A 56,368-nucleotide genomic window follows, 5' to 3' on the forward strand; every position below is an offset into this window, starting at 1 on the left:
TAACGCCCAGTTGCGCGGCCTTGTCGCCTTGGAGATCCGCGGGAACCTGGGCGCGCAGACCAACAGCCCGGGCAAGCTCTACCGCAACGAGGTCAACGCGCTGCTCCGGTCCTTCGGGCTGAGCGCACCGCGGGATTGACGCGCGGTCGCCGGCCGTGCCGTTCGGGCTCGGGGCGCGCGGCCCCGGCCTGCGGGCCGGAACGAATCGCTGGACTTTTCGGTCGATTCCCCGAATGCTGTTCCTGCGCCGGAGAATCGGCGGGGGAACTTCCAGGTAGCACCGAAGGAGCAGGTTCACGATGCGTCGTCACCGGCCCAGGGCCACAGCACTCGCACTCGGCTTCGCCGTCGCGGCGACACTCGGCGTTTCCGGGTGCAGCAAGACCGAACGGTGGTGCGAACTCGATCGCGGCGATGTGCTCGTCGAGAACTACCACTGTGAACAGAACGAGGCGGGCTACGAGTGGGAGCCCGACCACGACAAGCCGAAGACGAAGAAGAAGCCGAACAAGACGACCAAGAAGCACTGACAGGCCGGTTCGGTCCGGGGATCGCGGTGCGGTCCCCGGGATCGGAGCAGAGCGGACGGGCCTCAGTGCCACGCTCGCAACGAACGCTCCACGTGCTCCCGGTCGACGGGTTCCGACTGGCCCCACACGCCGCGCGCCCACTCGAGTTTGCCCACCAGGCTGTCGACCAGCGCCCGTTCGGCATCGGGTCCGCGTTGTCCCCCGGCGATGAGCTTGGCGTAGCGGACGGCGTCGACGACGACCGACTTGACCCGTTCGTGGTCCAGGTAGGTCTGCAGGTCGCGTTCCCAGTGCCCGGTGGCGGCCTCGGGTTCGGCGATGGTCCACGCGGCCAGGAAGGCGTCGCGCTCGGCGGGAAAGTAGCCCATCTTGTGTAGGTGGGAGGCGACGTCGTAGAGCGGGTCACCGAACAGCGCCAGTTCCCAATCGATGAATACCACCCGCTGGTCGCGCAGGATCATGTTCTTCCTGTGCACGTCGGAATGGATCAGGCGGAACGGTCTCGCCTCCAATGAGTTCCATGCGTCGAGCACTTCGACGAAGGGGTGCTCGGGCACGCCCAGCTCTCGGTAGAGCCGGCCGAACGCGGCGATGCTGTCGCGGTGGACCCGCTGCGACACCTCGGACAGGCGACGGGCGAACGCGCTCGGATCCTCGACGCGCGGGCCGGGCGGCAGTGCGTCGAGCGGCACCTGTCGCAGATCGGCGAAGAGGGTCGCGACATCGCCCGGGACATGCGCGGGCACGGCGACGCCGCGTGGCGCGATGTCGTCGAGCAGTTCGCCGTCGATGAAGTCGTGGATTTGATAGAGCGGCGATGCCGATTCCCACCGCAGGCGTGGTGCGGCATCGACGGAGGCTTCGATGGCGCGCAGCACGGCGGCTTCGGGCCACTGCCGCAGATCCATCATGTCCGCGCCGGGGACGGGGATCCGGACGTTGATCGGGCCGACGGCGCTGTCGACCCGGACGTTGTGGTTGTAATAGCCCGCTGCCCGGTCCGTTCGCAGGGTCGCTGCGCGGTAGAACTCGTCGGGATCTATTGCCAGGATGCGGGCGATCAGCCGTTGCGCGGACAGATCCAGATCGGATCCGGGCGAGGGGGGTTGGATGCGGGTGAGCGCTCGCAGGGCGGCCGAGGAGACATCCGGCTCGGACCATCCGTAGAGCGCGAGCACCGCCCGTGCGACCAGGATCAGCGCCGGGTAGACCTCGGTGGCTTCGAGTTCGGCGATCGCCCAGCGCACACACCGGATGGCGTCGGGTCTGTGACCACGGCGCGCGCAGACAGCCGCGCGGAACAGTTCGGCGCGGGCCCGTCCGGATCGGTAACCCGCCTGCTCCAGGTGCTCGCAGGCGTCGGTGAACGCGGTGTCGGCGGCGTCGAGTTCGGAAAGGGCGAGGCGAGCCAGCCCCAGGGCGGTGTAGGCCTTTCCCAGCTCGTGGAGTGCGCCGAGTTCGCGCTGTCGACGGATCGCTTCGCCGGCCGCGGTGATGGCCTGTGCCGGATCGGTCAGCGCGAGCAGTTCGGCGCGATTGGTCGCGATATTCGCCTGTCCGACAGCGCTTCCGGCCGCTCGGTAGTGCTCGTCGGCTTCGATGAGGAAGCGCGCGGCGGACTCGGTGTCGAAGGCGAAGCGGTAGGACAGGTGGCGTAGACGGGCGACATCGCCGAGGAATTCGCGGTCGTCGCCTGCCGCCGCGACCAGCTCGTCGCAGAGCTGGAGTGCTTGCGCGAACCGGCCCTGGCACATGTGCAGATCGGCTGCCCAGTGCCCGGCCTCCAGCCGCGCGCGGCCCGATCCGCTGTTCCACACCGCGGTGTAGATGGTCAGCGCCGCATCGGTTTCGCCGAGAATGCGGCGCGCGTTGGCGGCGGCGACCGCCAGGCGGTCCACGATCGGGCCAGGGCGGTTCAGGTCCATGCCGCGGGTCAGGAGATCCGCTTGCTTGGCGTCGCCCAGCAGCAGCGCGGCTTCTGCTTCCAGACACTTCGCCAGTTCCGACAGCTCGGCCATACCCGCTACGTTCTCACGCGGATCGCGGATCAGGTGGTCCAGATCGCTGATCACCCCTTCGATTCCCTGGTAGCCGCCCGCCGCCTCGATGCGGTCGACGTACTGGAGCAGGTCCACCGCGGACAGTGAGCCTGCCCTGACCCCGTGATAACCGGCTTCCCGTAGTGCCCCGACCCGCCCGTCATCGCCTTGCGCGCGTTGTGCCCACAGCTGGTGCAGGACATCGTGGAGTTCTGTTCGAACGTCCGAGCCGAGTCTGTGCTGCAGCGCCGCGACCATGAGCTGATGCAGTTGGTAGCGGTCGCCGGAGGCCGAGTCCACGAACGAGTAACCGATGAGGGAGGTCCAGACGGTCGAGTTGTCCGGGAGTGAGAACCGGCGGGCGATCGTTCCGAAGATGTCCCGATCGAATGTTCTGGGCACACTGAGAAGTTCGAGGACGCGGATCTCCTCGCGCGAGACATAGCGCAGGAAGCGATCCAGGATCGCTTCGGGGGAAACCAGTTCATCGGTGACAGCGGCGCCCTGGTGAGCACGGGCGTCGATCGCGAGATGGAGATAGAACGGGACTCCGCCGCTGGAGAGGGCGATGGCTTCCCGTTCGGCGTCGTCCCGGACACCGCAGGCGTCGAGTAGTTCGTATCGTGCCTGCATGGGCAGGTCGTCGACGGCCACCTCCCGCACTCGGTCGGCCCATTCCGGGTCGTGCCTGGCCCAACCGAGCGGCTCGCGGCTGGCGACGACCACCAGGCCGGTGTCGAGCTGGGCGATGACGTCGCGTAGCCACAGATCGGCGGCGGCCTCGCGGCCCTCCCGGTCGGCGCCACCCATCATGGCTTCGTAGGCATCGACGAAGACGAGATAGGAGCGCTCGCCCGTACCCGCCTTCAGGTCCTCGGCAAAGAGATAGGACACGGCTGCTTCGAGCGTGCCCAAGCTCATCTGGTCGAGCTCCCGCAGGATCGGATCGTGCCGGATGCGGCGGGTGCGGATCGCCCACCTGGTTCCGGATTCGAGCAGCTTGGCGGCGGTCCCGAAGACCGGGATCCCGGTCGAGTCGTTGAGGATCTCGGTCAGGATCTCGCTGTGCTCGGTCAAAGTGAACCCATCGGCCGACAACCGCAGGTGGGGGTGCAGCCGCTGCCACAGCACCGCGCAGGCGATGTCGAAGCGATGGAATTTGACCCTCTGTGTACCGAACTGGATGCGCAGCACCGCCAGCGCGGCTGCCGCCTGCCGCTGGCTGGGGACCTGCAGATCCAGCAGGGCGCTCGGCCGTTCCTGAGCGCTGCGTGACCGCAACTCGGCCAGCAGTCGCGACTTGCCGATGCCGCCTATGCCGCTGACCGACAGCACTCTCGGCCGCTCGCCGGACTCACGTAGCAACTCGTCGAAGGTCGAGAGCACCGACTCCCGGTTCACGAACGGACGTCGGGTGGCGCCGGGTTGGAAGCGCGCGGTCAGCACCATGGATCCCCCTCCACGCGGCATGTCCGGTGAGCATGCCGGTGGAGTCGATCGTAGGTGAATATCGTTGCGGTACGCCGGTTATCGCAGGGCGTGGACGCCGACTGCTCGGCGTCGTCGAGGAGTTGCCTTGTCCGCGGGTGGGGGTCAGGTGGGGCGGACTCCGGTGGCGCGCATGACGTTCACGCACAGGCGCGCGCACTCGTCCGCCAGTTCCGGTGCGGTCATCTCGATCGTTCCGGCGAGCCAGCCTTCGACGAGCTGATCGACGCCGCCGGTCATGTACATGGCCGCGCGGCGCAATGCGTCGTGGTCCCAGTCGGATTCGAGGACGTCGGGGGCGTTGGCGACGACGAGGTCGGCGATGATCGCGAGGACGTCGTGGCGGCGTTGGGCCAGGGCGGGCACGTCGCCGGGGTCGCTGGAGACGATGCGGTGTAGGTGCGGGTCGCCTGCGAGGGTGTCGAGGAAGGCTTCCAGGGCCGCTCGGAGTTTGTCTTCGACTCCGCCCTCGGCGCTCACGCCTGCCCGGACGAGGACGGCCAGCAGGTGGTCGCGGACGTCGTCGGCGACGGCGACGAGGAGTTCGTCGCGATTGGCGAAGTGTTCGTAGAAATAGCGGTCGGTGAGGCCTGCGGTCTTGCACACGCCGCGCACGGTCACCGCCGCCATGCCCGTCCGGCCCCAGGTGGTGCGGGCGGCGGCGAGCAGGCGCGCGCGTCGGTCGGCCCGTCGGTCTTCCGCACTGACGCCGCCGTAGCTGCGGGGCGCCGAGGTGGTCATTGACAGCACTCTAGTCGGCCCGCAGAATTGCGGACGTGCGTCATCAGATGACGGCCGTCATCAGATACCGGCGCCGAAGGAGGCCGCTGTCATGCCGCTCGATCACGTCGCGACGGTGAGCGACTATCGCAAGGCCACGGCGCCCTTGCTCGACGAGCACGACTACACGGTCGGACAGATCGACGGCCGGTGGCCGAAAGATCTGCGGGGCACGCTGTATCGGATCGGCCCTGGCAAACATCAGGTCGGGCGGTCGTTGCTGCACAACGTGTTCGACGGCGACGGGATGGTCTCGCAGTTCGTGCTCGACGGGACAACGGTGCGGTTCCGGAATCGGTATGTGCGCACGGAGCACTTCCTGCACGGCCGGAACTCCGATCGCGTCCGGTATCGCGGGGTGGGGACGCAGATTCCCGGTGGTCCGCTCGCCAATATCGGCCGGTTGCCGAAGAACGTGGCCAATACGAACATCGTGAACTACGCGGGCGGGCTGCTGGCGCTGTGGGAGATCGGCAATCCGCACCGCCTCGACCTCGACACCCTGGAAACGCTGGGGCCCACCGACTTCGGCGGCAGGCTCGGATTCCTCGGCGCCTTCTCGGCACACCCGAAGTGGGATCCGGTCACCGGCGAGTTGTTCAACTTCGGCTTGGATCTGCTGCCGACCCCGCGGATCAGGACTTTCCGGATCGATCGATCGAAACGATTGCGGCGACTGGCCACGGTGCCGATGCTCGACCTGCCGTGGAACCACGATTTCGCCCTGACCAGCCGATACATGGTGTTCGTGCTCGATCCGATCCTGCCGAACATCACGAAGCTGGCGCTGGCGGCGGGATCGTTCATCGACGCGCTGGAGTTCCGGAAGGAGAAGGGCACGCGATTCCTGCTGGTGCCGAGAAAGGGAGGCAGGCCGCGCGTCATCGAGCACGAGGCGTTGCTGCACATGCACCTCACCAATGCCTACGACGACGGCCAGGACGTGGTGATCGAGATGATCCGGCTCGACACCGAATGGGACCGTGTGAAGCACATGACCGGATTGGTCAATCGCGCCTCGCCCGAGACCGCGCAGTCTCCCGAATCCCGGCTCATGCAATATCGGGTCACCGCGGGAAACCGGGTGCTCGAGCGCGAATTGTCCGATCGTTCGGGAGAGTTCCCGCAATACGACTGGCGGCGTTCCACCCGCCGCCACCGCTACAGCTACTTCGCGGGCGCGGGCGGGCCGGCCGGGCTCTACAACGCGGTCGTCAAGGTCGATCATGAGACGGGCGTGACGAGCGGGTGCGATCTGGGCGCGAGCTCGGTCGGGGAGCCGTTGTTCGTGCCGCGCGCCCGCGACGCGCAGGAGGACGACGGGTGGCTGCTCGCGCTCGACCACGACCTCACCGAGAATCGTTCCCGACTGGTCGTGCTCGATGCCCGTGATCCCGAGCGGGGGCCGTTGGCGAGTGCCTGGCTCGAGCACCACATTCCCTGGGGATTCCACGGGACCTTCACCCGTCGCGTCGCCGAGCCGGGGCCGGCGCGGTAGCGGACGGGCGCGAGGGGTGTGGCTGCTCACACCGGTGTCGGTTCCGCCGGTGATCGGGTATCCGCCCATGCGTGCGTTCAGAGGAGTTGCTCATGCCCGAGACCATCGATCGTCCTGTGGCAGGATCCGGAGATCCGGCGGTGCGCCTGCGCAGGCGGCTGGAACGGCTGATCGGGATCGCGGCCTCGGAGGGGAACGCGCTGACCGCGCTGCGTAATGGCGACGAGATCTTCCCGGCCATGCTGGAGAGCATCGCGGGCGCCGAGCACACCGTCGACATGATGACGTTCGTCTACTGGCAGGGCGATATCGCGCGGCAGTTCGCGTTCGCGCTGGCCGAGCGGGCAAGGGCGGGCGTGCGGGTGCGGCTGCTGCTGGACGGGTTCGGCAGCAGGCTGATCGAGAAGGATCTGCTGGCGCTGATGGACGAGTCGGGGGTGCGGATCGCCTGGTTCCGCAAGCCCGCCTACATCTCCCCGTTCAAGCAGAACCATCGCTGCCATCGGAAGGTGCTGGTGGTGGACGAGGAGGTCGCCTACACCGGCGGGGTCGGCATCGCGGAGGAATGGTGCGGTGACGCGCGCAACGAGAACGAGTGGCGCGACACCCACGTGCAGGTGCGCGGCCCCGCGGTGGACGGCATCGCGGCGGCGTTCGCGCAGGGCTGGGCGGAGTGCCACGACGAACTGATCGACGAGCGGGATCGGTTCATCGAGCACACTCAGCAGGGCGAGGCCGTGGTTCAAGTGGTGCGCGGCTCGGCCAGCGTCGGCTGGCAGGACATGCAGACTCTGCTGCGTGTGGTGATCGAGTCGGCGGAGCAGCGGCTGCGGCTGGCGACCGCCTATTTCGCGCCGGACGCGTTCTTCATCGACCTGCTGTGCGCGGCCGCGCGGCGCGGGGTGGAGGTGGAGATCCTGCTGCCGGGGCCGCACACCGATCAGCGGGTCTGCCAGCTCGCCGGGCAGCATTTCTACGAGGATCTGCTGGCCTGCGGCGTGCGCATCTATCAGTACCAGCCGACCATGATGCACGCGAAGATCATCACCGTGGACGGGGTCGCGGCGCTGGTCGGTTCGACGAATTTCAATCGTCGCTCGCTCGACCACGACGAAGAGGTCATGCTGGCCGTGCTCGACGGGAAATTCACCGCGACCCTCGACGGGCATTTCGACGCCGACATCGAGTCGTCGGTGCTCCTCGAGGCGGGCCGCTGGAAGCGGCGTTCGGCATTGCAGCGCACCAAGGAACTCGCGGTGCAGCCCATCCGGCGCTTCCTCTGAAACGGCCCCGATCGGCGCGACCACCGCACGGCGGACCGGCACAACGCCGATCGACCACCACAATCGAGCCCACCGGCCGCGCATGAATCCCGCCGCGCCGGATATGCCTGCTGGATCAGAAGAATCCGATCACCGCAGGAGGCGTAATGGCGAAGATCCTGTTCTTGATGTCGGCGGCCGATCACTGGACGCTCGCGGACGGCACGAAGCATCCGACCGGTTATTGGGCCGAGGAATTCGCCTCGCCCTACGAAGTGTTCACCGCGGCCGGGCACGAGGTCGAGGTTGCGACGCCGGGTGCGGTGGCGCCGACCGTGGACGAGGGCAGTTTGTCCGACGAGGCGAACGGCGGTCCGGACGCCGTGCGCCGGATTCGCGAAGTACTGGACTCGGCGGAGCCGCTGCGGCGTCCGCGCGCGGTCGCCGAGGTCGATCCCACCGAGTACGCCGCGGTATTCGTTCCCGGCGGTCACGGGCCGATGGAGGACCTGGCCGTCGACGCGGATTCCGGTCGGCTGCTCGACGCCGCGCTGGCCGCCGGCGTGCCGCTCGGCGTGGTGTGTCACGGTCCTGCCGCGCTGCTCTCCACAGGTGGCGACGACGGCGAGTCGCCGTTCCGGGGTTACCGCGTGACCGCATTCTCGAATGCCGAAGAGGCGCAGGCGGGATTGGCCGACAGGGCGCCGTGGCTACTCGCCGACCGGCTCACGGAGATGGGCCTGGACTATCACGAAGGTGCGCCGTGGGAGGCGCATATCGAGGTCGACCGGACCGTGTACACGGGGCAGAATCCGGCTTCCGCGCGCCCGCTGGCGGAGAAAATGCTCGCTGCCGTCGGGTGAATCCGGCCGGCTCGACCGCTGTCGCCGATTTCGGCGGCGGCGGTCTTTTTCTGCGTTTGGTAACGCGGCGCGCAGCGAATTCCCAGCTCGCACAGTACTTCCGGCATGGTCGTTATCGAACGGAGATTCCTTCGTCATATTCCTGCCCGGAAGTGTTCATCGCGCGGTCGGCCGCCCATTCACTTCGTGGACAGTGGCGGCGGCGAAACTCTGGGGCAGCCTCGCCGAGGGGATTCGACTGCCCTCTGTGACAGGGGCTGACCGCTTGAACTGATGAGGGGAAGTATGAGCAACAACCGCACCAGTGGGTTGCGCGGTGGGCGCGTCGTCGGCATCGGCGCCGCCGCCACCATCGCCGTCGGCCTGTTCTCGGCCGGCGCTGCCAACGCCGATACGTTCGTGCCGCTGCCCGACGGCCAGAAGCTCGGACCCGGCGTCACCATCACCCGCACCGGTGAGCACGCTGTCGTCTCGCCGTCGCTGGCCGCCAACGGAGCGGGCCGCGTGGCCTGGGTATCGGGCAACGCCACCGCCGACGTGACCGTCACCCCCGAGGGCGAGGCAGGCCCGAACAACGGTCCGGCCGGCGGCGCGGGCACCAACAACTCGTCCACGCACGGCATTTCGCAGCTGAACACCGGCTACATCGTCGGCTGCCAGGTCGCCATCGGCGACGACGCGATCTCGGCCGGACTGTCCGGCGGCATCGATCTCGAGGGCGGCTCCCTCGGTGGCTCGATCGGCCTGGAGCTGGGCCCCGGCGAGGTGAAGTTCATCCAGATCGACCACAAGAACATCCCGGAGCCGGGCGTCTACTCGGTGGAGTACCAGGACTACGAGATCCAGATCCAGGGTTGTGCGGGCTACGCCCAGGCGCGTTCCTACACCGTGGTCGAGATCATCGGCGACCACTACTCGAAGACCACCCTCTACGGGGCGCCGTTCAGCATCGGCTGATCCGGGTCCGCGGCACACATCAGCCGCTGCACACATCAGTCACAGCTGCTGCACGCAACCGGCACAGCTGAGGAAGAACTCGATCCCGGAGGGGATGCACCAACCATGAAGATCCGTAAGAACTCCATGCGGGCAGCAGGCGTCGTCGCCGCGGCGTCCGTTGCGTTCGGCATGCTGTCCGCGGGTGCGGCCAACGCCGACACCTTCGTTCCGCTGCCCGGCGGCGAGATCACCAAGACCCTGTCCGACGGCACTGTCGTGACCGTCCGCCTCGTCGGCGAGTCGGCCACCATCAGCCCGTCGCTGGGCTCCACCCCGGTCCATCGCAACGCGTGGGTCTCCGGCAGCGCGCAGGTCGAGCTGTCCGGCGGCGACAAGATCGGCGGCAGCATCTACCCCGGTTATGTGGTGGGCTGCCAGGTCAACATCGACGGCGGCGGCGTCGAGGGCGGCGTCGAGGGCGGCGTCGATTGGGAGGACGGCGCGGGCAGCCTCGGCGCCGAGTCCGGCGGCGAGCTGACCCTCGGTCCCGGCCAGGCCAAGTCCTTCTACATCCTCGACATCGAGGAAGCCGACGACTTCGGCAACGAGGACCACGCCAAGCGCAACAAGTTCAAGGGCAACAGCGGCTCGGTCACCTGGGCCGACTCCACCATCGGCCTGTCCGGCTGCGGTGGCTACGCCCAGGCGCGCGCCTTCGTGCGGGTCAAGGTCGAGACCGACCACGTGACCTCCTCGGTCACGTTGTGGGGCCGGCCGTTCAGCATCGGCTGACCGATACGCTGAGCGAAATCACTTCTCCGGCAGCGGGTTCGGCGATCACGCCGGACCCGCTGCCGGGTGTCGCGGGCACGCGCGTAGCCGGGCGTTCGCCGGTGGGTGAGACTGGAGCGGTGACCACCCCGCCCGAGCGCCAGCAGCCGCCTGCTCTCAGTGCCTCCATCGTCGCGCTCACCCTCGCCCGCCGCGTCGAGAACGAACTCAATGCCGCCCTGGCCGAGCTCGATCTCACCGTGCGCAGACTCGGGCTGCTCGGCCACATCGACCAGATGCCGGGGGTGTCGTTCAGCGAGCTGGCCCGGATGGCGGGGGTGAGCGTGCAGAGCGTGCACGCGACGATGAAGTCGCTGACCGCCGCGGGGCTGGTGCGCGACAGCACCGCCAAGCCGGGCGCCGCCTCGACGATCGAGCTGACCCCGCGGGGACGCGGGCTGCTCGCCGAGGCGGAGCGCGTGCTCGCCGAGGTCGACGACCGGCTGTTCGGGACGAAGTCGAACGCGGCGGGCCGCAAGCTCGGCGCCGCGCTGCGCAGGTCCTTCGATCCGGGCGGAATCGGATGATGCGGACACCCGGGAGCGCCATGTGCCGGGGCACCGGTTCACCGGGTAGCGGGTGCGGCGTGCTGTTCCCGCGATTACGCTGACCGCGGTCACGGCCGCTCACTCCGCGCGGACGTGCCGGGAAGCGTAATCCGATGGCGGGAGTTGCTGCGGTGGTCACTGCGTTGGTCAAGGGACAGAACGGCCCGCTGGCAGCCGACGGGGTGGTGGTGTCGGTGCGCACCGATGCGGCCGTGGATGTCTCGGCGTTGCTGGTGACCGAAGCGGGGACGGTGCGCACCGACGCCGACTTCGTCTTCTTCAACCAGCCTGTCGCCCCGGGCGTCCGGCTCGGCGCGCAAACCCCCGCCGCCCTGGAGATCCGGACCGCGCAGCTGCCCGCCGGTATCGACGCGGTGCGCGCGGTGCTGACTCTCGACGACGCGGGCACGCGCTTCGGTGACTTCGCGCCGCCGGTGGTGACCGTCTCGGATGTCTCCGGCGCGGCGCTGTTCGAGTACCGGATCGACGGTCTCGCCGGGGAATCGGTGGTGATCGCCCTCGAGGTGTATCGGCGCGGCGCGGACTGGAAGGTGCGCGCGGTGGGGCAGGGCTATGCGGGCGGATTCGCCGACCTGGTGACCGATCACGGGGTGAGCGTCGACGACGAGCCGGCAGCGCAGGCCGGCCCGGTCGCGGAGGAACTGCCGGTGCGGACCGTGCCGGACGAGGCGAAGCTGTCCTTCGCCAAGCGGGCCACCCTCGATCTGCGCAAGCGGGAGGTCGCCAAGGTCCTGTTGACGAAACAGGCCGTGGGCGTGCGGGCGCGGGTGGTGCTGGTGATCGACAAGACCGGCAGCATGGCGAAGATGTACGACCGTGGGGTGGTGCACCGGGTGGTCGACCGGATGATCCCGATCGCCACCCAGCTCGACGACGACGGCGCACTCGAGCCGTACCTCTACGCCGTCGACTACCTGAGGTTGCCCGACATCACTGTGGCCGAATCGGATCGGTGGTCGCAGACCTACCTGCACCTGTCCGGCCATCACGGCGGCCACGACTACGCGCAGATCGGCGGGCGCAATGTCGAACTGCCGGTCATGCGTGCGGTCGTCGACTCCCTGCGGCCGGATCAGCGGCCGACGCTGGTGCTGTTCTTCACCGACGGCGGCTTCTCCAAGAAGCGTGAGATCGCGGCGCTGATCAGGGAAGCGTCGGCGCTGCCCGCGTTCTGGCAGTTCATCGGGCTCGGACAGGCCAACTACGGACTGTTGCGCGAACTCGACGATCTCGACGGGCGCGTGGTCGACAACGCCGGATTCTTCTCGCTCGACGACATCGACGAGGTCGACGACGCGCAGCTGTATGCGCGACTGCTGGGCGAGTTCCCGGAATGGTTGCGAGCGGCGAAGGCGGCGGGGATCGTGCGCTGAGACCGGGCCGGCCGGGCGGTGACCCGGCCGGCGTTCGCGGCTCAGCCGATGACGGCGTTCATGATGGTGCCCGCGCTGGTGGCGACGGCACCACCGATCATGGCGCCGGCCACCATCTTCGGCGACTCCAGGCCGCCGCCGGACCACTTCTCCCAGGCGAACCGGCCACCCGCGTAGATGATGGCGCAGATGCCTGCGAGGAGGACGAACCAGGTGAGATACCGCACGAGCTGCAGGATCTTGTCGGACATGGGCGGGGCCTCAGGCGTCGGGTTACCGATCTGAGCCAGGGTGTCGAATGCTGATGCGGTGTCGAGTACTGCGGCCAGAATCATCGTCGTGCTACTCATTCCGGGTTCGGGACAAGGAGAATCGCTCTACGAATGGTATCCGGTAAACCGGTGTGGCGCAGTCACCTCCCCGTACGCGCCGCCGTCCTTGCGGGATGGTCGCCGGGTCGCGATCATTGTGGAGGCGCCGGGCCGCAAAGCCGTTGCGCCGGAATCGGTACTGCTGCAACGCGAGGTGTGAACAGTGAGCGTCATCCTGATGGCTGTGGGGGACACGGTGTCGACGTTGGCGCAGGTCGGCAACCCGACACCGGAGGCGCCTCCGCTCTCGGACAAGATCATGTTGTTCGTCCGCTACGCGACCTGGTTCGCGATCCTGTCCGGCATCCTCAGCATCATCTACGCGGGCGGGCGCTTCGCCTGGGAGAAGTGGTCGGGCAGCGGCATGGAGTCACCGAAGATGGTGGCCGGCGCCATGATCGGCGGCGCCGTGGCCACCAGTGCGGGCACGATCATGAACGCGGTGATCGGGGCCTGATCGGCTGATCCGCCCCACGCGGGCGCGCGATGGGCTTGAATCGACGGCTATGAGGGAGTCGAAGCCGCGCGGCCGCGCGCCCGTGGTGGCCGACGCCGACATCCGCGAGCAGGCGCGCGCCCTGCTCGCCGAGCGCGGGCCCGACGCGGTCAGCCTGCGCGCCATCGCCCGCGCGCTCGGCATCACCGCGCCCGCGCTGTATCGGTACTACGACTCACGCGACGATCTGCTGGCCGCCCTGCGTTCGGAGTGCTGCGACGAGCTGGCGGCGGAGTTGTCCGCGCAGATCGACGCGCTGACCGAGGACAACGGGCTCGTCCAGTTCTTCGCCATCTGCCGGGGTTTCCGGCGCTGGGCGCTGGCCAACACCCAGGAGTTCACCCTGGTGTTCGCCTCGCCCGGCGCGGTCTCGGGGTCGGTGTCGCAGCGGTTCACCGAGCCGTTCGGCCGGATCTTCCTCGCCGCCGCGGGAAGGCTGCTGACCTCCTACGAGATCACCACGCCGGCGACCGATGTCATCCCGCCCGCCCTGCGCGAAGACCTGTTGGACTTCCGTACCGAACTGCTGGCGGCGCTGTCGGAGTCGGGCCAGAAGTTTCCGGCCGAGAAGCTCGATCTCGGCGTGACCTACCTGATGACCCAGATCTGGGCGCGGCTGTACGGGCACGTCACCCTCGAGGTGTTCGGCAACTATCCGCTGCCGCTGTCGGAACCGGAGGTCATGTTCGACGCGGTGCTGGCCGACCTGGCCCGGTCGTGGGGGCTGACCTAGCGCGGCCCGCTCAGATCCGAGCTCCCTTGCGGCGGTTGCAGGCCCGGCACAGGATCTGCAGATTCGTCGCGCTGGTCGCGCCGCCCCGGCTCAACGGGATGATGTGGTCGAACTCCAGGTAGTGCCCGCTGCCGCATTCCACGCACCGGCCGCCGTCGCGCTGCCAGACCTCGGCCTTCACCTCCTGGGAGATGCTGCGCGAATCCAGCTGCCCCGGTGTGAGCACCAGGCGCTTGGCCACCCGTAGGGCGCCTTCCAGCGCGGCGGTCACATAATCGGGATCGTCGACCTCGAAGGTGGCGCCGCCGCGCGCCGAAGTCGCCGCGACCTGCACCGCGCCCGTGCTGTTGCGCACCGAAACCACTCGCGACCAGGGCAATTCGACTCCGGCGCCCGCGCCGACGAAGCGCAGCTTCTTGTTGCTGGCGATCAACCGGCCGTCGGTGCGCTTGGGGCCGCGCGCGAGCGCCCTGACCTGGGTGGCGGGCAGGTCGAGGTGCACCTTCTCCTCGGAATCCAGATGCAGGTCGGGCGTGCGGATCACCGGCAGATCGCCTTCGCGCAGCCGGCACAGCAGCCTGCCCCGATGCACCCGCCTGCGCAGGTCCTCCACCAGCGGTCCGCCCAGGCGCAGCTCCACCAGAGCGTGCTCGAACAGATCGAACTCGTCCTGCCGGATCTCACCGTCGGCGAAGGCGAAGGTGACCATGCGCTCCACATAGCTGAGCCCCAGATCACGCAGGGCGGCGCGGCCGCGGCTCTCGTCGATGCGCTGGTAGCGCAGTGACGCCCAGAGGTGCTCCCACGGTTCGCCGATCGGGCCGGAGGTGGTGAGCACCCGCCAGGCGCTGCTGTGCCAGTGGGTGAGGAACTCCTCGATCTCGACTTCACAGGCCACGCACGGCGACAAGCCGCCGAAGAACTTGCGGCGGCGGGGTGAGCCGCAGCGCGGGCAGTCGCGGGGGTCGTCGTGGCTGCGCAGGTAGCTGTCGGAGGTCCAGCGGGCGCCGTCCCACCAGCGCATGCGTGCGGGCTCGGTGGGGTCGGGGTGCCAGTCGGCGCGGGCCGGGGCCGGCGGGGGCGGCGGGGGAGCCGGATCGGCGCGGTGGCGGGTCAGATCGACCGGGCGCGGCGCCGGGCCGGGGAATGCGGCGGGGATGGCGTCGATACGGGCCAGCGGGAGGGTGTCGGCGCGGCCGGACGACGAGACGGCGGGCAGCGCCGGGTCGGTGGGCGGATCGTCGGAGTACGGCGCGGGGTCCGGTGTCCGGTGCGACGCCGCGGGGTGGTCGGAGAGCGGACCGCCGTGGGGCGGACGGGTAGGTGACGGGTCGCCGGACCGGCCGGACAGCGGCAGGCGGCGGGTGGGGAACGGCGCTCCGGTCGGGCGGTGCAGCGTGGGCGCTCGGTCGGCGTGCGGGGGGTACGGCTCGGCCTCGGACACGGCATCGTGCGCGTCGGGGATACAGGACTCGATCGCGCCGGAGGGGTGTTCGGCTGTTGTCGGCGCGTGCGTGCCTTCGCCGGTGAAGGCGTGTTCGCGAGCCTCTTCGAAGGGCGAGTTCGACGCCGGATCCCCGGCCGGTGCGGCGGCACGGAGGGCGCGGCCGCGCGCGAAGGGATCGGTCGTGCGGGTGGTTCTGACACGGCGGTCCGGATCGTCGACGGCCACGCCGAATTCGGTGACGAGACCGGATAGACCGGTGTGCCAGCCCTGGCCGACCGCGCGGAAGCGCCAGGCGCCGTCGCGGCGGTAGAACTCGCCGAACATCATGGCCGTGACGCGCTCGTGGTCGTCGATCGCGAAGCGGGCGATCGGGCCGTCGGCGGCGTGGACGGTGACGGTGAGCCCGTCGATGTCGGCGAAGCTGCCCTCGTCGAGGGAACCGCCGATCACGATCCGGTCGACATCGCGTTCGGTGCGCGGCAGGGAGACACTGAGGCGGGCGGTGCCGGGCGCGGGTTCCTGGTCCAGGGTCACCGCCTGGGAGATGTGCCGTGGTGCGTTGTAGAAGACCAGATCACGATCGGTGCGGACCGTGCCGGACTCGTCCAGCAACAGCGCGTGCGCGTCGACGGCATGCTCGGTCTGCCATGAAACGGCCACGGCTAGAAGAGATGTCGGTACCGGTGCGTTCGCGCCCTTGCTGAGTTCCATCGTGCTGGCATCCTCCCACGCCCCTCCGACACGCCGAGCGCGCCGGTCTCGCGGGGGCGGCGGACCGGCGACACAGACCGGTCGGACGAGGAAATCCGGCGGGTATCGGCCGAGGTCGGGCACAGTGGAGGTCATGACGAGCCCGAAGGGGAAGGGCCACCGGGACAAGCCCGAGGGCGGCCCGGCGAAGCCGGGTGTGCCGCGGGTGCCCGGCCCGGCCGAGGTCATCGCGGCTGCGCAGGCCGCCGCCGCGGCGGCGCAGGCGGCGGCCGGGCAGGCGCTGGAATCCGCGCAGGCCACCGCCGGGCACGCCTTCGACGCGGCGGTGCGGCTGCCGCCCGCCTCGGCGCAGCTGGTCGCCCAGCTGCCGGACCTGGTGGAGAACCTGTCCCAGGCGATCGACCGGCTCAACGCCGCCATCGACCGGCTCGATCGCACGCTGGCGCTGGCCGATCCCGCCTTCGCCGCCTACGACCGGCTGCTACCGCGGCTGGAAGCGATGGTCGCCATGGGTGAGGACGTGCTGGGAGCGCTCGCGCGACTGCCCGGCGTCTCCTCGGTGCTCGGCCGGGTCACCGGCGCACGGCGCGGTGCGGACGAGGAGCGGGACGCTCCGCCGAAGCGCCGGCGCTGACCTTCTCGCGCGCGGCGGCCGCACGGAAGGTGGCGGCCGCTTTGAGCAGCATTTCGTGATACTCACCGGCCGGATCGGAGTCCAGCACGATCGCCCCGCCGGCGCCGATCCGCCAGCGCCTGTCGTGGCGGACGGCGGTGCGGATGACGATATTGAGATCGGCGCCGCCGCCCAGACCGAGGAAGCCGATCGCGCCGGAGTAGACGCCGCGCGCCTCGGTTTCCAACTCGTCGATGATCTCCATGGTGCGCACTTTCGGCGCGCCGGTCATGGAGCCGCCGGGGAAACAGGCTCGCACGCAATCGATCACGTCGACGTCCTCGCGCAGAGTCCCGCGCACGGTCGAAACCAGTTGGTGCAGAGTGGAATAGGTCTCGACGGCCATCAGCTCCGGCACGTGCACGCTGCCGATCCGGCAGACGCGGCCCAGATCGTTGCGCAGCAGGTCCACGATCATCAGGTTCTCGGCGCGGGTCTTGGGGTCCGCGGCCAGTTCCCGCTGTAGCCGGGCGTCCTCGGCGGGAGTCGCGCCGCGCGGGGCGGTGCCTTTGATCGGCTTGCTCTCCACCGTGCGGTCCCGGCCGACCTTCAGGAAGCGTTCGGGGGAGGAGCAGGCGATCTCGAGCTCGTCGAACCGCAGGTAGGCGGCGTAAGGGGCGGGGTTGCAGCGGCGCAGGATGCGGTAGAAGTCCAGACCGGCGAGGTCGGCGTCGACGGTGATCGCGTCGGTCAGGCAGATCTCGTAGGACTCGCCCGCGCGCAGGCGCTCGAGGCAGGTGGCGATGTCGGCGAGATAGCGCTCGCGGCCGCGGGTGAGCAGTCCGGCGACGGCGTCGAGGTCGGCGTCGATGGCCAGTTCGGGTGGATTCGCCCAGGAGGGAAGGGTTTCCAGCACCGCACGGGTCTCCTCCAGCCAGGTCCGCGCGTGCGCGCTGCTCGCGTCCGGGTCGGCGGGATCGCTGAGGGCCAGCAGATGGGTGCGGCCCGTCACGTGATCGACGGCGACGAGCCGATCGGCGAAGATCCACTGCGCGTCCGGGGTGGCGGCGCGATGTGCCGCGCTCGCGCCGCAGTCGGCTTTGACCTCGTAGCCCAGATAGCCGACATAGCCGCAGCCGAAATCGAACGGCAGATCCGGGAGTTCGACCCGGCGCCGACGCAGTTGCGACGACAGGTAGGTCAGGACATCGCCGGGCACGCTGCGTTGTCCGCCGTCGGCCGTCCGGACCGTCACGGCCTCGTCGCCGACGCGGTAGTGCACCACCTCGGCCAGCGGTCCGCTCGCGTCGCCGAGGAAGGAGAAGCGGTCGAGTCCTGGCTCGATGTGTTCGCTGTCGAGCCAGAACGCGGTCGGGGAATGGGCCTGCAGGCGCACGAAGGCGGCCTCGGTGTCGACGGCGCGGTCGATGACTTCGTGGTGGACCTGCCAGGAGATGCCGTCCGCCGGCGGACCCGACAGGCACGCCGTGGCGGCAGGTCGCGCCGTGGCGGCAGGTCGCGCCGTGGCGGCAGGTTTCGCCGCAGTGCTACGGGGCGATGTGGTGAACGACGGCAGGGGGGCTGCGGGCGATCCGGTGCGTCGTGAGACAGTGAGCGCCGCGAAGTTCCGTAGCAGCGCCGCGCCGTACTCGCTCTCGATGGACTCGGGGTGGAACTGCACGCCCCACTGCGGCCGATCCCGGTGTCGCACACCCATGATCACCCCGTCCGGGGTCTGCGCGGTGATCTCCAGGCCGGCGGGCAGCGGGCGCAGCGCGGCCAGCGAGTGGTAGCGCACGGCGGTGAAATCCTGCGGCAGATCCGCGAACAGATCGCGCCCGTCGTGGCCGATCCGGTCGAGGTATCCGTGCCGGGGTGCCGGTGCGCGCTCGACCCGCCCGCCGGCGGCGATCACGATGCCTTGATGTCCCAGGCAGACGCCGAGCAGCGGCAGGGTCGCGGTCGCGATCACCGCCGCCGAGATGCCGATATCGCGGGGGCGGTCGGGACGGCCGGGGCCGGGGGAGATGACGATGTTGTCGTAGTCGTCCAGGCGCAGCTCGGCCGGATCGGTGTACTCGTCGTTGCGCACGACCGTGGGTTCGGAGCCGTTCACCTCGCTGATCAGCTGGTACAGGTTGTAGGTGAACGAATCGTAGTTATCGATCAACAACGTGCGCATGGTGTGCGCTACCCTACGCCCGGCCACCCACCGGCAACTGTTGTCGGATGCCTTCAGTTCCTCGCCGGCGGTGGTGCACAATGTCAGTCATGTCTGTAGCGCAGCCGGTCGAGGTGGATCGTGACGTCGTCGATTTCGCGATCGTCGGGAAGTGGATGGAGGAGCAGGGGCTTCCCGGTGGTGAATTCGAGGAGGTGAACCCGCTGGGCGGTGGAACGCAGAACATCATGCTGCGTTTCGTCCGCGGCGGCCGGACCTATGTGCTGCGGCGCGGGCCCAAGCACCTGCGGCCCAAGAGCAACGAGGTGATCAAGCGCGAGGCCCGCCTGCTCGGCGCCCTCAACGACACCGATGTCAAAGCGCCCCGGGTGATCGCCGCCGCTCCGGATGAGTCCGTCCTCGGCGTCTACTTCTACTTGATGGAGCCCATCGAGGGCTTCAACCCACAGACCGAACTGCCCGCCCTGCACGCGGGTGACGCCGAGATCCGCCGGGGCATGGGGCTGTCGGCGGTCGAGGCCATCGCCCGTCTCGGCTCGCTGGACTACAAGGAGATCGGCCTCGAGGGCTACGGCAAGCCCGAGGGCTTCCTGGAGCGCCAGGTGCCGCGCTGGATGGCCGAATTGGAGTCCTACTCCAGCAACGACGGCTACCCCGGCCCGCAGATTCCCGGCATCGAGAAGGTCGGCGCATGGCTCGAGCGCAACCGGCCCGCCGAGTGGACTCCGGGCATCCTGCACGGTGACTGCCACCTGGCCAACATCATGTTCAGCTACGACGGTCCGCAGGTCGCCGCCCTGGTCGACTGGGAGATGTCGACCATCGGCGACCCCCTGCTCGACCTGGGCTGGCAGATCGCCACCCGCCCCGAGCCGGGCACCACCGGCGCGGCCCTGATCGGCAAGCTCGGCGCGGCGGGTGGACTGCCCACCGCCGAGGAGATGGTCGAGCACTACGGCAAGTTCTCCACCCGCGACCTGAGCGCGGTCGACTGGTACACCGTGCTGGCCTGCTTCAAGCTCGGCATCGTGCTCGAGGGCACCCACGCGCGCGCGTTCGCGGGCAAGGCGCCCAAGGAGACCGGCGACTTCCTGCACGCGATCACCCTCGAGTTGTTCGAGCGCGCACAGCGGCTGATGGCCTGAGTCTCGCGCGCCTGGAATCAGGCGGGAACTCGACGAAGTCCGGCCGAATATGGATGGTGACCCATATCCGGCCGGACTAGTTTCGACACATGGCGATCGTTCCCGATCTGAAGGACTGGACCTGGGTGCTCGAGCGCACCTGCCCGGACTGCGGCTACGACGCCGCGACCGTCGACTACGACGCGGTGCCCGGCGCGGCGCTGGCGAGCGCGGATCGACTGCGCGCGGCGCTGACGCGGCCCGACGCGCGGCAGCGGCCGCGGCCGGGCGTGTGGTCGCCGACGGAATACGCGGCGCATGTGCGCGATGTGTGCCGGATCTTCGTGTTCCGTGTCGCGGTGATCACTCGCCGTCCGGCCGCCGATCCCGGCATCACCGCCTTCGATCCCGGCACCGGTCTCGCGGATCCGCCGCGGCGCGGCGACGATCCGGCGGAGGTGCCGACCTTCGCCAACTGGGACCAGGACGCGACGGCGGTCGCCGATCGTTACGACGAACAGGACTCCGCCGTGGTCGCGGAGGAACTCACCGCCGCGGCCGCGGCCGCCGCCGAGGCGTTCGGTTCCGTACCGCCGGCCGAGCGCGGCCTGCGTGCCCGGCGCGACCTTCACGGTCGACTCCCTGGCGCGCTACTTCCTGCACGATCTCGTGCACCACGTGCACGACGTCCAGGGCTGAGCGGCGGTCGACTTCTGGAACGTGTTCGGCTTCAGTTCTTACCCTTGGCAGTGAATTTTACGCTTGGTACTAGAACACGTTCCACTTATCTCGTACTGTGGGTGCTGTCACATTGAAGCACTGTGCACGCGAGAGGTCGACTGGAATGAAGACGAAGGGCGCGATCCTGTGGGGGATCGACCAGCCGTGGTCGGTGGAAGAGATCGAGGTCGGCGACCCGGTGGCCGGCGAGGTGCAGATCCGGATGGAAACCGCCGGTATGTGCCATTCCGATCACCACATCGTCACCGGCGCCACGCCCATGCCGGGCTACCCGGTGATGGGCGGTCACGAAGGTGCCGGCGTCATCACCAAGCTCGGCCCGAACGTGCCGTCCGACCTGCAGGTCGGCGACCACGTGATCCTGTCGTTCATCCCCGCCTGCGGCCGCTGTCCGGCCTGTGTGTCGGGTCAGATGGCCCTGTGCGACCTCGGCGCGGGTCTGCTGATGGGACAGGCGATCAGCGACGGCACCTACCGCATCCAGGCGCGCGGGCAGAACGTCATCCCGATGTGCCTGCTCGGCACCTTCGCCCCGTACATGACGGTGCATCACACCTCGGTCGTGAAGATCGATCCCAGCATTCCGTTCGAGGTCGCCTGCCTCGTCGGCTGCGGCGTGCCGACCGGTTTCGGCTCGGCCACCCATGTCGCCAACACCATGCCCGGTGACACCGTGGTCGTCGCGGGCATCGGCGGCGTCGGCATGAGCGCGCTGCAGGGCGCGGTGCTCTCCGGCGCGTCCAAGGTCGTCGCGATCGACCCGGTGCCGTGGAAGCTGGAGCAGGCGCAGAAGTTCGGCGCCACCCACACCTACGCCAGCATGGCCGAGGCCATCGTGCCGCTCATGGAGGCCACCGAGGGCCGCATGGCCGAGAAGGTCATCCTCACCATGGGCGAGATGCACGGCGACTACGTCGAAGAGGGCCTGATCCTCACCGGCAAGGGCGGCACCCTCGTGGTCACCTCGATGGGCCGCATGGACGCCGGCGATGTCAAGATGAACACCTTTCTGCTGTCGATGCTGCAGAAGACCGTGAAGGGCTGCATCTTCGGCGGCGGCAACGCGCGCCAGGACGCCCCGCATCTGCTCTCGCTGTACAAGTCCGGGCAGCTGAATCTGGACGACATGGTCACCCGCAGCTACTCGCTGGAGGAGATCAACCAGGGCTATCAGGACATGCTCGACGGCAAGAACCTGCGCGGCATCATCCGCTACACCGAGAACGACTGGTAGATCGCGTGGTCGGGCCCGCCCCTCCGCCGGGTGGGCCCGCGCCCTTGGGTTCGCCGGGTGTTGTCTCGTAGGCTCGCGGGGTGCGTGCACTCGAGCAGATCGACGACTGGCCGGTCCGGCACGCCGCGGCGGGCGTGGTGTCCGGCGCGGCAACGACTTCCCACGGCGACACCGACCACGTGTTCGCGCTGGCCTCGGTGACCAAACCTCTGGTCGCCTATGCCGCCCTCGTCGCGGTGGAGGAGGGCGCGATCGAATTGGATCAGCCCGCGGGCCCGCCCGGCGCCACCGTGCGCCACCTGCTCGCCCATGCCTCCGGTCTGGCCTTCGATACCACCGAGGTGATGGCCGAACCCGGTGCCCGCCGCATCTACTCGAGCTCCGGCTTCGAGGTGCTCGCGGATTTCGTGGCCGAGCAGTCCGGTATCGCGTTCGACGAGTACCTGCGCGAATCCGTATTCGTACCACTGGGTATGGAAGCGTCGGCGCTCACCGGCCCGGCGGGGCACGCCTGCCACTCCACTCTGAACGATCTCCTGCGCTTCGCCGCCGAATTGCTGAATCCCCGGTTGATCTCGCCGCAGACGCTCGCCGAGGCGACCACCGTGCAGTTCCCCGGCCTCAACGGCGTGCTGCCGGGATACGGCTCGAAGCGCCCCAACGACTGGGGGCTCGGCTTCGAGATCCGCGACGGCAAGTCGCCGCACTGGACCGGAACCACCAACTCCCCGCGAACTTTCGGCCACTTCGGGCAATCCGGAACTTTTCTGTGGGTCGATCCGCAGCAGGGTCTGGCGTGTTGCGCGCTCGCCGACGAGAATTTCGGCGACTGGGCGCGTGCGGCCTGGCCGGTCCTCAGTGACGCGGTGATCGCCGAAAGCCAGGACTGTACCGGCGAGAGGTAACTGCCGGGCAACACACGAACCGAGTAACACTCGTAACTCGCAACACTCGAGTACACTCGGGCAACGCCAGCAGCGGACAGGTCGTTGGGGAAGACGTCCATCGTCCGAGCTGGAGGTGTCAGTGGTGCGCGCATCGAGTCAGTTCGCGGACGCGACGGCGGGTGTGGTCTGGATCCACTCAGCCCCCGCCGCGCTGTGTCCGCACGTCGAGTGGGCACTCACCTCGGCACTCAGCTCGCCCGCCAAGCTCAGGTGGACCACCCAGCCCGTCGATGGTCAGCTCCGCGCCTCCAGCGACTGGATCGGTCCGGTCGGCACGGCGGGCAGGATCGCCCAATCCCTGCGTTCCTGGCCGGTTCTGCGGTTCGAAGTCACCGAGGACCCCAGCGACGGCGTCGACGGGGAGCGCTACAGCTTCTCGCCCGCGCTCGGCTTGTGGCGAGGTGCGGTCAGTGCCAACGGTGATGTGATGGTGGGGGAGAACCGCCTGCGGTCGATGCTCGAGACGGCTCGCAGTGCGGGCAAGCACTCGGGCTACGACCTGGCCGGTGAGATCGACCGGGCGATGGGGACCCCGTGGGATGACGATCTGGAGGCCTTCCGCAGCGGTGACGAGGGCGTCGGCGCGGATGTCATGTGGTTGCGCCGTGACGTCGGCTAGCGGGTGTCGGGCGATCGCCGTGCGAGGGGCGAGGACAATGCGTCGCCGTGAATTCCGCGCCGATGTAAACGCCGGTGTCGCGCCGCGAGATACAGACCAAGGCGGCCGGTGATCCGGGACCGGGGTTCCCTCGGGCGATGCGTTCCGGCGCGGACCGCCGAACACAGGCACACACGAATCCGAAAGGTCGTCATGAGTTTCGACACCGCCAACGGCACCAGGGGCGCTCGTCAGCCCGACACCGGACTGTTCATGCGGACGCTGAACAAGATCGCCACGAGCCGGATCAAGAAGAACGGCAAGTTCTTCGGCGGTATGGACGCTCTGCTGCTCACCACGGTCGGCCGCAAGACCGGCGTCGAACGCACCTCGCCGCTCGGTTACCTGAAGAAGCCGGACGGGACCTACCTGGTCGTCGCCTCCGCGGCAGGGGCCCCGAAGAACCCGGCCTGGTACTACAATCTCGCCGCCGCTCCCGACAAGGCCCGTATCCAGATCGCCGATCGGATCATCGAGGTGACCGCCGAACAACTCCAGGGCGAAGAGCGCGAGAGCACCTGGCGCGAGATCGTGGCCCTCGCGCCGAAGATGGGCGAGTACCAGTCCAAGACCGATCGTCAGCTCCCGGTCATCCGCCTCACCCCGCGCGCCGGGCGAGCGTAGTCCGGAGGCGTCGGCTGCCTCGGGCGTCGGCACGGGGCAGCGGCGGTGCGCACCACGGCCGGCTTCGACAAGTAGTCGTAGGGCTCAGAGGTACGCTGAACTTGCGACAGGCTTGTCGGCGGATCCCTGGACACGATCCGCGCACTCGCATCGGTGGCCGGGTAGGGCCCGGCCGCGTATTTGCCGACATGAGCATGGCTGGGAAATTCGAGCGCCGACGACAGCGCCGACTCTCGACTGCCCGGCCTGGCTGAATCGACCAGTGTGGGCTCCGGCTCGGGCGGGGTCGGAACGAGCAAGGACACCGTTTGCCAGTCGGGTAGTCACGGGACGGCACAATGGATGACACGTCAGTGGGTGGCGGGGACGCCACTTTGCCGGCGGAGGCGTTCGGACGCTATCGGCTTCTGTCGCTGCTCGGCCAGGGCGGCATGGGCCAGGTGTGGCGGGCGCATGATTCGCTGACCAACCGGGTGGTGGCGCTCAAGGTGTTGCCCGAGCGCTTCGCCGATGACGAGCAGCTGCGCGAGCGGTTTCGCCGGGAGTGCCTGGCGGTGGCCCAGTTGACCGAGCCGCATGTGATCCCCATCCACGACTTCGGCGACATCGACGGCCGGCTGTATCTGAATATGCGCTTGATCGAGGGCACCGACCTGCGCAAGGTGATCGCGCGAGAAGGGGCCCTGTCGCCGCAGCGGGCAGTGGCGATCATCGCGCAGGTCGCAGGCGCGCTGCAGGCGGCCCATGACACCGGGCTGGTCCATCGCGATGTCAAACCCACCAACATCCTGCTGGGGGCCGATGAGTTCGCCTCCCTGATCGATTTCGGGATCGCCCACGCCACCGACGACCGTACGCTGACCATGATCGGCGAGACCATCGGCACCGTCGCCTACATGGCGCCGGAGGCCATCAACTCGGAGCTCAAGGCTGATGCCCGAGTGGATGTGTACGCGTTGACGTGCGTGCTGTACGAGTGCCTGACCGGCCGGCCGCCGTTTTCGAGCGCAGCGGGGATGCAGGGTGTGATCGCCCATCACCTGCACACCCCGGCGCCGCGTCCGAGCGCCGCTACACCCGATGTACCGGCTGCGTTCGACGCGGTCATCGCCAAGGGAATGGCCAAAAACCCTGACGATCGTTACCAGACCGTGCGCGAGCTCGCCGCGGCGGCTCGCGCCGCGGTGGGCGATTCCGCGCCCAGCGCCGTCGGGGGCGTGGCGGCTGCGCGCAAGAGGCGGCGAATCAGATTGTCGGCGAAGACCGCCGGACTGCTCGCCGCCGCGGTCGCAGCCGTCATGGCGGCCGCTGCGGCTGTCGTCATCGGTGTCCAACGGGAATCAGGCGGCGGTGGCGACTCGCCCCTACCTATCGCCTCGGGCTACTCGTCCCAGACTCCGCTACCGTTCACCGGCGTCAGCCTGCCCACCGATGTGGCGGTCGACCTGGCGGGCAATGTGTACGTCACCGATATGGGTGACGATCGGGTGATGAAATTGGCGGCGGGCGCCTCGGAGGCGACCCCGCTGCCCTTCAGCGGCCTGAACAACCCCCAGGGCGTGGCGGTCGACACGGCGGGCAACGTATACGTCACCGACACGAGTAACGATCGGGTGATGAAACTGGCGGCGGGCGCTTCGGCGCCGACCCCGTTGCCGTTCACCGGGCTCAAAGATCCCCAGGGTGTGGCGGTCGACGCGGCGGGAGACGTGTACGTCGGCGACCGGGGTAATGATCGGGTGGTGAGGTTGGCGGCGGGCGCGTCGGAGCCGACGACGCTGCCGTTCACGGGACTCCAAGATCCTCAGGGTATGGCGGTCGACACGGCGGGCAATGTATACGTCACCGAATTGAGTACCGAACGCGTGCTGAGGTTGGCGGTGGGCGCTTCGGCGCCGACGACGCTGCCGTTCACCGGGCTCAAAGATCCCCAGGGTGTGGCGGTCGACGCGGCCGGAGACTTGTACGTCGTCGACTGGGGTAACCAATGGGTGGTGAGGTTGGCGGCGGGCGCGTCGACGCCGACCCCGCTGCCGTTCACCGGTCTGAAGAATCCCCAGGGTGTCGCGGTCGACGCGGCGAACAACGTCTACATCGTGGACGTGGGCTCCGATCCGGTGGTGAAACTCTCGGTCAGCTGAATCCTCGTGGGTAGCAGGCCCTTGTCCGGCTGGTTATTCATCGGTGGGCGCAGAGGGGATCGAACCCCCGACCGCTGGTGTGTAAAACCAGTGCTCTACCGCTGAGCTATACGCCCGTACCCCGCCGACCGGAACCGGCGGGAACGGTTTATGAATCTAGCGCGGCGATCGCTTTCTCCCAAGCGCCCTGGTCACGGGGCTCGCCGGGGCCGTTCATCTCCGAGAATCGGATGATGCCCGCCTTGTCGACGACGAAGGTGCCGCGGTTGGCGATGCCGGTCTTGTCGTTGAAGACGCCGTAGGCCTGGGCGGTGGCGCCGTGCGGCCAGAAGTCCGACAGCAGGGGGAAGGTGTAACCCTGTTCGGCCGCCCAGATCTTGTGGGTTGGCGGCGGGCCGACGGAGATCGCGAGGATCTCGGCGTCGTCGTTCTGGAACTTGGGCAGTTCGTCGCGGACCTTGCACAGTTCGCCCTGGCACACGCCGGTGAAGGCGAGCGGGTAGAACACGATCAGCACGTTCTTGCTGCCCCGGTAGTTCGAGAGCGTGACGGGCTGGTTGTTCTGGTCCTTGAGGGTGAAATCCGGCGCGACGGTGCCGACTTCCAGCGGGCCGACCTCGGCTGGCATACGCGAATCCTCCATCGTGACGGGTCTCGGTCCGGGCGGTGGATGAGCACCTCCCGGACCGAAACCATAGCGAAAAGGGTCAGCGCTGCTTGGAGGGAGCCTTCGGCTGCACGAGGCGGCTGCCGGTCCACGCACCGAGGCTGATGGCCGAGGTCTGGGTCAGGCCCGCCGTGGGTGCCGATTCGGCGATCTCACTCGGGTCCACGTGGCCCGGCTGACCGGTCTTGGGAGTGAGTACCCAGATGAAACCGTCGTCGGCGAGCGGGCTGATGACTTCCATCAGCTCGTCGGCCAGATCGCCGTCGCCGTCGCGCCACCACAGCAGCACCGCATCCACGACCTCGTCGGAATCCTCGTCGACCATCTCGCCGCCGCTGGCTTCTTCCACGGCTGCACGGAGGTCGTCATCTGTGTCCTCGTCCCAGCCGAGCTCCTGGACCACCATGCCGTGTGCAATGCCAAGCTTCTGAGCGTAATTCTGCGCGTCCGCCGCGGCGACCACGGTGGTGTCCTCCTCAATCCCGACAACAGGTAAGTGCAAGCGAACATGGTTATCGGCCCGAGCGCAAGCTGATCGGTCGAAAATGGGGCGAATGTCGCGTCGATCCGGGCTTACGGGCAGGCCTCGCGGACGGTGGTGCGGGCGGTGTTGACCCGCTGGCTCGCGGCGTTGAGCGGATCGACATTCGCGTGGTAGGACATCTTTCTGGTCTCCTCGGCGAGCTGGCGCGCCGCGTTCACGTACTCGGTGAGTTTGCCCGCCAGATCCGGCGGCAATTTTTCTCCCGCGTTGTTCACCCCGGCCTCGACCTTGTTCGCCGCGTCCTCGAGGGTCGCGGCGGCGGTGTCGCGTCTGGCGTCGTAGTCCGGGGCGTTGGAGTCGTGGGCTTCCACGAATTCGTTGTAGCGCTGCACGCCGATGCCGCTGGTGGTCGCGAAGGGCGCGCAGTTGTCGGCGATCGCCTGCGTCTGCTCGGCGGCGCGGCGCGAGGAGGTGGCGGCGGCCTGCTCGCTCTTGTAGATCTCGACCTCGCCGGTGTTCGGCAGCGCGGTGCCGGGGACTTGTTCGCCGCAGGCCACCACGGTCCCGGCCAGCACGGCCAGCGTGGAGCAGGCCAGCCCGATCCGGCGCGGAATCAACAGCTTCATCGATGTCTCCCCTGCTCACGGTGGCGGCTGCGCATAGTGGCTGATGGAGCCCGGCGGGCGAGGTCTGCCGGGGCAACTGGGCAGTAACCCATTTTCTGCAGACGGTACTTGATTTCCGACTGCGATGATGCTTCGGGACGCACCTTCGGGAAGGATGGAGGTGCGACCGACCTGGCGCATCGGACGAATTCGCACACCAGCGGATCCGCCCATGGATAACGAAGCACATCAGCTTTTCCACACCTGCACGAGGAGCAGATTTGACCGACCTCATCGACTCTTCCGTTCCGGGGAAATCCACCGGAGCAGACGCCGCCGGCCCGAGTGGGGCGCCGGCGCCCGCCACGGGCGAACGCGTGCGGGTGATCCGCGAAGGAGTGGCGTCGTACCTACCCGACATCGATCCGGAGGGCACCGGCGAATGGCTCGAGTCGTTCGACGAGATGCTCGACCGGGAGGGCCCGCAGCGCGCCCGCTATCTGATGCTGCGCCTGCTCGAGCGCGCCGGTGAGCGGCACGTCGCGATCCCGGCGCTGACCTCCACCGACTACGTCAACACCATCCCGACCGAGAACGAGCCGTGGTTCCCCGGCGACGAGGAGGTCGAGCGACGCTATCGCGCGTTCATCCGCTGGAACGCCGCGATCATGGTGCATCGCGCCCAGCGGCCCGGCATCGGCGTGGGCGGTCACATCTCCACCTACGCGTCCTCGGCCGCGCTCTACGAGGTGGGCTTCAACCACTTCTTCCGCGGCAAGGACCATTCCGGCGGCGGCGACCAGATCTTCATCCAGGGTCATGCCTCGCCCGGCATCTACGCGCGCGCCTTCCTCGAAGGCCGGCTCAGCACCGACCAGATGGACGGCTTCCGCCAGGAGTACAGCCACGGCGGCCTCGGCCATGGCCTGCCCTCCTATCCGCACCCGCGGCTGCTGAACAACTTCTGGGAGTTCCCGACCGTCTCGATGGGCCTGGGCCCGATGAACGCGATCTACCAGGCGCGGTTCAACCACTACCTGCACGATCGCGGCATCAAGGACACCTCCGATCAGCATGTGTGGGCGTTCCTCGGCGACGGCGAGATGGACGAGCCGGAATCGCGTGGCCTGGCGCACGTGGCGGCCATGGAGGGCCTGGACAACCTGACCTTCGTGGTCAACTGCAACCTGCAGCGCCTCGACGGACCGGTGCGCGGCAACGGCAAGATCATCCAGGAACTCGAGTCGTTCTTCCGCGGCGCGGGCTGGAATGTGATCAAGGTGATCTGGGGCCGCGAGTGGGATCAGCTGCTCGGGGCGGACCGCGACGGCGCGCTGGTGAACCTGATGAACACCACGCCCGACGGCGACTACCAGACCTACAAGGCCAACGACGGCGCCTACGTGCGCGACCACTTCTTCGGCCGTGACCCGCGCACCAAGGCGCTGGTGCAGAACATGTCCGATCAGGAGATCTGGAACCTCAAGCGCGGCGGCCACGACTACCGCAAGGTCTACGCGGCCTACGCGGCGGCGATGGCGCACAAGGGCCAGCCGACGGTGATCCTGGCCAAGACCATCAAGGGCTACACCCTCGGCAAGCACTTCGAAGGCCGCAACGCCACGCATCAGATGAAGAAGCTGACGTTGCAGGATCTCAAGGACTTCCGCGATCTGCAGCGCATCCCGATCAGCGACGCGGAGCTGGAGAAGGATCCGTACCTGCCGCCGTACTACCACCCCGGCATGGAAGCCCGCGAGATCCAGTACATGCTGGACCGGCGCAAGGCGCTCGGTGGCTTCCTGCCCGAACGACGCACTACCGCAAAGCCGTTGACCCTGCCCGGCGACGAGGCCTACAAGTCGGTGCGCAAGGGCTCGGGCAAGCAGAACGTGGCGACCACGATGGCGTTGGTGCGGCTGATGAAGGAACTGCTGCGCGACAAGGAGATCGGCAAGCGCATCGTGCCGATCATCCCCGACGAGGCCCGCACCTTCGGTATGGACTCGTGGTTCCCCTCGCTGAAGATCTACAACCGCAACGGGCAGTTGTACACCTCGGTGGACGCCGAACTGATGCTCGCCTACAAGGAGAGCACCGTCGGGCAGATCCTGCACGAGGGCATCAACGAGGCGGGCTCGACCGCGTCGTTCACCGCGGCGGGAACCTCCTACGCCACGCACGGCGAGCCGATGATCCCGCTCTACATCTTCTATTCGATGTTCGGGTTCCAGCGCACCGGCGACGGTCTGTGGGCGGCGGCGGATCAGCTGTCCCGCGGCTTCGTGCTCGGTGCGACGGCGGGACGTACCACGCTGACCGGCGAGGGTCTCCAGCACAACGATGGTCATTCGCTGCTGCTGGCCTCCACCAATCCCGCTGTGGTGACCTACGATCCGGCCTTCGCCTTCGAGATCGCCCACATCGTGCGCGACGGCCTGCGCCGGATGTACGGCGGCGGCAAGCCCGCCGAGCATCCGGGTGCGCTCCCTGGCACCGAACCGGTGGAGCGGCCCGAGGACACCTTCGGCGGCGAGGACGTCTTCTACTACATCACCCTCTACAACGAGCCCTACCAGCAGCCGGCCGAGCCCGAGAACCTCGACGTGGCCGGTCTGTTGAAGGGTCTCTACCGCTACAAGGCGGGTGGCGAGGGCGACCTGCGCGCCCAGATCCTGGTCTCCGGCGTGACCGTGCCCGACGGTCTTCGGGCCCAGGCGCTGCTGGCCGAGGAGTGGGGTGTGCAGGCCGATGTGTGGTCGGTGACCTCGTGGGGCGAGCTGCGCAAGGAGGCGCTGGTCAAGGAGATCGCCGCGCTGCGTGATCCGGGTGCCGCGCACGCCGTGCCGTATGTGACCGAGGCGCTGTCGCAGGCGAGCGGCCCGTTCGTGGCAGCCACCGACTGGATGCGGGCGGTGCCGGACCAGGTGCGTCAGTGGGTGCCCGGTGAGTTCATCACCCTCGGCACCGACGGCTTCGGCTTCTCCGACACCCGTCCGGCCGCGCGCAGGCGGTTCAACGTCGACGCGCAGTCCATCGCGGTGGCGGCGCTGATCGGGCTGGCGAACACGGGGCGGATCGATCGGTCCAAGGCCGTCGAAGCGGCACGTAAGTACCGCATCGGGGACGTGGATGCCGCGCCGAAGCCTGCCGTGAGTTCGGACGAAGATCTGGCATAGCGCAACATTGGATGGTGGACCGTAAACCGCCGCGGCCGAGACGGATCTCCGAAGGCTCTTCCGAGCACGAGGTTTATCTGCCTACGGGCGCGCTCTCGCCGAACCGACAGACCCGTGATCCACTGCCGGACACGCTGCTCAAGCGGGTGAAGCAATTCTCCGGGCGGCTGTCCACCGAGGCGGTGGGGTCGATGCAGGATCGGTTGCCGTTCTTCGCCGATCTGGACGCCGCGCAACGCGCGGGTGTGCAGATGCTGGTGCAGACCGCGGTGGTGAACTTCCTGGAGTGGTTGCAGGACCCGGACAGCGACATCCGGTTCAGCCTGGACACCTTCCAGGTGATCCCGCAGGATCTGGCGCGGCGGCTGACGCTGCGCCAGACCGTGGACATGGTCCGGGTGGCCATGGAGTTCTTCGAACAGTGGCTGCCCGCGCTGGCGCGCAACGACCGTCAGCTGGTCGCGCTCACCGAGGCGGTGCTGCGATACGGGCGTGAGCTCGGATTCGCCGCCGCCTCGGTGTATGCCAGCGCCGCCGAATCGCGCGGCGCCTGGGACACCCGCCTGGAGGCGCTGGTCGTCGATGCCGTGGTCCGCGGCGACACCGGCCCGGACATGCTCTCCCGGGCCGCCACGTTGAACTGGGACGCCACCGCGCCCGCCACCGTGCTGGTCGGCACGCCACCCGGGGGACACGGCGTGTCGGCGGTGGGCGCGGTGCACAACATCGCCGCCAGGCACGGGCGCGCCGCGCTGGCCGTGGTGCAGGGGGCGCGGCTGGTGATGGTCGTCAGCGGTCATCTCGGCGACAGCCACGCGGGCCCGTTCCTGGCCGATCTGCTGGCCGAGGTGTTCTCCGACGGTCCGGTGGTGATCGGTCCGACCATGCGGACCCTCGGTGCGGCGCACACCAGCGCGGTGGAGGCGCTGGCCGGCATGGAGGCCGTGGTGGGGTGGCGCGGGGCGCCGCGGCCGGTGCATGCGGCCGAGTTGCTGCCCGAACGCGTGTTGCTCGGCGACAGAGGTGCGGTGGACGCGCTGAACGAGTATGTTGTGCTCCCGTTGGAAGCTGCCGGTTCGGCGCTGGCCGACACCCTCGATGCCTATCTCGATTGCGGTGGCGCGGTCGAGACGTGCGCGCGACAGCTGTACGTACATCCAAATACGGTCCGGTACCGGTTGAAGCGAATCGCCGAGATCACCGGCCGGGATCCGCTCAATGCGAGGGATGCGTACGTGCTCAGGATCGCCGCGACCATGGGTCGCCTGACACGAATGCGTAACGAAACGTCACAATCAGCACCAGAGGTATCTGTGGCAACACACGATCCCGAAGGCTTGTAACGCGCGAACGCGATTGCTCGATCGGGCCGGTCCACATGGGTTTTTGTGGGACCCCCACAAAAGCGGTTCGAAAGCTTCATTCGCACCGACATCTCGTGCGGCCGGGCTCACAGTGTTTTCTTAGAGACGTGATCGCGTTGTTCGCCCCTGGACAGGGGTCCCAGACTCCCGGCATGCTCGCCCCCTGGCTCGACCTCCCCGGTGCGAGTGATCGCCTCGCCCTGTGGTCGAAGGCCGCGGGCCTCGATCTGGTCCGTCTCGGAACCACCGCGACGGCCGAGGAGATCGTCGACACCGCGGTGACCCAGCCGCTGGTCGTCGCCGCCGCTCTGCTGGCCTACGCGCAGATCGGCGAGGGGCGGAGCGAGACGGATGCGCTCGCTGCCGATACGATCGTGGCCGGGCATTCGGTCGGCGAATTCGCCGCCGCCGCTGTCGCCGGGGTCATCACCCCCGACGAGGCCGTCACTCTCGCCGCTATCCGCGGCGCGGAGATGGCGAAGGCGTGCGCACTGGAACCGACCGGCATGTCCGCCGTGCTCGGCGGCGACGAGGCCGTCGTACTGGCTCGTCTCGACGAGCTCGATCTGGTGCCGGCCAACCGCAACGCGGTCGGTCAGATCGTGGCGGCAGGCAAGCTGGACGCGTTGGCCGAACTGGCGGCGAATCCGCCGGAGAAGGCACGGGTGCGGGCGCTGCCGGTGGCGGGAGCCTTCCACACCGCCTTCATGGCTCCGGCTCAGGACGCGGTGGCCGAGGCCATCGCGCGGATCACGCCCGGTGAGCCCATCCGGACCCTGCTGTCGAACTTCGACGGCAAGCCGGTGGCTTCGGGGCGCGACGCGATCGAGAAGCTCGCCGCTCAGGTCACCAGGCCCGTGCGCTGGGATCTGTGCTCCGAGACGGTCCGCGCCGCCGGTGTGTCGGCGGTGGCGGAGCTGCCGCCGGCGGGAACGCTGGTCGGCATCGCAAAACGAGAGCTGAAGGGCACGCCGACGTTGGCGTTGAAAACCCCCGAGGACCTCCCCGCGTTCGCCGCGCTGGGGCACTCCGGCTAGCTTTCCACGGCGACCGTGCGCCGTATCGACGCCCGGTCGTGACCGAATCGTCGGTAACCTCCGGCGGTCGCGGTCCGAAAACCATATAGAAGCCCCCCGCAAAGAAATCCCCTCCGGGGGGACACGCCCTACACGAGAAACTAGAAGGGAGCCACGAAGTGGCCGCTCTGACCCAGGAACAAATCGTCGAGGAACTCGGCAGGATCATCGAAGAGGTTACGGGTATCGAACCGTCCGAGGTGACCGTCGAGAAGTCCTTCGTCGATGACCTGGACATCGACTCGCTGTCCATGGTCGAGATCGCTGTGCAGACCGAGGACAAGTACGGCGTGAAGATCCCCGACGAGGATCTGGCCAGCTTGAAGACGGTCGGAGACGCTGTCTCCTACATCCAGAAGCTCGAGGCCGAGAACGCTGACGCGGCCGCGGAGCTCAAGGCCAAGTTCGACGGCGAGTAGGGCCGAAACAGTGACCACTCCTTCCACCTTGAATGGGAATTTCCCCAACGTCGTCGTGACGAGCATGGCGGCTACCACGTCGATCGCGGGCGACGTCGATGCGACGTGGAAGGGACTCCTCAACGGCGAGAGCGGCATCGACGTTCTCGAGGATTCCTTCATCGAGGAATACAATCTTCCGGTCCGCATCGGCGGACATCTGAAGGTGAACCCCGACACCCTGCTCACCAGGGTGGAAATCCGTCGCATGGCATATGTCGAGCGACTCGCGACCGTTCTGGGTCGCGAGGTGTGGAAGAACGCGGGCAGCCCCGAGGTCGATCCCGACCGCCTGGCTGTGGCGATCGGCACCGGACTCGGTGGCGGCGACGCGCTGATCGACTCGGTCGACAAGCTGAAGAACGGTGGCTATCGCAAGATCTCGCCGCTGGCTGTTCAGATGGTCATGCCGAACGGTCCGTCGGCCTGCGTCGGCCTCGAGTTGAAGGCCAGGGCAGGAGTGGTCACTCCGGTCTCGGCGTGCTCGTCCGGTTCGGAAGCCATCGCGAACGCGTGGCGGATGATCGTGATGGGAGACGCCGATATCGTCGTCACCGGCGGCGTCGAAGGCTACATCGACGCCCTGCCGATCGCCGCGTTCTCCATGATGCGTGCCACCAGCAGCCGTAACGATGATCCGAAGGGCGCCTCGCGGCCGTTCGACAAGGACCGTGACGGCTTCGTCTTCGGTGAGGCGGGCGCCCTGATGGTGCTCGAGACCGAGGAGCACGCCAAGGCGCGCGGCGCGACCATCCACGCCCGTCTGCTGGGCGCGGGCATCACCTCCGACGGCTACCACCTGGTGGCCCCGGATCCGGAGGGCACCGGCGCCGCTCGCGCGATGACCCGCGCGATCCAGTCGGCCGGCCTGAACAAGCAGGACATCACCCACATCAACGCGCACGCCACCGCCACCCCCGTCGGTGACACGGCCGAGGCGAACGCGATCAACAAGGCTGTGGGCAACCACGCTTCGGTGTACGCGCCCAAGTCGGCGCTGGGTCACTCGATCGGCGCCGTCGGCGCGCTCGAGTCGATCCTCACCGTCATGAGCATCCGCGACGGCATCGTTCCGCCGACCTTGAACCTGGAGAACCAGGATCCGGAGATCGACCTCGACGTGGTGAAGGGCGAGGCCCGCCACCAGAAGATCGAATACGCGATCAACAATTCGTTCGGTTTCGGTGGGCACAATGTTGCCCTCGCCTTCGGTCGCGCATAGTCGCCCGATCGACTGCTCAACGATCCCGGTGGGGTCGGCCGATGAACAACGGCCTCGACCCCACCGGGTTTTTCGAATCCACCGACGGTCTTTCGGCCATTTGCCGCGACCAGCGGCACACACTCTTTCGATGAGGAGAAAACGCGATGACGATCATGGCACCCGCGTTTACACCGGAAACAGCGACCGACCCTCGTGACCCGATGGGCCGGCTCCAGCGTTTCTTCGATCCCGGCACGGTCCTACCGCTGCACCCGCGCGACAAGTCCGGCGTGCTCGCCGCGATCGGCGAGGTGGACGGCGTGCGTACCGTGGCCTATTGCTCGGACGCGATGGTCATGGGCGGCGCGATGGGCATCGAGGGCTGCAAGCACATCGTCGACGCGATCGACACCGCCATCGATTCCGGTATTCCGGTGGTCGGCCTCTGGCATTCCGGCGGTGCCCGGCTCGCCGAAGGCGTCGAGGCGCTGCACGCGGTCGGCCTGGTATTCGAGGCCATGGTCCGCGCGTCCGGCCTCGTCCCGCAGATCTCGGTCGTGCTCGGTTTCGCCGCGGGCGGCGCGGCCTACGGCCCGGCGCTGACCGACGTCGTCATCATGGCGCCCGAGGGCCGGATCTTCGTGACCGGTCCCGATGTGGTGCGTTCGGTCACCGGCGAGCAGGTCGACATGGCCACCCTCGGCGGCCCGGAGACCCACGGCAAGAAGTCCGGCGTCTGCCACATCGTGGCCGACGACGAGGCCGACGCGATGCACCGCGCCCGCAAGCTGGTCTCGATGTTCGCCGAGCAGGGCGAATTCGACCTGGTGGCCGCCGAGCACGGCAACGTCGACCTCAAGGCGCTGCTTCCCGAGTCGGCCAAGCGCGCCTACGACGTGAAGCCGCTGGTGCACGAGCTGCTCGACAATGTCGACGGCGAGTCCTCCTTCGAGGAGCTGCAGGCCGGTTACGCGCGCAGCATGGTGGTCGGCCTCGGTCGCCTCGGCGGTCGCACCGTCGGCGTGCTGGCCAACAACCCGCTGCGCCTCGGCGGCTGCCTGAACTCCGAGAGCGCCGAGAAGGCCTCGCGTTTCGTGCGGCTGTGCGACGCCTTCGGCATCCCGCTGATCGTCGTCACCGACGTGCCCGGCTACCTGCCCGGCGTCGGCCAGGAGTGGGACGGCGTGGTTCGCCGCGGCGCCAAGCTGCTGCACGCCTTCGCCGAGGCCCGTGTCCCGCGCGTCACCCTGGTGACCCGCAAGATCTACGGCGGCGCCTACATCGCCATGAACGCTCGTTCGCTCGGCGCCACGGCGGTCTACGCCTGGCCCGGCTCGGAGGTCGCCGTCATGGGCGCCAAGGCTGCCGTGGGCATCCTGCACAAGAAGGCTCTCGCGGCCGCGCCGGAAGAAGAGCGTGAGGCGCTGCACGAGCGCCTGACCGCCGAGCACGAGAAGATCGCCGGCGGCGTGGAGCGCGCTCTGGCCATCGGCGTGGTGGACGAGGTCATCGACCCGGCCAAGACCCGCAGCGTCATCGCCGCCGCACTGGCCGCGGCTCCGTCGCGCCCGAGCCATCACAAGAACATCCCGCTGTGATGCGCGGATTCGCGTGCTCAGATCAGGGCTGTGAACTGAGCCGAGCGAATCGCAGGTGACACCACGAACGGCCCCGGAAGCGCTTCCGGGGCCGTTCGCCTTTCTCTCCGTCCGGCGCCGGGAGCTGGGTAGCATCGGGGAATGCGCTATGAGGAGCTTGCCGACGAGCCGTGTTCGATCACGCGGCCGCTGGTGGTTCTCGGAGATCGCTGGACCCTGGTCATCCTGAAGTTCGCCTTCGCGGGGGTGCGCCGGTTCAACGCCTTCCAGAGCGCGCTCGGCATCTCCCGCGGACGGCTGCAGGATCGGCTGGACCGGTTGGTCGAGCACGGCATCCTGGTCAAGCAGAAGATCGACGGCGGGGCCTACGAGGAATACCGGCTGACGCAGAAGGGCCACGACATCTACCCGATCCTCATGGCGATTCGCGCCTGGGGCGATACCTACATGGCGCCCGATGGTCCGCCGGTGCACTACCGCCATCGGGACTGCGCGGGGCAAGCCCGCATCAGGCTGGAGTGCGACGAATGCGGCGAGCAGATCACCGCACGCGACATCGTGCCGGAACTGGGGCCGGGCATCCTGCGCGAGCAGTCGGCAGGCTGACCCGCGACCGTGCGGGGCGGTCGCGGGCCGGGCAGGTGCTCAGGCGACGAAAGTGACGGCCTCGTCGAGATCCCCGCGGTGGGTGCGGAACGAGTTGACCGGATGGTCGGCGTCCGGGTAGCCGAAGCTGATGCCCGCGACGACCTGGCGATTCTCCGGAATTCCGAAGTGGCTGTGCAGGAACGGCGAGTAGCTCGCCAGCGCGGCCTGGGGCGCGGCGCCGAGGCCGAGGCTCTGGGCGGCCAGCAGGAAGGTGTTGATGTAGAGGCCGCAGTCCACCGCGCCGTAGATGCCGAGTTCGGCATCGGTGGTGATGATCGCGACGTGCGGGGCGTCGAAGAGTTCGAAGTTGCGCATCATCTGGCGCATCGATCCGGCGTTGTCGCCCTTCTCGATGCCGACGGATGCGTAGAGCTGCTTGCCGCATTCGCGCCTGCGGTCCTTGTAGACCCCGTTGTAGGCGCCGGGGAAGGTCAGGTCGGGAGCAGGTGCGGCGGTCCGGATGTGGTCGAGCAGTTCCTTGCGGAACCGGTCGGTGGCCGCGGACTCGGTGACCACGGCATGCCAGGGCTGGGTGTTGCACCACGAGGGGGTGCGCTGAGCCATTCGCAGCAGGGTTTCGATCGTCTCGCGCGGCACCGGATCGGGGCGGAACTGCCTGCAGGTGTACCGCTCGTCGAGAATCCGGGACAGGGCCGTCTGCTCGGCGGTCTGCGTGCTGGTCGGGGTCATGGAACCCTCCTCAAGTGGTTCTATTTCGAGACCGATGCTAGCGGGTGATCGGCCTCCTGGGAACCGGCGCCGCCACGGCGACTCGCCCGGACGCTCGCCATACCGGCTCCGCGCCCGCCGCGGGGCACAATCGGCGGATGGGCGCCCCGGTTCGCGACACAGGCGAGCGGAAACGGCACGGCAGGCATTACACCCCGCCCGAACTCGCCGACTTCCTCGCGCGCCGGGTCCTCGCGCACCTGCCCGAGCCGGGCCCCGGACGGACCCTGCGCATCCTCGACCCCGCCTGTGGAGACGGTGAACTGCTGCTCGCCCTGCACCGCGCCGCGGCCCGCCTCGCGCCCGGCCTCCGGTTCGCCGCCACCGGCTACGACCTCGATCGGAGCGCGCTCGACCGGGCTCGCACCCGCGCCGCCGCCGAACACATCGACGTCGGCTGGCACTGCGGCGATTTCCTCACCTCGGCGACCGCGCTCGAGGAGCAGCGCTACGACGCGATCATCACCAACCCGCCGTATGTCCGCGTCCAGCAACTGGGCGCGGACACAGCCCGGTTGCTCAGCCGGGAGTTCGGCCTGCGCGGCCGCATCGATCTGACCCATCCGTTCGTCGCGCTCGCCCCGCGCCTGCTGCGCCCCGGCGGCGTGCTGGGACTGTTGTGCGCCAATCGGTTCCTCACCACCAAGGCCGGGGCCAACATCCGCACGGTCCTGCTGCGCGAGCTGCCTCCGGTCGAGATCTACGATCTCGGCGACACCAAGCTCTTCACCGCCGCGGTGCTGCCCGCCGTGACCATCGCCGTCCACGCCGGGGCCCACGTACTGTGCCGTCACGTCTCCGCCTACGAGTCCCCGCACGAACATCCGTCGAGCTCGGCCGATCTGTTCGACGCCCTGCTCGCCGACACCTCGTCGCTGGTCGTCCGCAACGGCCGCACCTATGCGATCGAGGTGGGCACCCTCGCGGCCGGTGTGCCCGCGCGGTCGAATCCGCCCGCGCGCTCGCCGAATCGGCCCGAGATCACCGACGCCGCCTGGCGGATGTCGTCCCCGGAGCGGGAGGCCTGGCTCGCCGGGATCGGCGACCGGACCTGGCGGACCGTGGGGGAGGTCGCGCCGGTGCGGGTCGGCATCAAGACCAATGCCGACAAGGTGTTCATCGCCGAGGACTGGGAGCGCCGCACGCCGTGTCCTGAGCCGGAACTGCTGCGTGCGCTGCTCACCCATCGGGACCTGCGGCCCTGGCGGGTGGAGCGGGCGGCGAACACCCGGGTGCTGTATCCCTACGATGCCGGGATCGCGCGGCGCACACCGATCGATCTGGACGAATTCCCCTCTGCTGCAAGGTATCTGCGGGCTCATCACAAGACTCTTGCGGCGCGCGCCTATCTCGCCGACAGCGGCAGGCAGTGGTTCGAGATCTGGGTGCCGCAACGGCCGGACCGATGGCGGCAGCCCAAGATCGTCTTTCCCGACATCAGCGAGCGGGCGCGCTTCGCGCTGGATCGGTCGGGCGCGGTGGTCAACGGGGACTGCTACTGGATCTCGCTGGCGGATCTGGACGGCGCCGCTCACGCGGCCGAGCAGCTGGCGTATCTGCTGATGGGTGTCGCGAATTCGGCGCTGGGTCTGCGGTTCTACGACGCCGTCTGCGGCAACCGGCTGTACTCGGGCAGGCGGCGGTGGATCACCCAGTACGTCTCGCGGCTACCGCTGCCCGACCCGGGCGGCGAACCGGCTCGGCGGATCACCGCGATGGTCGCCGATCTGGTCGAGGGCGGCTGCGAGGCCGACGAGTCCGCCGGTCAGTTGCTCGACGAACTCGTCGTCGCCGCGTTCGGCGTCGGCTGAGCATTCGCGGCCTCGAGCCCGTTGGACGTGGTCGGGCTCTCGGGGAGCTCGGCGCGTAGGGGATGCCGCGCGGGCAGGCCGACCATGGGCAGCAGGGTCCGGCGAGCGAAGTCGCGGCCGGCCTCGGCGTCGGCGAGCGGGATCAGGCCGTCCGGGGTCAACGCCAGCGACAGCGCGAGCCGGGCCATCACCTCCGCGACCAAGTCGGCATCGAAGTCGGCATCGAGGTCGGCGTCGCCGGGGCGCAGTTCCCGCAGCTTCTCGGCGAGGTAGACGCGACCGACGGCCAGCACCGGGCCGGCGTCGGTGGTCAGGCGCGGCAGGATCAGGTCGGGCTCGGTGCGCAGCAGTCTGCGCAGCAGTTCGTTGCCCGCGATGGCGGTGATGAAGGCGACGAAGATCTCCACCAGCCGGTCCTCGCCGCCGTCGACGGTCTGGACCCGCTTGTCGATGTATTCGACGAATCGCTGCGCCTCCCGGACGCTGACCGCCTCCACCAGATCGTTCTTCGATTCGAAACGCCGATACAGGGTGGCGGGGCTGATACCGGCCCGGCGCGCGATCTCGCCCATGCTGGTGCGCTTGATACCGAAATCGAGAAATGCCGAGAGCGCGCTCTCGAGCAATTTCTCCCCGTCGGCGACGGGTTTGTCGAGAATGCGCTGGAGCATGGGTGGTACGGCAGGCATTCGGTGTCTCCAGTCCTTCGGCGCGGCCGTGGCCGGGCGCGATCGCGCGACGCTGCGGGTGATGGAGGGTCATTATTTCATCAGCCCCGCAGCGTGCGGACAGGCCACGGTCCGTCAGCCCTGCGGTAGATCCAGGTCGGCCATTTCCCGCTCGATCGCATTGGCGGCGAAATCGACGCCGCGTGCGCGTAATTCGTGAACCCGGCGATGTAACGCCTCGATTCCCCCCGGCTGGGCCGCGATATCGGCCACACTGATCCGCCCCTGGGAACGGTGCATACGCGAATCCTGGTACGACACCGGAACCTCCTGCCCGTCAACGCATCATGCGCGCCACGCCGGACGCTGGAACGAGTCGCGAAATGGCGCGCATGCAGGACAAATGGTATCAGCGGCGCGTGCTGGTCACTTGACCACTGTGCGATGAATCACAGTGTCGCCAAGTCACAGTATCGTGGCCTTGCGGTGGGTGCCGGTGTTGTGCACGTAGACCGCCGCGTTCAGCCGGATGCCGTCCTTGGCCGCCTCGTCGAGTTCGCGGCGGACCTTGCCCGGCACGCCCGCGACCAGCGATCCGGGCGGAATCTGCGCGCCCTCCGGGATCAGCGCGTTGGCCGCGATCAGGCTGCCCGCGCCGATCACCGCGCCGTTGAGCACCGTCGCGCCCATGCCGACCAGCACATCGTCGCCGACGGTGCAGCCGTGCAGGATCGCGTTGTGCCCCACCGATACTCCGCTGCCGATGGTCAGCGGGAAGCCGGGGTCGGCGTGCAGCACGCACCCGTCCTGGATGTTGGTGCGCTCGCCGATGGTGATCTGCTCCAGATCACCGCGCAGGACCGCGCTGTACCAGATGCTCACCTCGGCGGCCAGCCGCACCTGTCCGATCACCGTGGCGTTCGGCGCCAGCCAGGCGCTCTCGTCGATTTCCGGCGCGAAACCGCCGACCTCAATCCTCATGGGTCGAACGTAACCGGCCCGTGCCGCCGTGAGCGCGGCGGCTCGGGCGATCCGGATCCCGCCGGCCGATGGGCGCCGGGACGCGCGTTCGCTCGATCGTGGCGCAACATCTGCCGGGGGTAGACGATGGCGGTATGCGAATCGGTGTGCCGAGGGAGGTCAAGGAACAGGAGTTCCGCGTCGCGCTGACGCCGGCAGGCGCGGGAGAGTTGGTGCGGCGCGGTCACGATGTGCTGGTGCAGCGGGGTGCGGGCATCGGGTCGGGCTTCGCCGACGAGGCCTACGAGTCGGCGGGGGCGCGGATCGCCGATGACCCCGGTTCGGTATGGGGCGAAGCCGAACTGGTGCTGAAGGTCAAGGAACCCATCGAGCCGGAGTACGCGCTGATGCGACGCGACCAGACGCTGTTCGCCTACCTGCATCTGGCGGCATCACGGGAGTGCACCGAGGCGATCCTGCGATCCGGCATCACCGCCATCGCCTACGAGATGGTGCGCGCGGCCGACGGATCGCTGCCGTTGCTCGCGCCCATGAGCGAGGTCGCGGGCAAGCTGGCCGCGCAGGTCGGCGCCTACCACCTGATGGCGCCGCTCGGTGGGGCGGGCGTACTGCTCGGCGGCGTCCCCGGCGTGCGGCCCGCCCACGTCGTGGTGCTCGGCGGCGGCGTCGCGGGCAGCAACGCCGCCACCGTGGCGGCGGGGATGGGCGCGCGGGTCAGCGTGCTCGACACCGATCTGGCCCGGCTGCGCCACCTCGACACCGCGTTGCACGGCCGGATCACCACCCTGGCCTCGAACGCGGCCGAGGTCGAGCGGGCTGTCCTCGACGCCGATCTGGTCGTCGGCTCGGTCCTGGTGCCGGGGGCACGAGCGCCGAAACTGGTGAGCACGGCGATGGTGGCGGCGATGCGGCCGGGCGCGGTGCTCGTCGACATCGCCATCGACCAGGGCGGATGCTTCGAGGGCTCACGCCCGACCACGCACATCGCGCCGACCTTCCCGGTGGCCGACGCGCTGTACTACTGCGTGGCGAACATGCCGGGCGCGGTGCCGCACACCTCCACCCTCGCCCTCACCAACGCCACCCTGCCCTATGTCCTCGCCATCGCGGGCGAGGGGCCGCGCGAAGCCTGCGCGACCCGGCCGGACCTGGCGGCGGGGCTGACCGCCGAGGCCGGGGTGCTGCTGTCACCGCAGGTCGCCGCGGCGCACGGCTACCCCGCGACGCGGCCCGTCGGGTTGGCGGGCTGAGCGAGTCGCCTACCGAACCTCGTGCAGGAACCAGTTCGGCTCGCCGTCGGTAGGCAGGTCGCGCAGCTTGTCGGGGTTGCGGACCACGTCGATGGAGACGATCCGGCCCGCGTCGACGGTGAAGGCCCAGACACCCGTATGGGTGCCGTCGAAGACGACGAGCCCCGGTTCGCCGTTGACCAGGACCGGGCGTCCCCAGGCATTCGCCGCCGACGGCGCGTGGTACCAGCCGAGCAGCAGCTTGGCGATGATCTCGGCGCCGGTCACCGCGCGACGGATGGCGGGCACCTTGCCGCCGCCGTCGGCGGTGAGGGTCGCGTTCGCGTCGAGCACGTTCAGCAGCGCGCTCAGATCACCGCTGCGCCAGGCGAGTGAGAACGCCGAGACCACCTTCTCCTGCTCGTCGGGGGAGGCCGGGAAGCGCGGGGTGCCCTGCTCGACGTGTCTGCGGGCGCGGGAGGCGAGCTGGCGCACGGCGGCCGGGGTGCGGCCGACCACTTCGGCGACCTCCCGCCCGCTCATACCGAACACGTCCTGCAATACGAACGCGGTGCGCTCGGCGGGGGAGAGGGATTCGAGGACGACGAGCAGGGCGGTGGTGACCCGTTCGTCCTGGCTCACCCGATCGGCCGGATCGTCCCAGGCCGAGACCTGGGGCTCGGGCAGCCAGTCACCGACGTACTGCTCGCGGCGGGCGCGCGCGGAGCCGAGCTGATCGAGGGCGAGGCGGCCGGTGACGGTGGTCAGCCAAGCGCGCAGATTGTCGATCTGCTCCGGCCGCTCCTGGCGTTGCAGCCGCAGCCACGCCTCCTGCACCACGTCCTCGGCGTCGGAGAGACTGCCGAGCGTGCTGTAGGCGAGCCTGCGCAGGTAGGGGCGGTGTTCTTCGAAACGTCGCGCGAGGCCGACGCTGCCGGAGTCGGGGGAGGTCATCGTGTTCCACCGTTTCGTGAGAGCGGGAGCATTGAGCCGGTTCGCGAAGACGACGACGCCGCGGCCTCCAGTGTGACATCGCCCCGGCCCGCGATCTTCCGGTGTGGCTCGGTCGTTAGGCTCGCCCGGTGCGTACGGGGATTTCGACCGCGACCGGTCTGCTGCTCGGCTTCGCGCTCGACCGCGTGTTCGCCGATCCGGCGCGTCTGCATCCGGTCGCCGGCTTCGGTTCGGTGGCGACAGCTCTGGAGTCGGTGACCTACGCCGACAGGCGCTCCGCCGGTGTGCTGCACGAAGTGGCGGCGGTCGGGGCCGTTCTCGGTCTCGGGGTGGCGCTGTGCCGGGCGGGCAGGGGCGGCATCGCGGTGACGGCGCTGGCCACCTGGACCGTGCTCGGCGGCCGCAGCCTGGCCCGCACCGGTCACCGGATGGCGGACTGCCTGGAGCGTGACGACATCGACGGCGCGCGCGAGCTGCTGCCCTCGCTCTGCGGTCGCGATCCGTCGGTGCTCGACGCCGACGGCCTGGCCCGCGCCGCGCTGGAATCCATCGCCGAGAACACCTCCGACGCCGCGGTCGCCCCGCTGGTGTGGGGCGCCGTGGCCGGGGTCCCCGGACTGTTCGGCTACCGCGCGATCAACACCCTCGACGCGATGATCGGCTACCGCAACGCGCGCTACGAGCGCTTCGGCTGGGCCGCCGCCCGAACCGACGACCTGGCGAACCTGGTTCCCGCTCGCGTCACCGGGCTGCTCACCGTCGCCCTCGCCCCGGTCGTGGGCGGACGGCCGGAGCGGGCCCGGGCAGCGTGGCGCCGCGATGCGAGCAAGCATCCCAGCCCGAACGCGGGCGTCGTCGAGGCCGCGGCCGCCGGCGCGCTCGGCATCCGGCTCGGCGGGCTCACCCGCTACCGCCACGGCACCGAACTACGTCCCACCCTCGGCGACGGGCCCGGCCCGACGGTCCCCGACCTGCGCCGGGCCGTGCGGCTGTCCGAGGCGGTCCAGGTCGCGGCCGTGGTCTGTGCCGCCGCGATCGCCACGCTGCCCCGGGTGGTCCTGCGGAAGACGGCAGCGCGTGGCTGCCCGCATCCCACGGCCGGCGGGATCTCGCTGCCGTAAGCACCTCGACGGCGCGATGAACTGCGGGCCCGGCTCCTTCTGTCTGTCTTTCGGCGAGCGGTCGCAGTGGCCTGCGCGCGATGCGTGCGGTGGTCGCCCGCGATGCGAGCAGGCGGGCGGGATCAGCGGTTGCGGCCGTAGCGATCGGCCAAGCGGGCCTCGGTGGTCTGCCGGGCGGCCCGAGCCGGTGGCTCGGCGGGCGTCGATTCCGCCGACGATCCCGACGCCGAAGCTCCGGACGCCGAAGATCCGGTCGTCACCGAGCCGGGCGTCGACGATTCGGCGGTAGCCGGCTCGGCCGAGGACCCGGGGGACGCGGGCTCCGTCGCCACGGGTTCGCTCGGCGTGGCTGTCGGGGCCGCATCCTTGGTCCTGCGGCGCTCACGGATCTCGGCGTAGATGAAATACCCGAGTCCGAGCGGGGCCATGATGCCGAAGGCCAGCCATTGCAGGCCGTAGGACAGGTAGGGACCGGCGTCGAGCTGGGGGAGCGGGGTGGGGCGGAAGGCGCCCGGCTGATCCTCCGACAGTTGCAGATAGCCGCCGCGATCGCTCACGGGCAGCGGCGTGAGGGGCAGGTCCATGACCGCGCCCGCCTGGGCGACGTCGATGGAGTAGACCTGCCGGTAGCCGTCCTCGGTCAGCGGGAACCGGTCCGGGCTGACACCCTCGGAGTTGCGCACCCTGGCCTCGAGACGCTGTGGGCCGGACGGCGGCTCCTCGACCCGCGGCGCGCGGGAGCCGTCGACACCGGCGACGAGTCCCCGGTCGACCAGCAGCGCGCGGCCGTCGTCGAGCCGGAATGCGGCGAGCACCGCGTAGCCGGGCGCGCCGTCGAGGTGGCGCAGCCGCACCAGCACCGTCGAGCCCGGCACGTAAGCACCGGAGGCGGTGACGCGCCGCCATTCGGCCCTGCTGTCGGCGGGGGCGTCGAGCACGTCGGTCACCGGGACGGGATCGGCGCGCACCGACTCGGCGATCAGGTCGTTGCGTTCGCCGGTCGTGGTGTTCTTGTGCAGCTGCCAAGGGGCGAGCACGGTGAAGCACAGGTAGGCGAAGGCGACCACGACGACCGCCAGGATCACCCAGCTCGGTCGCAGCAGGAAGGTCAGCTTGCGCATCAGGGCCGCCCGCCGATGCCGGGCTCGCCGAGTGCGGCTCGCGTCCAGTCCAGCAGACCGGGAATGGCGGCTTCGATCTGGTCGCGGACGAGTTCGAACGCGGCCTCGTCGTCGTAGTAGGGATCGGGGACATCCGTCCCGTCGGCGGCCGGGTCGAAGCTGCGCAGCAGCCGCCTGCGTTCGGCGGGTACCCCGAGCCGGGCCAGTTCCCGCTCGTGGCCGGTGTCCATGGCGATCAGCAGATCGGCGTCCCGGTGCTCGTCGCCGACGACGGCAGCCACGTGCCCGATCGGGTATCCGTATCGGTCCAGGGTGGCGGTGGTGCGGTGGTCGGCGTCGCGCCCGACGTGCCAGGACCGGATGCCCGCGCTGCTGACCCGGACCCGGTCGGCGAGCCCGGCCAGGTCGAGATGGTGGACGAACATCTTCTCCGCCATCGGCGAACGACAGATGTTGCCCGTACAGACGAACGAAATGTGCAGCTCACCCACACCTGCCATTCTGGCCGTCGCCCGGCCGGGCCCGCCACGTAGGGTGTTCGGTCGTGCCCTCCGACACAGTCGATCACGCGTTGCTGCGCCACCACGGCGACGTCGACGCGCGGCCAGGGATGCTCGATTTCGCGGTGAACGTGCAGGGCAGCGCCCCGCCGGCGTGGTTGCGCGCGCGCCTGGCCGCCCGGCTCGACGACCTCGGCCGCTATCCGAGCGCCGCCGATCACGACGCCGCCCGTACCGCCGTCGCCACCCGCCACGGCCGCCTCGCCGACGAGGTGCTGCTGCTGTCCGGCGCCGCCGAAGGCTTCGCGCTGCTGCCCCGGCTGGCCCCGCGCCTGGCCGCGCTGGTGCACCCGTCGTTCACCGAACCGGAGCTGGCCTTGCGGGAAGCGGGAGTCCCGGTCACCCGCGTCGTCCTCGATCGGCCCTACACCCTCGATCCCGCCGCCGTGCCCGAGGACGCCGACCTCGTCGTGCTCGGCAACCCCACCAACCCCACCTCGGTCCTGCACCCCGCCGAAACCATCCGCGCGTTGCGCCGCCCCGGCCGGGTCGTCGTGGTCGACGAGGCCTTCATGGACGCCATCCCCGGCGAACCCGAGTCGCTGGCGAGCACGGCGGGCCCGGACATCCTGGTGCTGCGCAGCCTCACCAAGACCTGGGCGCTGGCCGGTCTGCGCTGCGGTTACTTCCTCGGCGACCCCGCCCTGCTCGGCCGCCTCGCCCACGGCCGCCCACACTGGCCGCTGGGGACCCTGCAACTCGAAGCGATCATCGCGACCGCGTCACCGGACGCTCTCGCCGAGTCGGAGTCGTGCGCCCGTGCGCTCGACGGCCGGCGCGCAGCGATGGCCGAACGGCTCACCGACCTCCGCATCGACGTGCACCTCCCCGCCCAGGCGCCTTTCCTGTTGCTGCGCGTACCGGACGGCGAGATGGTCAGGCACCGGCTGGCCGAGCGGGGAATCGCGGTCCGGCGGGCCGACACGTTCCCCGGTCTCGGTCCCGAGCATCTTCGGGTCGCCGTGCGCGGGGAGCACGAAGTGGGCCGGTTGATCGCCGAATTGCGCGCCGCCGTGACTCCGGCCGATCACAGCCCGGCTCGAATCTGACCGCAGACTTCCGGTAGCCGCGTTCTCAGCCGGCTCGGAAGAAGGCGGAGTACCAGATCCGGGTGACCACGTCGGCTGCCTGGTCGATCGGCAGGATCTTGTCCTGCATCTTGTCCTGGGCGTACCAGACGTAGGCCGACTGCTCGACCATGCACGCCACGGCCTCGACCATCAGCGCGACGGGCAGTCCGTCGACCTCCTCGATACCGCATTTCATCCGCAGCACCGTGCTGAAGCGGTCGATGTGCCGGTTGCGCATCTGCCACCAGATGTCGTGGAACCTGGCCTCCACGCTGGCGGCTTCGACCAGGGTGCGCATGATGTCGCGATTCTCGTAGTAGTGCTGCAGGTAGCCGGTGTTTGCTTCCAGCAGCGCCTGATAGGCGTCGTCCTCGAGACGGTGGACGGTGTTGCCGCTGGCCGCGAACAGTTCGTCATGGGTATCGGCGATCAGTGCGGCGAACAGGTCTTCTTTGTCCCCGAAGTACCGGTACAGGCCGCCGAGCGACATATCGGCTTCGGTGGCCACCGCGCTCATCGTCGTCCAGTGGAGTGGTGAGCAGGACATCGCGGACGACCTGCCCGCGCTGTACCGCCTCACCGGCGACCTGCATCCGGTCCACATCGACCCGGAGGTGGCCGCCGGATACGGATTCGACCGGCCGATCCTGCACGGCCTGTGCACGCTCGGCATCGCCGCACGGATGCTGTCCGCCGCGGCGGGCGCACAGCCGTGGGAACTGAGCGAACTGCGGGCACGGTTCGCCACCCCCGTGTTCCCCGGCTCGACCCTCACTGTGTCGGCTCAGGCCGGCGGCGAGGGCGGTTTCGATTTCGGCGCGCATATCGGCGACGCCGCGGTGCTCTCCGGCGGATTCGTCCGCTACTGACCGAAGGAATTTCGCATGACCACAGCCACCGTCTCGACCTTCGGGACCAAGCAGCAGAAGCGCGCCTTCCTGGCGAGCCTCGTCGGCACGACCGTCGAGTGGTTCGACTTCTTCATCTACGCCACCGCGGCGACCCTGGTGTTCTCGACAGTGTTCTTCCCCGATCTGGGTGCGAACGTCGGAATGCTCGCGTCCTTCGCCACGCTGGGCGTGGCCTTCCTCGCCCGGCCGGTCGGCGCCTTCGTGTTCGGCCACCTCGGTGACCGGCTCGGCAGGCGCACGACGCTGATCACGACGCTGACCGTGATGGGCACGGCCACCGGCCTGATCGGTCTGCTGCCCACCTGGGAACAGGTCGGTATCTGGGCGCCGATCATGCTGACCACGCTCCGGTTCCTGCAGGGCGTCGCCGTCGGCGGCGAATGGGGCGGCGCCGTGCTCATGAGTGTGGAGAACGCCCCCAAGGCGCGGGTGCGGCTCTACGGCTCGGCTCCACAGATCGCCAGCCCGCTCGCGCTGATCCTGGCCACCCTGGTGATGTACTTCGTCGCACGGATGCCGGAAGACCAGCTGATGTCCTGGGGTTGGCGTATCCCGTTCATCGCGGGCTTCGTGCTGGTGGTCATCGGCATGATCATCCGCCTCGGGGTCGAGGAGTCCAGCGAGTTCACCGAGGTGAAGAAGGTCGGCGCGGTGAAGGAGAACCCGATCGCCACCGTCTTCAAGAAGATGCCGGGCAAGCTGGCCGTCGGCATCGGCCTGCAGGCGAGCGTCATCGTGCTGTTCTACCTGATCACCACGTACATGCTCAGCATGGCGACCAAGATCCACGGCCTCACCAAGAGCGACACCCTGCTGATCCTGCTGATCGCCGCGGTCGTCGACTTCATGGCCATGGTCGTCGTCGCGTTCATCTGCGACCGGATCTCGGCCTGGAAGGTCTTCGTGGCAGGCGTCGTGTTCACCGCGGCCTTCGCCTTCCCGCTGTTCGCGCTGTTCGACACGGGCAACATGGCGCTGATGACCGTCGCGTTCACCGTCGGCCTGGTGCTCGGCCACGCGACCACCTACGCCGTGGTGTCCAGCATGACCGCCGAGCTGTTCCCCACCGCGGTCCGCTACAGCGGCGTCGCGTTGACCAGCGCCTTCGTCGGTGTCATCTGGGCATCCCCGACACCGTTGCTCGCGGCGGCGCTGGTGCCGACCGACGGCTCCGAGCACTGGTGGCCGCTGGCCGCGATGCTCGCCGGCTCGGCGGTGATCTCCTTCGTCGCCGCACTCGCCGCACGCCGTCTGTTCGGATCCGCGGATCAGGAGGCCGGCGCCGAGCAGGAACTGCCGGCCGAACAGGCCAGGGCCGTCCTCGCGGATCCGCTCCCACAGGTCGCCACCGTCGCCGGGGACGTGCGGTGACGCCGTCGGCCGACCCTCGGACGCCGAACTCGCGGCGGCGTCCCCAGCCTCACCCGTACATCAGGAGAAACCGATGACACTCAGCAAGGAGCAGCAGGAGTTCGCCTCCTCTGTCCGTGAGTTCTGCCGCCGCGAGGTGGGCACCAGGGAACAGCGTGACAAGCTCACCGACAACGGCAGCGAGTTGCACAGCCTGGAACTGAACCGCCGCGTCGCGGAACTCGGCTGGGCCGCGATCGACGTCCCGGAGGATTACGGCGGCGCGGGCGGCAACCATGTGGACCTGTGCGTGCTGCTCGAAGAACTCTCCCGCGGCATGGCGCCGTTGCCCTGGCTGGGCACCACCCTGATCACCGCCGCGATCTACCGCCGGTTCGCCGACGAGGAGTTGAAGAAGGCCGTGCTCGGCCGGGTCGCCGAAGGCGCCGCGCTGGCCATCTCGATGTCGGAACCGGGCGCGGGCTCGGACGTGGCCGCACTGACCTGCCGCGCCGAGCGCACCGACGACGGATGGGTGATCAACGGGCAGAAGACCTGGTGCACCAATGCGCATCTCGCCGACAGCATCCTGCTGGTGGCCCGCACCGAGCGCGGTGCGAAGAAGCATCAGGGCCTGACCATGTTCCACGTGCCCACGGACGTGGCGGGTCTGTCGATCAAGAGCATCGACACCATGAACGGCAAGGAGGTCAACGATCTCTACTTCACCGACTGCGAGCTGCCCGCCGACGCGGTGATCGGCGAGGTCGGGCAGGGTTGGCGGCAGCTGATGGCCGGCCTGACCACCGAACGCCTGATCCTCGCCGCGCAGGCGCTGGGCACCGCGCAGCGCGCCTTCGACGACTGCCTCGCCTTCGTCACCGAGCGGACCCAGTTCGGTCAGCCCGTCGGCTCCTTCCAGGCCATCCGCCACCGCATGGCCGACCTGGCCACCGACATCGAATGCACCCGTCTGCTGGTGTACAGCGTCGCGAATCAGGCCGACGATCCCGCGCAAGGCGGCAATCTCTCCCGCGCCTCGTCCATGGCCAAGCTCAAGGCCACCGAGGTCGCCAAGGCGATGGCCGTCGAGGGTATGCAGATGATGGGCGGCTACGGCTACTCCACCGAGTTCGACATGGTGAGCCATGTCCGGACCGCCCTTGGTGCCACCATCTTCGGCGGCACCAACGAAATCCAGCGCGAGATCATCGGAAAGTCCTACGGGCTCTGAGCTCGCCCGGTGAGACCGGATCACCACCCGACGGCCAATCATCCGTCGGGTGGTGATCTCGTCTCCGGCCGGGGACTCGTTCGCGCCGGGGAGGGCCTCGCCTCGCCACAAGGGTGGCCGGTGGCGGACGAGGACATCGGCGGCGGCATGATGGAGCGGTTCGCGCCGGCGCGAACCGCTCGCGGGCGAGGGAGCAACGCACAGAAGGAGGCCGAGGGTGGCGAAACTGGCGGATCTCATCGAAGCGCTCGACGCCGCTTACCCGCCGGGGCTCGCCGAGTCGTGGGATTCCGTCGGACTGGTGTGCGGCGATCCCGGCGACGACATCACACGCGTGCTCTTCGCCGTCGACGCCACCGCCGAGGTGGTCACCGAGGCCATCGACTGGCGGGCTCAGGCGCTGGTCGTGCACCACCCGCTACTGCTGCGCGGCGTCGACACCGTCGCCGCCGACACCCCCAAAGGCGCCCTGCTGCACCGGCTCATCCGCTCCGGCTGTGCCCTGTTCACCGCACACACCAATGCCGACTCCGCCGACCCCGGTGTCTCCGACGCGCTCGCCGCCGCCGTCGGTCTCACCGTCACCGGCCCGCTGGAATCCAAACCGGCGGGCGCCGTGGACAAATGGACCGTCCAGGTGCCGCGCGCGCACACCGCCGCCGTGCTCGAAGCGATGTTCGCGGCGGGGGCAGGGGGCTCCGGCGCCTATCGCGACTGTGCCGTGCGGGTCGACTCGGAAGGACAGTTCCGGCCGATGCCGGGCGCGAATCCGGCGATCGGCAGCATCGGTGAACTCGAGGTCGTCGCCGAGGACCGTATCGAGGTCGTCGCCGCGCCCGGCGCCCGCGCGGCGGTGCTCGCGGCCCTGCGCGCCGCGCACCCGTACGAGGTGCCCGCCTACCACGTCACCGAGCGCGCCGCCGTGCCGACGAGTCTGGGGCTCGGCCGCGTCGGTGTGCTGCCCGAGCCGATGACATTGCGCGAGTTCACCGCTCGCGTCGCGCGAGGCTTGCCGCCGACCGTCTGGGGGGTGCGCGCGGCCGGCGACCCGGATCGGATGATCGAGCGTGTCGCGGTGTGCGGCGGCGCGGGCGACTCGTTCCTCGGCGCGGTCACCCGGCTGGGGGTGGACGCCTACCTCACCGCCGACCTGCGCCACCATCCCGCCGACGAGCACCTCCGCAAGAACGGCCCAGCACTGCTCGACGCCGCGCACTGGGCCACCGAATATCCCTGGTGCGCCCAGGCGGAAAACGTGGTGCGCGCGGCCCTTCCGGATCTGGAGACCAGGGTGTCGACCCTGCGCACCGACCCGTGGACGGTGTCCGCGCATCCTGATCGCCCCTGATCGCCGCTGCCGCAGCGGATTCGAGCGGCGTGTCCCTCCCGGACGCGCGGGCCGAGGTGAGGTTCGCCGCGATGCGATAGCCGGAAACGGGTACAACTACCGCATGAACTTCCCGGTGGACTTCGGGGTCGCGCAGATCGGTTTGATCCTGTTGCTCCTCGTCGGTGTGGCTTTGTTGATCTCGGCAGTGCTGAAGGTGCGCAAGATCGGATTGCGCGTATTGATCAGTCGTGGCGCGAGCGGTCTGGCGATGTTGCTGACGGCGGTGATCGCGCTGTGGATAGCCACGCTGTTGCAGACCTACATCGGGCTCACCGGGGAGATCAAGGCCGCGCACGCGGTGGTGAAAAAGGTGGACGGCCAGGATCATCAGCTCGAGGTCGAGCTCACCCTCTACGGCGACGAGAACACCGAGGAACGCCGCGAGACCTTCCAGGTGCAGGGCGATATGTGGGTGCTGCAGGCCAATATCGTCGAACTGGAACCGTGGGTGAACGCGCTCGGCTTCCACTCCGGCTACAAGGTGACCCGCCTGTACGGCCAGCGACTCGACGGCGTCGCCACCACTCAGAACCACATCTTCCTCGACGGCGAGGACCGCGACTTCTTCGAGGACATGCGTGACGGCAGCTGGTACACCGAGCCTTTCGTGCGCTCGGCGTACGGCAACGCCGTCATCGCCACGCCCGGCGAATACGACGTCTACATCTCCCGCGACGCCATCAAGACCCGCGCCGCGGGCGAGTGACCCGGGCTCACCAGGCGTGTGAGCGCGTCCGGAGGGCCTCGATTCGGTGCTGGAGCTGGCGCACGAGTTCGTCGACCGGCGCCGGACTGATCGAGAACGCGTCGGCGTCGTGGTTGACCAGCAGATAGCGACCGTCGTCGGGATAGTCCATCCAGATGAACGCGTGCCCGTCGTTGGTGGGCCGCGCGTCGATCGCGATCCCCGGATGCACGGAGATCTCGCCGGTGCCGGCCCGCGGTCTGTGGACGAACCGGGCCAGCTCCTCCTCCGGCGCGAGCCGGTTCGGATGGCGCGCGTACACCGGCCGATCGAGATCGGACCGGCGCGCGGAGAAGGGCGCGTGCCTGCCGCCCGCACAGCGCGGCAGCCGGGCCGCGATCTCGGTGGCGACCGTGTGCGAGTAGCACATGGTCAGCACGACATCGCGCCCGTGTTCCCGCGTCGGTCCCGGATGCTGCACGGCGACGGTGGCGACCTGTCCGGAGATCCCCGCGTGGATCCGCACCACCTGATCGGCCCGCGGCCCGTGGAAACCGTGTACCTCCACCCGCACCTCCGGCTCGAGCAGCACCGTCAGCGCGCGATGCAGCCGCTCGTCGAAGATCCGCTGCAACCCTTCCGCGGTCCGCGCGCGCAGCCGTTCGTAGTCGTCGCGATGCTCCACCCGGGGGTGCCGGTAACTCAGCGGATACGGCAGCCTGTCGCGCCCCATCACCTCCAGCGCGATGCGGAAGGCGAGACCGTCGAGCTGCCAACGTAGTTCACTCATCCGCCGATGACCCCGCCCGGCGGGAGCACGCGCGGCTGTTCGCCGAGCAGTTCGGTGGTGCGGTCCTGGACCAGATAATCGGGAATCTTGTGCTCGCTCTCGTCGTCCTTGCCCGAGCCGCGCCCGGCGCCCATGCCGCCCATACCCGGCATGCCGGCGCGCCCGGTGCCCGAGCCGGTGCGGGAGCCGCCGGTCCCCGCCCCGGTGGTCTGGGACGTGCTGCCGCCGCCGGGAAGGCTGGCCCCGGGGCTCGGCGTCGACACGGGGGAACTCGGCGAGCCCGAGCCGGGTGAGCCCGAACCGGGCGAACCGAGGCTCGGCCTGCTGCTCGGATCGTTGAGCCCGCTCGGCTGGCTCCCGGCGGGCACCGTGCTCGCCGGATTCGTCCCGGCGGGATCGGTGCCCGGATCGTCGGCCGAGGGGTCGTCCGTCGACCACGGGTTCTCGGTCGACGAGGAATCCTCGCTCTGGTCGTTTCCGGGCGAGGACGGATCATCGGTGCCGGACGGATCGTCGGTGCCCGACGGATCACCGGACCCGGGCTTGTCCGGATCGCCGGTCGAACCCGTACCGGGTGAGAAATTGTCACCGCCCCCCGGGTCCCAGCTCCCACCGGGCCCATCCGGGCCCGAATTCGGATTGCTCACCGGACTCTTCGGCTCCGGCAGGATCGGCGTCTGGCTGTCGACGTCGGTGGCGCCCGCCTGATAGACCTTCATGACCTCCTGCGCCCGCGCCTCCGCCTCGTTCGCGCGATGCTTGCCGAGTTTCAGCACCCCGTTGCCGGGGATGTGGCTGAGGAATTCGTCGATCGTATCGACCTCCTCGGGGGGCGGGACGGACAGTTTCGCCTGATCCAGATAGCCCTGGATCAGGTCGATGCCGTTGGCCACCTGCTGGAAACTCACTGCCAGCGTCTGGAATTCGTCGGCATACGACTGGCTCGCCGTCATCGCCGAATTCGCCGCTCTACCGCTCCAGTACTTGTCGATGTCGTCGGTGATGCCCTTCTTGAACGCGGCGATGGCATCCTCGGCCTGGATCTTCAACCGTCGCCAGCCGTCGGCTCCCGCGTTGATGTCGGCCTGTTCGACGCCTTTGGTGGCCCCCGAACCGTTCAAGGCGTCGTAGATCTCCTGATGCGACCAGGTGTCGAATGCCTCAGGAGTGGTGATCGCGGCCGGAGCGGGATTGTAGTAGAGGCCCGAGAGCTGGTCGTATTCGTTCCGAATGTGCTGTCGATCGCCCTTCCACGTGTTCTCCGCGTTGTCCTGAAGCGACTGATCCCGCCTGTCGTTGGCGTTCGACGTCCGGTGACCGTTGATCCCCGCCAGTCCGACCAGTGCGGCAGCCCACTGCAATACCATCAGCCGACCCCCTCGGTTCGTGTATCCATCCGACTTGCCGCCGCTCGATCGGTGGCTTCGAGTTGTCCGATCGCGGCGGCGTAGGCGTCACGCATCGGCGTGCCGATTTCGATGTGCTGTTCCAGTCGGGTCACGGCCGGATCGTTGCTGTCGTGCGGGCCGCCGCCGACTGCTCTGCGCGGTTCACCGGCGATCACATGCCCTTCGGCCTGCTTCCACCGGCTGAGTCGGGTTTCGATCCCGTCCGTCATGCCTTGCTGCCTTCCCCCGGTCCATTTCTGCCGCTCTCGACGCCACGACCACCTCGGCAGGTACGGGTCGAGGGCCGTCGCGTAACTATATGACGCACCCGCTTGCGATTCGGTTCCGCTGTTTCCGCGGGGTCTGTGCGGGTTCGGCGGGGCGCGGGCGGTGGCAGGGGTAGGCTCGACCCTTGCCCGCCGGCCCTCGGCCGGCGCCCATCCGTCCACAGTGTGCAGGAGTCTGTCCGCGTTGAATGTCGAACCACCGATCCAGGCCAAGCTGCTCCAGCTCGCGGCTGTCGATGCCGAGCTGACGCGGATCGCGCACCGGCGCACGGTGCTGCCCGAGCAGCAGGAGGTGGAGCGGCTGGAGGCGCTGCGCAACGAGCACAAGGACGCCGCGGTGAAGGTGGAGATCGTCATCGACGATCTGGACCGCGACATCAAGAAGCTCGAAGGCGAGATCGACGCCGTCCGCAAGCGCGAGGAGCGCGACCGGGGAATGCTGTCCTCGGGGTCGGTGGCGGCCAAGCAGCTGTCGGAGATCCAGCACGAACTCGGCAGCCTGGAGCGCCGCCGCGGCGTGCTCGAGGACGAGTTGCTCGAGGTGATGGAGCGGCGCGAGGCGTCCTCCTCGGATCACGCCCACGCCGGTGCGCAGCTGAGCAAGACCGAGGA

The 56,368-nt window shown here is 69.0% G+C and carries 54 protein-coding genes and 1 tRNA gene (1 of these 55 cut by a window edge); 35 read left to right on the forward strand and 20 right to left on the reverse strand.

Features of this window, described 5'->3' with window-relative positions:
* Window positions 1-299: 299 nt before the first annotated feature.
* Window positions 300-530 carry a hypothetical protein gene (locus ON26_RS07160; RefSeq protein ID WP_040795211.1) on the forward strand — a complete coding sequence of 77 codons (231 nt, stop codon included), beginning with the start codon at window positions 300-302 and terminating at the stop codon, window positions 528-530.
* Window positions 531-592: 62 nt separating this feature from the next.
* Here ON26_RS07160 and ON26_RS07165 read toward each other — a convergent pair whose 3' ends face one another.
* Both ON26_RS07165 and ON26_RS07170 read right to left on the reverse strand, forming a co-directional pair.
* The gene (locus ON26_RS07165) at window positions 593-4,018 is read right to left on the reverse strand and encodes a phosphotransferase (protein ID WP_051026776.1); all 3,426 of its coding nucleotides are present in this window, start codon (window positions 4,016-4,018) and stop codon (window positions 593-595) included.
* Between the two features lie 144 nt (window positions 4,019-4,162).
* Window positions 4,163-4,798: a TetR/AcrR family transcriptional regulator gene (locus ON26_RS07170; RefSeq protein ID WP_040795212.1), complete on the reverse strand. Its 636-nt coding sequence runs from the start codon at window positions 4,796-4,798 to the stop codon at window positions 4,163-4,165.
* Between the two features lie 91 nt (window positions 4,799-4,889).
* Here ON26_RS07170 and ON26_RS07175 point away from each other — a divergent pair, with 91 nt between their 5' ends.
* From ON26_RS07175 to ON26_RS07205, 7 genes are all read left to right on the forward strand, one after another.
* Complete coding sequence (locus ON26_RS07175) at window positions 4,890-6,335, forward strand: carotenoid oxygenase family protein (protein WP_040795213.1); 1,446 nt, start codon at window positions 4,890-4,892, stop codon at window positions 6,333-6,335.
* A gap of 92 nt (window positions 6,336-6,427) precedes the next feature.
* On the forward strand, window positions 6,428-7,618 hold the full coding sequence (locus tag ON26_RS07180; protein WP_051026777.1) for a phospholipase D-like domain-containing protein: 1,191 nt from the start codon (window positions 6,428-6,430) through the stop codon (window positions 7,616-7,618).
* Between the two features lie 146 nt (window positions 7,619-7,764).
* Window positions 7,765-8,460 carry a type 1 glutamine amidotransferase domain-containing protein gene (locus tag ON26_RS07185; protein WP_040795214.1) on the forward strand — a complete coding sequence of 232 codons (696 nt, stop codon included), beginning with the start codon at window positions 7,765-7,767 and terminating at the stop codon, window positions 8,458-8,460.
* A gap of 285 nt (window positions 8,461-8,745) precedes the next feature.
* Complete coding sequence (locus tag ON26_RS07190) at window positions 8,746-9,417, forward strand: MspA family porin (protein ID WP_040795215.1); 672 nt, start codon at window positions 8,746-8,748, stop codon at window positions 9,415-9,417.
* A gap of 105 nt (window positions 9,418-9,522) precedes the next feature.
* Window positions 9,523-10,191 carry an MspA family porin gene (locus ON26_RS07195; protein WP_040795216.1) on the forward strand — a complete coding sequence of 223 codons (669 nt, stop codon included), beginning with the start codon at window positions 9,523-9,525 and terminating at the stop codon, window positions 10,189-10,191.
* A 119-nt stretch (window positions 10,192-10,310) separates the two neighbouring features.
* The gene (locus tag ON26_RS07200) at window positions 10,311-10,757 is read left to right on the forward strand and encodes a MarR family winged helix-turn-helix transcriptional regulator (RefSeq protein WP_040795308.1); all 447 of its coding nucleotides are present in this window, start codon (window positions 10,311-10,313) and stop codon (window positions 10,755-10,757) included.
* 134 nt (window positions 10,758-10,891) lie between these two features.
* Entirely contained in the window at window positions 10,892-12,172 is a 1,281-nt protein-coding gene (locus tag ON26_RS07205) for a vWA domain-containing protein (RefSeq protein WP_040795217.1), read from the forward strand.
* Between the two features lie 41 nt (window positions 12,173-12,213).
* Here the strand turns inward: ON26_RS07205 and ON26_RS07210 are convergent, their stop codons facing one another.
* Window positions 12,214-12,507, reverse strand: coding sequence for a hypothetical protein (locus ON26_RS07210; protein WP_040795218.1), 294 nt, complete (start codon window positions 12,505-12,507; stop codon window positions 12,214-12,216).
* 199 nt (window positions 12,508-12,706) lie between these two features.
* On the opposite strand from ON26_RS07210, the gene ON26_RS07215 reads away from it, so the two are divergent.
* A complete protein-coding gene (locus ON26_RS07215) occupies window positions 12,707-13,000 on the forward strand; it encodes a hypothetical protein (protein ID WP_040795219.1) in 294 nt (97 codons plus the stop codon).
* A gap of 49 nt (window positions 13,001-13,049) precedes the next feature.
* Complete coding sequence (locus ON26_RS07220; RefSeq protein ID WP_040795220.1) at window positions 13,050-13,772, forward strand: TetR/AcrR family transcriptional regulator; 723 nt, start codon at window positions 13,050-13,052, stop codon at window positions 13,770-13,772.
* A 10-nt stretch (window positions 13,773-13,782) separates the two neighbouring features.
* Here the strand turns inward: ON26_RS07220 and ON26_RS32120 are convergent, their stop codons facing one another.
* The gene (locus ON26_RS32120; RefSeq protein WP_245545756.1) at window positions 13,783-15,930 is read right to left on the reverse strand and encodes a TerD family protein; all 2,148 of its coding nucleotides are present in this window, start codon (window positions 15,928-15,930) and stop codon (window positions 13,783-13,785) included.
* Window positions 15,931-16,063: 133 nt separating this feature from the next.
* On the opposite strand from ON26_RS32120, the gene ON26_RS07230 reads away from it, so the two are divergent.
* Window positions 16,064-16,564 carry a hypothetical protein gene (locus ON26_RS07230; RefSeq protein WP_174375382.1) on the forward strand — a complete coding sequence of 167 codons (501 nt, stop codon included), beginning with the start codon at window positions 16,064-16,066 and terminating at the stop codon, window positions 16,562-16,564.
* On the opposite strand, the gene pabB is transcribed toward ON26_RS07230, so the two are convergent.
* Window positions 16,503-18,725 (reverse strand): aminodeoxychorismate synthase component I, encoded by a 2,223-nt coding sequence (gene pabB / locus ON26_RS07235; protein WP_040795310.1) that lies wholly within the window; start codon window positions 18,723-18,725, stop codon window positions 16,503-16,505. The genes ON26_RS07230 and pabB overlap by 62 nt on opposite strands.
* Window positions 18,726-18,805: 80 nt before the next feature.
* On the opposite strand from pabB, the gene ON26_RS07240 reads away from it, so the two are divergent.
* The 7 genes from ON26_RS07240 to ON26_RS07270 all read left to right on the forward strand — a co-directional run bounded on the left by ON26_RS07240 (window position 18,806) and on the right by ON26_RS07270 (window position 26,194).
* Window positions 18,806-19,870, forward strand: a complete 1,065-nt coding sequence (locus ON26_RS07240; RefSeq protein ID WP_083883848.1) for a phosphotransferase family protein — start codon at window positions 18,806-18,808, stop codon at window positions 19,868-19,870.
* 89 nt (window positions 19,871-19,959) lie between these two features.
* Window positions 19,960-20,664 (forward strand): DinB family protein, encoded by a 705-nt coding sequence (locus ON26_RS07245; RefSeq protein ID WP_306307241.1) that lies wholly within the window; start codon window positions 19,960-19,962, stop codon window positions 20,662-20,664.
* Window positions 20,665-20,693: 29 nt separating this feature from the next.
* Complete coding sequence (locus ON26_RS07250) at window positions 20,694-21,824, forward strand: NDMA-dependent alcohol dehydrogenase (protein ID WP_040795222.1); 1,131 nt, start codon at window positions 20,694-20,696, stop codon at window positions 21,822-21,824.
* Between the two features lie 80 nt (window positions 21,825-21,904).
* On the forward strand, window positions 21,905-22,729 hold the full coding sequence (locus ON26_RS07255; protein WP_040795223.1) for a serine hydrolase domain-containing protein: 825 nt from the start codon (window positions 21,905-21,907) through the stop codon (window positions 22,727-22,729).
* Window positions 22,730-22,853: 124 nt separating this feature from the next.
* Complete coding sequence (locus tag ON26_RS07260) at window positions 22,854-23,390, forward strand: DUF3145 domain-containing protein (RefSeq protein WP_040795312.1); 537 nt, start codon at window positions 22,854-22,856, stop codon at window positions 23,388-23,390.
* Window positions 23,391-23,582: 192 nt separating this feature from the next.
* Entirely contained in the window at window positions 23,583-24,053 is a 471-nt protein-coding gene (locus ON26_RS07265; protein WP_083883850.1) for a nitroreductase/quinone reductase family protein, read from the forward strand.
* Between the two features lie 338 nt (window positions 24,054-24,391).
* A complete protein-coding gene (locus ON26_RS07270; protein ID WP_040795224.1) occupies window positions 24,392-26,194 on the forward strand; it encodes a serine/threonine-protein kinase PknD in 1,803 nt (600 codons plus the stop codon).
* A 44-nt stretch (window positions 26,195-26,238) separates the two neighbouring features.
* Here ON26_RS07270 and ON26_RS07275 read toward each other — a convergent pair.
* From ON26_RS07275 to ON26_RS07290, 4 genes are all read right to left on the reverse strand, one after another.
* A tRNA-Val gene (locus ON26_RS07275) sits at window positions 26,239-26,310 on the reverse strand.
* Window positions 26,311-26,342: 32 nt separating this feature from the next.
* Window positions 26,343-26,822 carry a peroxiredoxin gene (locus ON26_RS07280; protein ID WP_040795314.1) on the reverse strand — a complete coding sequence of 160 codons (480 nt, stop codon included), beginning with the start codon at window positions 26,820-26,822 and terminating at the stop codon, window positions 26,343-26,345.
* A 79-nt stretch (window positions 26,823-26,901) separates the two neighbouring features.
* On the reverse strand, window positions 26,902-27,324 hold the full coding sequence (locus ON26_RS07285) for a DUF3052 domain-containing protein (protein ID WP_040795225.1): 423 nt from the start codon (window positions 27,322-27,324) through the stop codon (window positions 26,902-26,904).
* Window positions 27,325-27,434: 110 nt separating this feature from the next.
* Window positions 27,435-27,971, reverse strand: coding sequence for an Rv2240c family protein (locus ON26_RS07290; RefSeq protein ID WP_040795226.1), 537 nt, complete (start codon window positions 27,969-27,971; stop codon window positions 27,435-27,437).
* Between the two features lie 260 nt (window positions 27,972-28,231).
* Here ON26_RS07290 and aceE point away from each other — a divergent pair, with 260 nt between their 5' ends.
* From aceE to ON26_RS07325, 7 genes are all read left to right on the forward strand, one after another.
* Window positions 28,232-31,129, forward strand: coding sequence for a pyruvate dehydrogenase (acetyl-transferring), homodimeric type (gene aceE / locus ON26_RS07295; protein WP_040795227.1), 2,898 nt, complete (start codon window positions 28,232-28,234; stop codon window positions 31,127-31,129).
* Between the two features lie 11 nt (window positions 31,130-31,140).
* Entirely contained in the window at window positions 31,141-32,472 is a 1,332-nt protein-coding gene (locus ON26_RS07300; RefSeq protein ID WP_051026779.1) for a PucR family transcriptional regulator, read from the forward strand.
* A 128-nt stretch (window positions 32,473-32,600) separates the two neighbouring features.
* Window positions 32,601-33,530 carry an ACP S-malonyltransferase gene (locus ON26_RS07305; protein ID WP_040795228.1) on the forward strand — a complete coding sequence of 310 codons (930 nt, stop codon included), beginning with the start codon at window positions 32,601-32,603 and terminating at the stop codon, window positions 33,528-33,530.
* Window positions 33,531-33,688: 158 nt separating this feature from the next.
* Window positions 33,689-33,988, forward strand: a complete 300-nt coding sequence (gene acpM / locus ON26_RS07310) for a meromycolate extension acyl carrier protein AcpM (RefSeq protein ID WP_040795229.1) — start codon at window positions 33,689-33,691, stop codon at window positions 33,986-33,988.
* 10 nt (window positions 33,989-33,998) lie between these two features.
* Window positions 33,999-35,249 (forward strand): KasA/KasB family beta-ketoacyl-ACP synthase, encoded by a 1,251-nt coding sequence (locus ON26_RS07315; protein ID WP_040795230.1) that lies wholly within the window; start codon window positions 33,999-34,001, stop codon window positions 35,247-35,249.
* A 146-nt stretch (window positions 35,250-35,395) separates the two neighbouring features.
* Window positions 35,396-36,829, forward strand: a complete 1,434-nt coding sequence (locus ON26_RS07320) for an acyl-CoA carboxylase subunit beta (protein ID WP_040795231.1) — start codon at window positions 35,396-35,398, stop codon at window positions 36,827-36,829.
* 141 nt (window positions 36,830-36,970) lie between these two features.
* Window positions 36,971-37,435, forward strand: coding sequence for a winged helix-turn-helix transcriptional regulator (locus tag ON26_RS07325; protein WP_040795232.1), 465 nt, complete (start codon window positions 36,971-36,973; stop codon window positions 37,433-37,435).
* Window positions 37,436-37,474: 39 nt separating this feature from the next.
* On the opposite strand, the gene ON26_RS07330 is transcribed toward ON26_RS07325, so the two are convergent.
* Window positions 37,475-38,167, reverse strand: a complete 693-nt coding sequence (locus tag ON26_RS07330; RefSeq protein ID WP_040795233.1) for a nitroreductase — start codon at window positions 38,165-38,167, stop codon at window positions 37,475-37,477.
* A 137-nt stretch (window positions 38,168-38,304) separates the two neighbouring features.
* On the opposite strand from ON26_RS07330, the gene ON26_RS07335 reads away from it, so the two are divergent.
* Window positions 38,305-40,017, forward strand: coding sequence for an Eco57I restriction-modification methylase domain-containing protein (locus ON26_RS07335; protein ID WP_040795316.1), 1,713 nt, complete (start codon window positions 38,305-38,307; stop codon window positions 40,015-40,017).
* Here ON26_RS07335 and ON26_RS07340 read toward each other — a convergent pair.
* From ON26_RS07340 to ON26_RS07350, 3 genes are all read right to left on the reverse strand, one after another.
* A complete protein-coding gene (locus ON26_RS07340; protein ID WP_245545757.1) occupies window positions 39,972-40,706 on the reverse strand; it encodes a TetR/AcrR family transcriptional regulator in 735 nt (244 codons plus the stop codon). The genes ON26_RS07335 and ON26_RS07340 overlap by 46 nt on opposite strands.
* A 114-nt stretch (window positions 40,707-40,820) precedes the next feature.
* Window positions 40,821-40,985, reverse strand: a complete 165-nt coding sequence (locus ON26_RS07345; protein ID WP_245545758.1) for a hypothetical protein — start codon at window positions 40,983-40,985, stop codon at window positions 40,821-40,823.
* 165 nt (window positions 40,986-41,150) lie between these two features.
* Window positions 41,151-41,666 carry a gamma carbonic anhydrase family protein gene (locus tag ON26_RS07350; protein ID WP_040795235.1) on the reverse strand — a complete coding sequence of 172 codons (516 nt, stop codon included), beginning with the start codon at window positions 41,664-41,666 and terminating at the stop codon, window positions 41,151-41,153.
* 134 nt (window positions 41,667-41,800) lie between these two features.
* Between ON26_RS07350 and ald the strand changes: the two genes are divergently transcribed.
* On the forward strand, window positions 41,801-42,916 hold the full coding sequence (gene ald / locus ON26_RS07355; protein ID WP_040795236.1) for an alanine dehydrogenase: 1,116 nt from the start codon (window positions 41,801-41,803) through the stop codon (window positions 42,914-42,916).
* A gap of 9 nt (window positions 42,917-42,925) precedes the next feature.
* Here ald and sigJ read toward each other — a convergent pair whose 3' ends face one another.
* Window positions 42,926-43,849 (reverse strand): RNA polymerase sigma factor SigJ, encoded by a 924-nt coding sequence (gene sigJ / locus ON26_RS07360; protein WP_040795237.1) that lies wholly within the window; start codon window positions 43,847-43,849, stop codon window positions 42,926-42,928.
* A gap of 128 nt (window positions 43,850-43,977) precedes the next feature.
* Between sigJ and ON26_RS07365 the strand changes: the two genes are divergently transcribed.
* Window positions 43,978-44,970, forward strand: a complete 993-nt coding sequence (locus ON26_RS07365) for a cobalamin biosynthesis protein (protein WP_051026780.1) — start codon at window positions 43,978-43,980, stop codon at window positions 44,968-44,970.
* 122 nt (window positions 44,971-45,092) lie between these two features.
* Here the strand turns inward: ON26_RS07365 and ON26_RS07370 are convergent, their stop codons facing one another.
* Window positions 45,093-46,091: an SURF1 family cytochrome oxidase biogenesis protein gene (locus ON26_RS07370; RefSeq protein WP_040795238.1), complete on the reverse strand. Its 999-nt coding sequence runs from the start codon at window positions 46,089-46,091 to the stop codon at window positions 45,093-45,095.
* Window positions 46,091-46,591, reverse strand: a complete 501-nt coding sequence (locus tag ON26_RS07375) for a low molecular weight protein-tyrosine-phosphatase (protein WP_040795239.1) — start codon at window positions 46,589-46,591, stop codon at window positions 46,091-46,093. Before ON26_RS07375 ends, ON26_RS07370 begins: the two co-directional genes overlap by 1 nt.
* Window positions 46,592-46,635: 44 nt before the next feature.
* Between ON26_RS07375 and cobC the strand changes: the two genes are divergently transcribed.
* The gene (gene cobC / locus ON26_RS07380) at window positions 46,636-47,700 is read left to right on the forward strand and encodes an Rv2231c family histidinol phosphate aminotransferase CobC (RefSeq protein WP_051026781.1); all 1,065 of its coding nucleotides are present in this window, start codon (window positions 46,636-46,638) and stop codon (window positions 47,698-47,700) included.
* A gap of 25 nt (window positions 47,701-47,725) precedes the next feature.
* On the opposite strand, the gene ON26_RS07385 is transcribed toward cobC, so the two are convergent.
* Entirely contained in the window at window positions 47,726-48,238 is a 513-nt protein-coding gene (locus ON26_RS07385; protein WP_245545759.1) for a TetR/AcrR family transcriptional regulator, read from the reverse strand.
* On the opposite strand from ON26_RS07385, the gene ON26_RS32130 reads away from it, so the two are divergent.
* The 5 genes from ON26_RS32130 to ON26_RS07410 all read left to right on the forward strand — a co-directional run bounded on the left by ON26_RS32130 (window position 48,222) and on the right by ON26_RS07410 (window position 53,312).
* Window positions 48,222-48,590: a MaoC/PaaZ C-terminal domain-containing protein gene (locus tag ON26_RS32130; protein ID WP_169333689.1), complete on the forward strand. Its 369-nt coding sequence runs from the start codon at window positions 48,222-48,224 to the stop codon at window positions 48,588-48,590. The genes ON26_RS07385 and ON26_RS32130 overlap by 17 nt on opposite strands.
* Before the next feature lie 15 nt (window positions 48,591-48,605).
* Complete coding sequence (locus ON26_RS07395; protein WP_051026784.1) at window positions 48,606-50,003, forward strand: MFS transporter; 1,398 nt, start codon at window positions 48,606-48,608, stop codon at window positions 50,001-50,003.
* 73 nt (window positions 50,004-50,076) lie between these two features.
* Window positions 50,077-51,216, forward strand: coding sequence for an acyl-CoA dehydrogenase family protein (locus ON26_RS07400; RefSeq protein WP_040795240.1), 1,140 nt, complete (start codon window positions 50,077-50,079; stop codon window positions 51,214-51,216).
* Between the two features lie 217 nt (window positions 51,217-51,433).
* Complete coding sequence (locus ON26_RS07405) at window positions 51,434-52,564, forward strand: Nif3-like dinuclear metal center hexameric protein (protein ID WP_040795241.1); 1,131 nt, start codon at window positions 51,434-51,436, stop codon at window positions 52,562-52,564.
* Between the two features lie 103 nt (window positions 52,565-52,667).
* Entirely contained in the window at window positions 52,668-53,312 is a 645-nt protein-coding gene (locus ON26_RS07410) for a hypothetical protein (RefSeq protein ID WP_040795242.1), read from the forward strand.
* 7 nt (window positions 53,313-53,319) lie between these two features.
* On the opposite strand, the gene ON26_RS07415 is transcribed toward ON26_RS07410, so the two are convergent.
* From ON26_RS07415 to ON26_RS07425, 3 genes are read right to left on the reverse strand one after another with little or no spacing between them, the layout of a single operon-like run.
* Window positions 53,320-54,081: an ESX secretion-associated protein EspG gene (locus tag ON26_RS07415; protein ID WP_040795243.1), complete on the reverse strand. Its 762-nt coding sequence runs from the start codon at window positions 54,079-54,081 to the stop codon at window positions 53,320-53,322.
* Complete coding sequence (locus tag ON26_RS07420) at window positions 54,078-55,448, reverse strand: PPE domain-containing protein (protein WP_051026785.1); 1,371 nt, start codon at window positions 55,446-55,448, stop codon at window positions 54,078-54,080. The genes ON26_RS07415 and ON26_RS07420 overlap by 4 nt, the downstream gene beginning before the upstream one ends.
* Entirely contained in the window at window positions 55,448-55,699 is a 252-nt protein-coding gene (locus ON26_RS07425) for a hypothetical protein (RefSeq protein WP_040795244.1), read from the reverse strand. The genes ON26_RS07420 and ON26_RS07425 overlap by 1 nt, the downstream gene beginning before the upstream one ends.
* A 241-nt stretch (window positions 55,700-55,940) precedes the next feature.
* On the opposite strand from ON26_RS07425, the gene ON26_RS07430 reads away from it, so the two are divergent.
* Window positions 55,941-56,368 carry the 5' portion of a zinc ribbon domain-containing protein gene (locus ON26_RS07430; RefSeq protein ID WP_040795245.1) on the forward strand. The gene runs 310 nt beyond the window's last position, so 428 of the gene's 738 nt are visible here — the first part of the coding sequence; it begins with the start codon at window positions 55,941-55,943; the stop codon falls past the right edge of the window.

The organism is Nocardia higoensis NBRC 100133, assembly GCF_000308595.1.
In the GTDB taxonomy this organism is placed as follows: Bacteria; Actinomycetota; Actinomycetes; order Mycobacteriales; family Mycobacteriaceae; genus Nocardia; species Nocardia higoensis.

Excerpts from the sequence above, each read along its gene's own strand:
- ON26_RS07160 (WP_040795211.1), top strand. The coding sequence starts at position 300 with ATGCGTCGTCACCGGCCCAGGGCCACAGCACTCGCACTCGGCTTCGCC.
- ON26_RS07165 (WP_051026776.1), bottom strand. The coding sequence starts at position 4,018 with ATGGTGCTGACCGCGCGCTTCCAACCCGGCGCCACCCGACGTCCGTTC.
- ON26_RS07170 (WP_040795212.1), bottom strand. The coding sequence starts at position 4,798 with ATGACCACCTCGGCGCCCCGCAGCTACGGCGGCGTCAGTGCGGAAGAC.
- ON26_RS07175 (WP_040795213.1), top strand. The coding sequence starts at position 4,890 with ATGCCGCTCGATCACGTCGCGACGGTGAGCGACTATCGCAAGGCCACG.
- ON26_RS07180 (WP_051026777.1), top strand. The coding sequence starts at position 6,428 with ATGCCCGAGACCATCGATCGTCCTGTGGCAGGATCCGGAGATCCGGCG.
- ON26_RS07185 (WP_040795214.1), top strand. The coding sequence starts at position 7,765 with ATGGCGAAGATCCTGTTCTTGATGTCGGCGGCCGATCACTGGACGCTC.
- ON26_RS07190 (WP_040795215.1), top strand. The coding sequence starts at position 8,746 with ATGAGCAACAACCGCACCAGTGGGTTGCGCGGTGGGCGCGTCGTCGGC.
- ON26_RS07195 (WP_040795216.1), top strand. The coding sequence starts at position 9,523 with ATGAAGATCCGTAAGAACTCCATGCGGGCAGCAGGCGTCGTCGCCGCG.
- ON26_RS07205 (WP_040795217.1), top strand. The coding sequence starts at position 10,892 with ATGGCGGGAGTTGCTGCGGTGGTCACTGCGTTGGTCAAGGGACAGAAC.
- ON26_RS07210 (WP_040795218.1), bottom strand. The coding sequence starts at position 12,507 with ATGATTCTGGCCGCAGTACTCGACACCGCATCAGCATTCGACACCCTG.
- ON26_RS07220 (WP_040795220.1), top strand. The coding sequence starts at position 13,050 with ATGAGGGAGTCGAAGCCGCGCGGCCGCGCGCCCGTGGTGGCCGACGCC.
- ON26_RS32120 (WP_245545756.1), bottom strand. The coding sequence starts at position 15,930 with ATGGAACTCAGCAAGGGCGCGAACGCACCGGTACCGACATCTCTTCTA.
- ON26_RS07230 (WP_174375382.1), top strand. The coding sequence starts at position 16,064 with ATGACGAGCCCGAAGGGGAAGGGCCACCGGGACAAGCCCGAGGGCGGC.
- pabB (WP_040795310.1), bottom strand. The coding sequence starts at position 18,725 with ATGCGCACGTTGTTGATCGATAACTACGATTCGTTCACCTACAACCTG.
- ON26_RS07240 (WP_083883848.1), top strand. The coding sequence starts at position 18,806 with ATGTCAGTCATGTCTGTAGCGCAGCCGGTCGAGGTGGATCGTGACGTC.
- ON26_RS07245 (WP_306307241.1), top strand. The coding sequence starts at position 19,960 with ATGGCGATCGTTCCCGATCTGAAGGACTGGACCTGGGTGCTCGAGCGC.
- ON26_RS07250 (WP_040795222.1), top strand. The coding sequence starts at position 20,694 with ATGAAGACGAAGGGCGCGATCCTGTGGGGGATCGACCAGCCGTGGTCG.
- ON26_RS07265 (WP_083883850.1), top strand. The coding sequence starts at position 23,583 with ATGAGTTTCGACACCGCCAACGGCACCAGGGGCGCTCGTCAGCCCGAC.
- ON26_RS07270 (WP_040795224.1), top strand. The coding sequence starts at position 24,392 with ATGGATGACACGTCAGTGGGTGGCGGGGACGCCACTTTGCCGGCGGAG.
- ON26_RS07280 (WP_040795314.1), bottom strand. The coding sequence starts at position 26,822 with ATGCCAGCCGAGGTCGGCCCGCTGGAAGTCGGCACCGTCGCGCCGGAT.
- ON26_RS07290 (WP_040795226.1), bottom strand. The coding sequence starts at position 27,971 with ATGAAGCTGTTGATTCCGCGCCGGATCGGGCTGGCCTGCTCCACGCTG.
- ON26_RS07300 (WP_051026779.1), top strand. The coding sequence starts at position 31,141 with ATGGTGGACCGTAAACCGCCGCGGCCGAGACGGATCTCCGAAGGCTCT.
- ON26_RS07320 (WP_040795231.1), top strand. The coding sequence starts at position 35,396 with ATGACGATCATGGCACCCGCGTTTACACCGGAAACAGCGACCGACCCT.
- ON26_RS07325 (WP_040795232.1), top strand. The coding sequence starts at position 36,971 with ATGCGCTATGAGGAGCTTGCCGACGAGCCGTGTTCGATCACGCGGCCG.
- ON26_RS07330 (WP_040795233.1), bottom strand. The coding sequence starts at position 38,167 with ATGACCCCGACCAGCACGCAGACCGCCGAGCAGACGGCCCTGTCCCGG.
- ON26_RS07335 (WP_040795316.1), top strand. The coding sequence starts at position 38,305 with ATGGGCGCCCCGGTTCGCGACACAGGCGAGCGGAAACGGCACGGCAGG.
- ON26_RS07340 (WP_245545757.1), bottom strand. The coding sequence starts at position 40,706 with ATGCCTGCCGTACCACCCATGCTCCAGCGCATTCTCGACAAACCCGTC.
- ON26_RS07345 (WP_245545758.1), bottom strand. The coding sequence starts at position 40,985 with ATGCACCGTTCCCAGGGGCGGATCAGTGTGGCCGATATCGCGGCCCAG.
- ON26_RS07350 (WP_040795235.1), bottom strand. The coding sequence starts at position 41,666 with ATGAGGATTGAGGTCGGCGGTTTCGCGCCGGAAATCGACGAGAGCGCC.
- ald (WP_040795236.1), top strand. The coding sequence starts at position 41,801 with ATGCGAATCGGTGTGCCGAGGGAGGTCAAGGAACAGGAGTTCCGCGTC.
- sigJ (WP_040795237.1), bottom strand. The coding sequence starts at position 43,849 with ATGACCTCCCCCGACTCCGGCAGCGTCGGCCTCGCGCGACGTTTCGAA.
- ON26_RS07370 (WP_040795238.1), bottom strand. The coding sequence starts at position 46,091 with ATGCGCAAGCTGACCTTCCTGCTGCGACCGAGCTGGGTGATCCTGGCG.
- ON26_RS07375 (WP_040795239.1), bottom strand. The coding sequence starts at position 46,591 with ATGGCAGGTGTGGGTGAGCTGCACATTTCGTTCGTCTGTACGGGCAAC.
- ON26_RS07385 (WP_245545759.1), bottom strand. The coding sequence starts at position 48,238 with ATGAGCGCGGTGGCCACCGAAGCCGATATGTCGCTCGGCGGCCTGTAC.
- ON26_RS07395 (WP_051026784.1), top strand. The coding sequence starts at position 48,606 with ATGACCACAGCCACCGTCTCGACCTTCGGGACCAAGCAGCAGAAGCGC.
- ON26_RS07400 (WP_040795240.1), top strand. The coding sequence starts at position 50,077 with ATGACACTCAGCAAGGAGCAGCAGGAGTTCGCCTCCTCTGTCCGTGAG.
- ON26_RS07410 (WP_040795242.1), top strand. The coding sequence starts at position 52,668 with ATGAACTTCCCGGTGGACTTCGGGGTCGCGCAGATCGGTTTGATCCTG.
- ON26_RS07415 (WP_040795243.1), bottom strand. The coding sequence starts at position 54,081 with ATGAGTGAACTACGTTGGCAGCTCGACGGTCTCGCCTTCCGCATCGCG.
- ON26_RS07420 (WP_051026785.1), bottom strand. The coding sequence starts at position 55,448 with ATGGTATTGCAGTGGGCTGCCGCACTGGTCGGACTGGCGGGGATCAAC.
- ON26_RS07425 (WP_040795244.1), bottom strand. The coding sequence starts at position 55,699 with ATGACGGACGGGATCGAAACCCGACTCAGCCGGTGGAAGCAGGCCGAA.